The sequence below is a fragment of the Agromyces sp. Y558 genome, from assembly GCF_059445415.1.
The window spans coordinates 398,633-452,833 of sequence record NZ_JCAIUH010000001.1 but is presented as its reverse complement, the minus strand read 5'-3'; the positions used below and the strand labels follow the sequence as shown (position 1 = coordinate 452,833).

The window sequence follows — 54,201 nt, the reverse complement described above, 5'->3', positions numbered from 1 at the left end:
ACACGGTGCCCGTGATCAGCCCGCCCCAGAGGAGCGGCACGCCGAAGAGCAGGTTGAGCGCGACCGCGCCGCCGATCACCTCGGCGAGGTCGGTCGCCATGGCGACGAGCTCGGCCTGCAGCCAGTAGGCGCGGCGACCCCATCGGTTGCGGATGCGGCCGCCGAGCACTTCGGGAAGGCTGCGCCCGGTGACGATTCCGAGCTTCGCCGAGAGGTACTGGATGAGCCACGCCATGACGTTGCCGAGCACGACGACCCAGACGAGCAGGTAGCCGTACTGCGCACCGGCGGTCATGTTGCTCGCGACGTTGCCGGGGTCGAGGTAGGCGACGCCCGCCACGAGAGCCGGGCCGATCAGCCAGGCGGTGCGGGGCACGGATGTCGCGCGCTTCGCGTCGCCGGCGGTCTCGGGTTCGCCCGGGGCATCCGTCGAGCGAATCTGATCGTCGAGCTCATGGTCGGGAGCTTTCGGCATACCGAAAACCTAGCAATATTTAGGCTCCCCGAAAACCCCCGATCGGCGTCGGCGACACGAGAATGGGTAGCGTTGCACAGGTGAACGAAGAGCCGAGCGAAGCGGATGTCCCCGAGCCCTCGCTGACGCACGGCGTCGGCCCCTGGCCGGGCGGCGAAGGCGACTGGCCGAGCGACCCGCACTTCGACCCCGAGCTGCTCGCGCACGGCGACACCCGCAACGTCATCGACCGCTACCGGTATTGGCGCATGGACGCGATCGTCGCCGACATCGACGAGCACCGGCATCCGTTCCACGTCGCCATCGAGAACTGGCAGCACGACATGAACATCGGCTCGATCGTGAGGAGCGCCAACGCGTTCGCCGCCGACACCGTGCACATCATCGGCCGCCGGCGCTGGAACAAGCGCGGCGCGATGGTCACCGACCGCTACCAGCACGTCGAGTACCACCCGGATGTCGCGGCGTTCGCCGAGTGGGCGCACGAGGCATCCGTGCCCGTCATCGCCGTCGACAACGTCGAGGGCGCCGTGCCGATCGAGGCGTTCGCGTGGCCCGAGCGCTGCGTGCTGCTCTTCGGGCAGGAGGGGCCCGGTCTCTCGCCCGAGGCGACCGAGGCCGCCGATGCCATCGTCGAGATCACGCAATACGGCTCGACCCGCTCGCTCAACGCGAGTGCCGCGGCCGCGATCGCGATGCACTCCTGGGTGCTCACCCACGCCGTACCGCCCGCACCTGCGGAGTGAACTCATCCGGCTCTGCGGGTTGAGCTTGCCGAAACCGCTCCTCGGGTCGGTTTCGACAGGCTCAACCTGCAGAGGTCTGCCACACTGGCACCGATGCGGGTTGAGCTTGCCGAAACCGTTCCTCGGGTCGGTTTCGACAGGCTCAACCTGCAGAGGGCAACACTGGCGCCGATGCGGGTTGAGCTTGCCGAAACTGTTCCTCGGGTCGGTTTCGACAGGCTCAACCTGCAGAGGTCTGCGACACTGGCACCGATGACAGTCATCGACAACGCGATCTATCGCGACGGCGCGCGCGTCGCCACGCCTGCGAGCCTCGACGAGACCTTCGAGACGCGAGCCGAGCACGGCGGGTTCGCCTGGATCGGCCTCTACCGCCCGACTGACGAGGAGCTCGACGCGGTCGCACAGGAGTTCGGCCTGCATGATCTCGCCGTCGAAGACGCCCGCAAGGGCCACCAGCGCGCGAAACTCGAACGGTACGGCGACTCGCTCTTCGTGGTGCTGCGCCCAGCCCGCTACCTCGATGCTGAAGAGGAGGTCGAGTTCGGCGAGCTCCACCTCTTCGTCGGCAAGGACTACGCGATCAGCGTGCGCCGGGCCGAGTCGCCCGACCTCGCGAAGGTTCGCAAACGACTCGAGAGTTCACCCGAACTGCTCGCAAAGGGCCCTGAAGCCGTGCTCTACGCGATCCTCGACGAGGTCGTCGACGAGTATCTCCCCGTGCTCGCCGGCCTCGAGAACGACATCGACGAGATCGAGGAGCAACTCTTCGACGGCGACCCGATGGTCACCCGCCGCATCTACGATCTCTCGAGCGAGGTCATGGAGTTCCAGCGGGCGACTCGGCCGCTCGTCGCCATGTTCCAGGCGCTCGAGCGTGGGTTCGAGAAGTACGGCGTCGACCTCGAGCTGCAGCGCTACCTGCGCGACGTGCTCGACCATGTCATCCGTGCGGTCGAGCGCGGCGAGTCGTTCCGCCAGCTCCTGCAGAACGCGCTGACCGTGCACGCCACCCTCGTCGGCCAGCGCCAGAACGACGAGATGAAGCGCCTCACCGAGACGAGCCTCGCCCAGAGCGAGCAGACGAAGAAGATTTCGAGTTGGGCGGCCATTCTCTTCGCGCCGACCCTCGTCGGCACGATCTACGGCATGAACTTCAGGTACATGCCCGAGCTCGACTGGCCGTGGGGCTACCCGTTCGCCGTGCTCCTCATGGTGCTGCTCGGCTGCCTCCTCTACGGCGTTTTCAAGAGTCGCAACTGGCTCTGAGCGAGCCGTCCGCCTCACCCGAGGATGCTCGGTTCGAGGTCGCGCAGCGTGCGGAAGTGCGTCATGCGGGTGACCCCGATCGCGGCGATGACCAGGCCTCCGACGAGCCAACAGGCGAGCACCGTGGCATCCGTCACCGTGCGCGAGAGGTCACCGCCGTACATGAACTGCCGCATCGCATCGACGACGTAGCTCATCGGCAGCACATGGTGCAGGGCCGCGAGCGGTCCGGGCAGGGTCTGCCACGGGAACGTGCCGCCTGCCGTCACAAGCTGCAGCACCATGAGCACGAGACCGAGGAACTGGCCGACCTCGCCGAGCCAGACGTTCAGCGCGAGGATGATCGCGGCATAGGTGACCGAGGCGAACATCATGGTGCCGAGCGTGCCGAGTGGATGCACCATGGTGAAGTCGAGTGCGAAGGCGAGCACGAGGTAGAGCAGGCCCATCTGCAGCACGCCGAGCAGTCCGGGCGTCATCCAGCCGGCGAGCGTGACGCGGAACGGCGAGTGCAACGCGGTGACCGCCCGACGCGAGATCGGCTTCACGATGAGGAAGAGGGCGTAGATGCCGATCCAGCCGGCCAGTGCCGCGAAGAACGGTGCGAGACCGGCGCCGTAGTTGGCGGCGGCGGCGACGGCGCTCGTCTCGAGCGCAACCGGATCGGCGATCGTCGCGGCCTGCGCGTTGCGGGTCTGCTCGCTCGAGTCGGGGATCTCCGCGGCACCGCTCGTGAGCGCGTCGCGCAGCTCGGCGGCGCCGCTCGAGAGCGTGCCGGCGCCGGAATTCAGTGTGCCTGCCCCGCTGTTGAGCGTGCCGAGCCCGGTGCCGAGTGTGCCGATGCCGTCGCGGAGCGTGACGGCGCCGTCGGCGAGCTCCGCACTGCCGGAGGCGAGTTCGTCGATCTGCCCGACGACCTCCTGCACCCGCTGGTCGCCCGCCTCCAGATCGGCGCCGATCGGGTCGAGCCGTGCGAGCACGGCATCGATCGTCGCCTGATCGAGACCGGCCGCTGCGAGGTCGGCTGCGAGGTCGGCGCGAGCCTGCGGCAGGGCGGCGGTCACGTCGGCGACGGCCGCACCGACGCGATCGGCGGCGGTTGCGAGCTCGGCGTTGCCGTTGGCGACGCGAGCTGCACCGTCGGCGAGGGTCGTGGCCCCCGCTCCGAGCTGGGCGGCACCGTCGACGGCGCTCCCCGTGCCCGCGAGGAGTTCGGCGGTGCCCGAAGCGAGCTCGGCGGCGCCGTCGGCGAGTTGTGCGGCCCCGTTGCCTGCCTCGACGATCTTCCCGCGGATCGTCTGGATCGAATCGAGCAGCGTCGTCGCCGCTTCCCGGCCGACCTCCTGGGCAACCGTCGTGCGAATCTTCTCGATGGCCTGCGAGCCGATCGTGCTCGCAAGATAGCTGTTCGCGTCATACGTCTGGAGCACGAGCTCGGCCTGGCGCGGGTCATCGCCCGACACCGAGGTGAGCGCCTCGGAGAAGTCCGCGGGAATCGTGATCGCGAAGTCGAACTCATCGCGGGCGAGGCCCTCTTTCGCCTCTTTGGCCGAGACTCGATGCCAGTCGAAAGCATCACCCTTCAGCAGCTCGTCGGCGACCTCGTCGCCGACGTTGCGGGCCGGCGTGTCGCCGTCGGCAGGCACGCCGGTGTCTTCGACCACGAGGGCGACAGGAATTTCCGGCAGCTTCGCGTACGGGTCCTGGTTCGCCCAGAGATACAGACCTCCGTAGAGGATCGGCACCGCGATGAGCGCGAGGAGGGCGAGGCGCGACATCGTGGTGGACATGAGTCGCCGCAGTTCGGCTGCGATCATCTGCGGCACCTTCATGCGCGGCAGCTTCACCTGCGGACCCTTCATGCGAGGCCTCCAGCCGCGAGGGCCTGTTCATCCTCGTCGCCCCCTCGCATCCGCGAGATCATCGCGGCGGCGCCGATCGCGGTGGCCGAGGCGTCACCGGCGATCATGAGCACGGCGAAACCGCGTTCGGCGAGATCTTTCGCCTGCTCCCACCAGACCACCGGATCGCCGCCATGCCGGTCGGGCGCGACGACCACGAGCCCTTCGACGCCCGTGCGGAGGATCGCGAGCTCGGTCATCAGCTGCAGGCGTTCGCGGGGGGCGACGTCGGCGATGGGCACTCGGGCGAGCACATCGAGGCCCATCTCGCGGAGCCAGCGCTTCACTGCGATCGGGTTGGAGGCCCGCCCCGCGAACATGAGCTCTTCGGCGACGACGCCGGCGACCGTCACGCGCGGAGCCGGGTCGGAGACGTCGGGTGCATCGACGAGTGCGACCCGCCGGCGGATGGACGCGGCATCCTGGCGGCCGTCGAGTTCCACCGTGCCGGTGTCGGGGTGCATCCGCCCCGACGCGATCAGGCCGAGCACGGTCGGTCGCTGTTCGGTCTCGGCGCGGGCGAGCGTCGCCCGCCCGGATTCGTACGAGAGATTCGTGTTCGGCAATGCTTGCCCGTTCCGACCTTTCGCCACCCCGCGCAGTTCGATCCTCATGGCTGCCTCCCCGCTGGCATCGCCGTATCTCTGCAGTGTACAAAAGCAGCTGCCCTTCCGGTGGCCTGCGATCGCGGTTAGCGTTGGGGCATGACCGAGATCACCGACGATCTGCCCGCTCGACTCATGCACGAGGAGCACGCCGGCTGGCGGGCGATCGTCGAGGGGCGGGGCGGGGAGCATTACGTGCGGGCGATGACCCGCGATGCGCTCATGGTCGTCGAGGGGGCGATGCTCGGCCGTGACGAGATTCTGGCGGCCTTCCGCAAGACTCCGCCGTGGGAGACCTACGAACTGCACGAGCCCGCCGTCATCCGTCTCGGCGACCGCGCCGGCATCGTCGTGTACCGCGCCGTAGCCACGCGCGGCGACGACACCGTGAACCTGCGCATGTCGACGACGTACCTCTACGACGACGGCGCGTGGCACGTCGCGGCGCACCAGCAGACGCACGCCTGACCCGGCGAGCGCCGACCGGGTGGGCCAGCCGGCCGGCTCAGCCGGGTGGTTCGGTCCGGTGCCTCAGCCGGGTGGTTCAGTCAGTCGGTGCCGAGGTCGAACGCCGCGGCCTCGATCGCGGCATCCGTCGCCGCTTCGAGGTCGGTCTCGGTCTCGCCGGCGGTGATCTCGGCCGCTTCGCCCTGAGTGAGGTCGCCCACGAGCTTCGCGGTCTCGCCGCCGACGATGCCCTGCTTCGCGTACTGCTCGAGGCGGGCGCGCGAGTCGGCGATGTCGAGGTTGCGCATGGTCAGCTGGCCGATGCGGTCGAGCGGGCCGAATGCTGCGTCGCCCACGCGCTCCATGGAGAGCTTGTCGGGGTGGTAGCTGAGTGCGGGGCCGCGCGTGTCGAGGATCGTGTAGTCGTCGCCGCGGCGCAGGCGCAGGGTGACCTCGCCCGTGACGGCCGAGCCGACCCACTTCTGCAGCGACTCGCGCAGCATGAGCGACTGCGGGTCGAGCCAGCGGCCCTCGTACATGAGCCGGCCGAGACGACGGCCCTCTTGGTGGTAGCTCGCCACGGTGTCTTCGTTGTGGATCGCGTTGAGCAGCCGCTCGTAGGCGATGTGCAGCAGCGCCATGCCGGGCGCCTCATAGATGCCGCGGCTCTTCGCCTCGATGATGCGGTTCTCGATCTGGTCGGAGACGCCGAGGCCGTGCCGGCCGCCGATCGTGTTCGCCTCGAGCACGAGGGCGACGGCGTCGGCGAACTCCGCACCGTTGATCGTGACGGGTCGGCCCGCCTCGAAGCCGATCGTGACGACCTCTGGGGCGATTTCGACGTCGTCGCGCCACGAGGGCACGCCCATGATCGGTTCGACGATCTCGACCCCGGTGTCGAGGTGCTCGAGGGTCTTCGCTTCGTGCGTCGCACCCCAGATGTTCGCGTCGGTGGAGTAGGCCTTCTCGGCCGAGGCGCGGTACGGGAAGCCCCGCGCGATCATCCACTCGCTCATCTCGGTGCGGCCGCCGAGCTCGTTGACGAACGCCTCGTCGAGCCATGGCTTGTAGATGCGCAGGCGCGGGTTCGCGAGCAGGCCGTAGCGGTAGAACCGCTCGATGTCGTTGCCCTTGTACGTCGAGCCGTCGCCCCAGATCTCGACGTCGTCGTCGCGCATCGCACGCACGAGCAGGGTGCCGGTGACCGCGCGGCCGAGCGGGGTCGTGTTGAAGTAGGTCTTGCCGCCCGAGCGGATGTGGAACGCACCGGTGGCGAGGGCCACGAGCCCCTCTTCGACGAGCGCAGAACGGCAGTCGACGAGACGGGCGATCTCGGCGCCGTACTCTTTCGCGCGGTCGGGAACGGCCTCGACGTCAGGCTCGTCGGGCTGGCCGAGGTCGGCGGTGTAGGTGCAGGGCACCGCACCCTTCTCGCGCATCCAGGCGACCGCGACGGAGGTGTCGAGACCTCCGGAGAAGGCGATGCCGACGCGTTCGCCGACGGGGAGGCTGGTCAGGACTTTCGACATGCCCTCCAGCCTACTTGCGCTGCGGGTTTCGGTTGTCGCGTCGCTCCTCCTCAACCCGCGGAGCGACCCCCGCGATAAGGTTGAGTGTGACTGCAGATCAATCAGCACCGGAGCCAGAGGCGTCGCTCGCCGACGAACCCGAGGTGCGGCAGGCGCTCGCCGAGGGCGACCGCGCGTCGGTCTCGGCGGTCGTCGCGGAGCATCCGTCGTCGCCGCTCGCCTGGACCGAACTCGCCGACCTCGCCGATTCAGAGGGCCGCGCCCTCGAGTCCTTCGCGTTCGCCTCCGTCGCGGTCGACCTCGCCCGGGAGCAGCTCGCCGCCGGCGGCTGGCAGCCGGGCGACCTCGTCGCGTGGGCCGATGAGCCCAACCGCGCCTACTTGCGCGCCCTCGACACGCAGCGTCGCGCCGCCGAGAGCCTCGGCCTCGTCGACCGCGCGACGCGTCTTGCCGATGAACTCGCGACCGCCGACGCCGAAGCACCGGCGCGCATCGCATCGGAGTACACCCCGACGCAGCTGATGCCCGTCGTCGCCGCGCGCCCACCTTTCACGCCTGCGACATCCGTCGAGGCACACACCGGCGACCCGATCGCCGAACCCGCCGTGTCCGACGCGGCAGGAGCAGGAGAGGACTGACATGCCCGCAGCCGTACTGATCGGTGCACAGTGGGGCGATGAGGGCAAGGGCAAGGCGACCGACCTGCTCGGCTCGCGCCTCGATTACGTCGTCAAGTTCAACGGCGGCAACAACGCCGGGCACACCGTCGTCGTCGGCGACGAGAAGTACGCCCTGCACCTGCTGCCCTCCGGCATCCTGACGCCCGGCGTCACGCCGGTGATCGCCAACGGCGTCGTCGTCGACATCGAGGTGCTCTTCGAAGAACTCGAAGGACTCGAAAGCCGAGGGGTGGATGTCTCGAAGCTGCGCGTCTCCGCCAACGCGCACCTCATCACGCAGTACCACCGCACCCTCGACAAGGTCACCGAACGGTTCCTCGGCAAGCGGCAGATCGGCACGACGGGCCGCGGCATCGGCCCGGCCTACGCCGACAAGATCAACCGGGTCGGCATCCGCATGCAAGACCTGTTCGACGAGAACATCCTGCGGCAGAAGGTCGAGGGCGCCCTCGACCAGAAGAACCACCTGCTCGTCAAGGTCTACAATCGTCGCGCGATCGGCGTCGACGAGGTCGTCGACGAGCTGCTCGGCTACGTCGACCGCCTGCGCCCGATGGTCACCGACACCGCGTTGCTACTGCACCGGGCGCTCGACGCCGGCGAGACCGTGCTCTTCGAAGGCGGCCAGGCCACGATGCTCGACGTCGACCACGGCACATACCCCTTCGTCACCTCGTCGAACGCGACGAGTGGCGGCGCCGTCACCGGCTCGGGCATCGCGCCGAACCGAATCGACCGGGTCATCGCCGTGGTGAAGGCGTACACCACCCGCGTCGGAGCAGGCCCGTTCCCGACCGAGTTGTTCGACGAGTGGGGCGACTTCCTCACCGAGCATGGCCACGAGTTCGGCACCACCACGGGCCGCCGGCGCCGCACCGGCTGGTACGACGCGCCCATCGCCCGCTACGCCGCCCGCATCAACGGCGTCACCGACTTCGTGCTCACGAAACTCGACGTGCTCACCGGCATCGAGCGCATCCCCGTCGCGGTCGCGTACGACGTCGACGGCGAACGCTTCGACGAGGTGCCGGTCTCCCAGTCCGACTTCCACCACGCGAAGCCGATCTACGAGGAGTTCCCCGGCTGGACCGAAGACATCACGGGTGCGCGCGAGTTGTCCGACCTGCCCGCGAACGCGCAGGCGTATGTGCGCGAACTCGAGGGCATGAGCGGCTCGCGCATCTCCGCGATCGGCGTCGGCCCCGGCCGCGACGAGATCGTCACGCTGCACGACCTGCTCGAGTAGAGCCGACCGGGCGCCGACGAACGAGAAGGGGGTGGATGTCCGTGACATCCGCCCCCTTCTCGTCGGTTCGGCTACTTCTCGGTGCCGATGGCCTTGTCGATGTTGGCGCGTACCTCGTCGATCTTGTCGGCGTGGTCGCCGGCGACCTTCTTGGCCGCGTCTGCGGCGCCGTCGAGCACCTTGTCGCTGATGTCTTCAGCCTGCTCGCTGTTCAGGACTTCGGAGATCTTCTCCTTGTTGTCTTCGATGAAGTCCTTGGCCTTGTTGGTCAGATCGTCAAGAGCCCCCATGGCCCCGCCTTTCGATTCGAAGTTGGTCGTACCCTCGTCATCGTATGACGGCGGATGCCGCGGCGTAACCCTCTCGGACCGAATGGCGCCGCGGCGCCGTGCAGGACGTGCCGCTACGTCAGCTCGGCGGCCAGCCGATTCGCCGTCATGTACGAGATCGCTTCGATCGAGACCATCGGGTTCACCCCGGAGGCCGTGGGGAAGCACGATGCATCCGCGACGTAGAGTCCCTTCACATCCCAGGTCTGCCCGTCGGGATCGACGGCCGACGTCGCCGCCGCTGCGCCCATGCGCGCCGACCCCATGATGTGCAGCGCGACGACTCCGAGGCGCCCGGGAGCGAACCCCTGGCGACGCACGTCCGCCTCGAACGCATCCAGCGTGCCGTTCGCCGGCTCGTAGGCGACGTCACGCTGATGCGTCGTGCGGATGCGGCGCGCGCCGGCCGCCTCGAGCAGCCTCGCCGAGCCGAGCATCCCCTGGATCATGTGCTCGCCGTCGGCGGGCGAGATCCGGTATCGAACAACCGGCTCGCCGTCCGGCCCGATGCGGACGGTCCCGCCCGGGTCGCGATCACGGACGATGACGGCGACGTCGACGGTGCGCTCCCACTCGGCGGTGCGCTCGAGGTACTGCGCGCCGCTGCGCCAGTTGACGAACGCGCTGCCCAGCGCGGGCGTGATCGGCGCGGTCTCGAGGATCGCGCCGTACCCGGCGCCGTCGAGGTCGGTGAACTGCTCGACGCATCGCGCCTGCATCGTGCCCTCCCACGGTGCGATGCGCTCGTCCATCAGTCCGAGCACGGCGGTCGCCGGATGCAGCCGCAGGTGAGCGCCGATGTTCTTGTTGCCGAGCCCGCTGCGCTGCAGCAGGGCGGGCGTCTGGAGGGAGCCCGCCGACGACACCACCGCGCGGGCCCGCACCGTGACCCGGTGCCCGTCTGCAGTCACCGCCTCGACGCCCGTGGCACGGCCGTTCGCGGTCGTGACGTTGCGCACGTCGACCCCGACGAACAGCCGCGCGCCGGCCCGTTCGGCGTCTGCGAGCCACGTCTTGGCCGTCGACTGCTTCGCACCGAGCCGGCAGCCGAGGCCGCAGCGCCCGCATGAGACGCCCTGGTCGCAGCCGGAGACGTTACGGGCGAGCGTCGCCACCGGCCACCCCAGGGCGCGCGCACCCCGTTCGAGCACGTCGTCGCGCACGGCGGGCGTGCTCTCGGCGAGCGTCACGCCGAGTCGCTCCCACACGGCATCGAGGGCCCCCGTGTATTCGTCGGTCGCGAACTGCCGGGCACCCTGGGCCGCCCATTCCTCACGCACGCGGTCGGGGGTGCGGAACGACGTCGCGTAGTTGATCACCGTGCCGCCGCCGAGGGTGCGACCCGCGAACAGCGCGAGCTGCCCTTCGGTCGAGAGCATCGAGGTGTAGAGCCGAGCGATGCCGGTCGCCTCGTCGCCATCGAAGTCGCGATCGTCGTAATAGTCGCCGCTCTCGAGCACGACGACGTCGAGCCCGGCCTGTGCGAGCACGGCCGCCGCCGGCCCTCCTCCGGCGCCCGAGCCCACGATCACGACGTCGGCGTCGAGGGTGAGATCGCCCGTGGGCCTGGCCGGCGAGAGCGGCGGCCGCGGGGCATCCGGAACCGAAGTCAACGGGCCTGGAAACGACATCGTCTTCCAGATCGGCTCTCCGGCGGCCAGCATGTACGGCAGTGTCGAGGCCGTCTTCAGCGCACCGAACATCGTGCGCTTGAGCGCGAGCGAGGAGTCGCCCAGTCCGGCGAGCACGCGCTCCCGTTCACTGCGACCGAGCGTCGAGAAGCGTCGCGGGCCCGCGCCCAGCAGGAGTCCGAACAGGGGGGAGTCCCAGTTCTGCAGGAGGAAGGCGAGCTGACGGGCATCCGCCTCCCGCCCCGACGCCGCGGTGTGCAGGGCGATCTCGGGGGCGCCCACGGCGCTGGCCGAGGGGATGCCGTCGTCATTGCCGGGCGCGAAGGTGTCGGCGATCACTCGCATCGTCGCGAGGTGCCTGTCTGTGAAGGTCATGCCCGCGACTGTAACGGGAATACGGCCAGAAGTGAATCATGATTCACTTCTCTTCACTGCGGCTGACGAGTCTGTGCACTGCGGCTGACGAGTCTGTTCGGTGCGGGTGAGGAGCGCCTCCCGAACGGCGCGGTGGGCGCCGTCGCCCTGTGCCAGACTCGACGGGTGACCTCGACGCTCCCGCTCGGCGATCCGATCACGGGCCGCTTCGTGACTCTGTCTCCGTTGCGCATCCCGGCTGATCTGCCGGAGCTCGCGCGGGCCCTCCGCCATCCCGAGGTCTTCGCCGGCGGGTACGGCGGCGGCCCCGCGGGCCTGCCCGCCGACGATGCCGCGTTCGAGACATTCGCCGCGGGCTACTACGCCCTTGACGGGTCCGCGATCCCGTGGGCGGTGCGCTTGCGCGGCGGTCCCGACGACGGCCGCGTGGTCGGTGCGACCAAGCTCGGCGACTTCGACCTGCCGAACGAGTCGACGCACATCGGGTGGACCGCCTACGACCCGGGCGTCTGGGGCAGCGCCGTGAACCCCGAGACGAAGCTGCTGTTGCTCGACCTCGCCTTCCGCAACGGGTTCGGCCGGGTGAAGATCCAGGCCGACGCGAACAACGCGCGATCCCGCGCGGCGATCGAGAAACTCGGCGCACGACTCGACGGCGTCATGCGCCGCGACATGCGCCGTGCAGACGGCAGCTGGCGCGACAGCGCGGTGTACTCGGTCATCATCGACGAATGGCCTGCCGTGCAGGCCGGACTCGAGGGGCGCCTCGCGGCCCGAGGCGACGGGCCCGTCGAGGTGCGTGCGGGGCAGTAGCGGGGCCGAGTTCGCGGCGCTGAGACACCGGCGCTGAGCCCGCGGCGCCGAGCCCGCGGCGCTGAGCCGCCGGCGCTAACCCCAGAGTTTCGAGGCACCGTCGACGATGGCGGCAGCTCCGCCGACGTAGGCGATCACGATCACCGCGATGCGTGCTGCGTGATGCGGGATGCGACGGTGCAGGAGTTCGCCGAGCGCGAGGCCGATGAGCAGCGCGCCGATGACGAATGGCCAGGCACCCGGCTCGAGCTCGGGCACCGCCCACCCGGTCGCGCCGAGCTTTCCCACGAGTGATGCGACACCGATGACCACGAAGTACGGCTGGGCAGTTGCGGCGAAGGCCGCCTGCGGCCAGCGCGTCGAGACGGCGTAGACGCTGAGTGCGGGCCCGCCGACCCCGGCCGAGGCGTTCATGAATCCGGATGCCGCGCCGGCGACGATGGCCGGAGTGCGACCGGTCGCGACGTGCTCGGTGCGGGTCATCGCGAGCGAGACCGTGAGCGCGACGATCACGAGCACGCCGACCCCCAGTTGCAGCACGGGGCCCGGCAGGTGCGCCGCGACGAGCGCCCCGCCGACGGTGCCGGCGATCGCCGGAACGACGAGCCAGCCGAACCGCCGCCAATCGACATGACGCCACACCCTCGGCAGTATCAGGAGCGAAGAGAGCACCGCGCAGAGATTCACGACGATGACGCCGTCGAACGGCCCGAGCAGGATGACGAGCGCCGGTGCGGCGATGAGCGCGAAGCCCATGCCGGTGATGCGCTGGGCCAACGCGCCGACGAGTACCGAGACGGCGACGGGCAGGAGCACCGGTGCAGTCTATCGACGGCTACCGTCGGGGCCGCCCAACGCACGCGTCGGCCCGGTCGCTGGCCCCGCTGCCGGAACGGCCTTCGGTCCGGCTTCCGGCACGTGCAGCCGGGTGAGGAACGCGTCGGTGCCGCGTGGGATGCCCCGGCGGTCGGCACGGGAGACGAGCACCGTCACGGTGACCGCGATCGGCACCGTCCACGCTGCGGGCTGCTCGAGGAACGGCCGCAACGAGGGGGCGGCGGCCGTGAGGAGCGGGCCGCCGAGGATCGCCACGCCCGACAGCACGGCACCCGTGAGCATGCCGGCGATCGCCCCGCGTGCGGTGAGGCCGCGCCACCAGATGCCGAGGATCAGCATGGGGCAGAGCGTCGATGCCGTGAACGCGAAGACGAGCCCGACGCTGCCGGCGAGACCGGCAGACTCGGTCGTGAGTGCGACGAGGAGCGGGATGAACGAGGAGACGACCGCCGCGATGCGGAACCCGCGCACACTGCCGCCGAGCAGGTCTTGGCTGATGACGCCGGCGAGCGAGACGACGAGACCCGACGAGGTGGAGAGGAACGCGCCGAACGCGCCCGCGATCACGAGGGCCGTGAGCAGCTCGCCGCCGACTCCCGGCACGAGCCGGCCGGGCAGCAGCAGGATGAGCGCGTCGGCCTCACCGGAGGCGGCGAGATCGGGCGCGAACGCGCGGCCAAGGAGGCCGAACGCGGTGGGGAAGAGATAGAACACCGAGAGCAGCACGAGCACGATGACCGTGGTGCGACGGGCGGCGACGCCGTCGGGGTTCGTGTAGAAACGCACGAGCACGTGCGGCAACCCGAGGGTGCCGAGGAGCAGCGCCACCATGAGCGAGACCGTGCGGTAGACGTCGAGGTCGGCCGGACCCGCCGCGGGCGGGAACGCCTCGGCGGGCGTGAGCTGCGACGCCGGCTCACCGCCGCCGAGGATGAGCAGCAGCGCGACGACCGGCACCGCGAGCGCCGTGAGCTTCAGCCAGAACTGGAACGCCTGCACGAAGGTGATCGAGCGCATGCCGCCGGCGGCGACGATGACGGCGACGATGACGGCGACGGCGAGCGAGCCGACCCACGAGGGCAGCCCCGTCGTGATGCGCACGGTGAGGGCCGCGCCCTGCAACTGCGGCACGATGTAGAACCAGCCGACGACGATCACGAGCGTCGAGGTCACCCGACGTGCCCACTTCGATTCGAGGCGTGCCTCGGTGAAGTCGGGGATCGTGTACGCGCCCGAGCGGCGCAGCGGCGCAGCGACGAAGAGCAGGAGCATGAGGTATCCGGCCGTATAGCCGATCGGGAACCACAGTGCGCCAGAGCCCTGCAGCAGGATGAGCCCGGCGATGCCGAGGAAGGAAGCCGCCGAGAGGTACTCGCCCCCGATCGCCGAGGCGTTCCACCACGGTCGCACCGTGCGGGAGGCGACGTAGAAGTCACTCGTCGTGCGCGAGACCCGCAACCCGTAGAAGCCGATGAGCGCCGAGGCGAGGGCGACGGCCGCGATCGCGGCGTAGCCGATGACGGGATTCATTCCGACTCGGTGAGCGATCGGTAGCGCGCCTCGTTGCGCGTGGCGGCACGCACGTAGAGCCCGCCGACCGTGATCGTGAGCGGGTAGACGCCGACGCCGAGCAGCAGCCAGGACGCGGGCACCCCGAACACGAACACCCCGTCGAGCTCGGGCACGAGCGCGATCGCGAGCACGAAGAGGGCCGTGGCGACGGCGAAGCCGACCGCGAAGACGATCGCGAGCCGCAACTGCGAGCGGATGAGCGAGCGCACGTACACGCCGGCGATGTCGCTCGTCGGCGCCCCCGAGCCATGCAGCGGCAGCAGGCGAGCGGCGTTCCCTGAGCGTGCCGAAGGGGCCCCGGCGAGGCCCGGTCGCAGAGCGGTGACACGCACCCGCGGCGGGGGTGCGCTCGTGGGTTGAGGAGGCGCGTCGGCGCCGTCTCGAAACCCTGTTGTGCGGGCATCGCCGGTTTCGGTGGCTCCTTCGTCGCTCCTCAACCCGCGGGGCTCCGGCTCGTCGCTCATTGCCTCGGCCGGATCATCGCCTGGTCGAGCCGGTCGCGCAGCGCCGGCAGCAGCCGTCGGCTGACGGGCAGCTCGGCCTGGCCGACGGTGACGCTCGGATGGTCGGAGCCCAGCCGGATGCGGCTGAGGTGCGACAGCGACACGAGATACGAGCGGTGCACGCGTACGAACCCGGCGTCGGCCCATTGCCGCTCGAGGTCACTCATCGGCACGCGCACGAGGTAGCTCGCCTCCTCGGTGTGCAGCCGCGCGTAGTCGCCCTGCGCCTGCACGTAGCGCACGTCGTCGCGGCGGATCATGCGGGTCGTGCCGCCGAGCGAGACGGCGATCATCTCGGGCGCAGCGGATGCGTCGGGGTGCGCCTGGCTCGATGCGCCGGCCTTCAGCGCCTCGACGATCCGGCCGAGCGAGCGGTGCAGTCGTTCGGTTCGCACGGGCTTCAGCAGGTAGTCGACCGCGGCGAGGTCGAACGCCTCGATCGCACCTTCTTCATCGGCCGTGACGAAGACGAGCACCGGCCGATGCTCGAACCGGGCGAGTGCGCGAGCGAGGTCGAACCCGGTGAGCCCTGGCATGTGGATGTCGAGGAACGCCGCGTCGACCGGCTCCCGCGTGAGCAGGCGGATCGCCTCGGCGCCCGAGGCGGCCTGATGGATCACGCCGACCCGAGGATCCTGCCCGAGAAGGAAGGCGAGCTCGTCGATCGCGGGCTGCTCGTCGTCTGCGATGAGCACGGAGATCATGGCTCCAGTCTCCCATCGGCGCTCGCTGAGCTTGTCGAAGCGCGCTTGCCGGGGGAGTTCCCTTCGACAGGCTCAGGGAGCGCTCGCGGGCGTCTCGGGCCCGACTTCGGCACGCGCATGCGCACGAGTGTGCCTGCGCCGACGTTCGTCTCGACGACGAGGCCGTGCTCGTCACCGTAGACCTGCCGGAGACGCGCATCGACGTTGCGCAGGCCCACGTGCTCGCCCCCGGCGGCGCCGCCCGCGAACACCGTCGTGAGCGCTTCGGGGTCGATGCCGACGCCGTCGTCTTCAACGCTGAGGTCGGCGAACGCGCCGGAGTCGGCTGCGGTGATCGTGATGCGACCGCCGCCCTCCTTCGACTCGAGGCCGTGCCGAACGGCGTTCTCGACGAGCGGCTGGATCGACAGGAACGGCACCACCGTCGAGAGCACCTCGGGCGCGATCTGGAGCGTGACTTTCAGGCGCGCGCCGAAGCGGGCCCGTTCGAGGCGCAGGTAGCTGTCGATCGAGCGGAGCTCTTCGGCGACCGTGGTGAAGTCGCCGTGCCGGCGGAACGAGTAGCGGGTGAAGTCGGCGAACTCGAGCACGAGTTCGCGCGCCTGCGCAGGGTCGGTGTTGATGAACGAGGCGATCGCGTTCAGGGAGTTGTAGATGAAGTGCGGGCTGATCTGCGCACGGAGCGCCCGCACCTCGGCTTCGGCGAGGGCGGCGCGCGAGGCGTCGAGTTCACCGAGCTCGACCTGGGCTGCGACCCAGGCGGCGACCTCACCCGTGGCCCGCACGAGGCCCGCGCGCACGGGGGAGGCGAACGCCACGATCGCCCCGAGTGGACCGGCGCCGCCGAGGATCGGGGCGACGACGGCATCCGTCTCCCACGCGCCGATCGGAATCCGGCGTTGCACCTGCTGCCTGCCGCTGGCGAGGGCCGCAGCGGCGAGCCGCTCGGCGACCGGACGCACGGCATCGTCGCCGTCGATTGCGATCGTGCCCGATCGGTCGACGATCGCGAGGCTCGCGCAGCCGAGGAGCGTTCGCAGATGCTTGCCTGCACGCATCGCGTCGAGTTCGTCGATGCCGCCGCGCAAGTGCTCGGCCGCCCGTGACGCCAGGTGCAGTGTCTGATAGGTCGCCTGCTCGGCGTCGGTGCCGAGCTCCTTCGAGGCAAGCACGATGCGCCTCAGGAACAGCATGAGCCCGACCGCGAGCGCTCCGCCGGCCGCGCCGAGGGCGGCAGCGAGCAACATCGACTCGGACATGCACGCCAGCGTAACCGCTCGACCCGGCGCCGATCGCTCGTCGCGTCGGGCCCGCCGTTCGTCGCACCGACGATGCCGTTCGTCGACGACGAACGGCATGCGCCCCACGCAGCCGGTCGGGAGCGCGAGAGTGGGCCGACCGAACATTCGATGCGGCGTGCGATCCGTTCGCCGCTCCCCCCGAAGGAGACGCGATGGGCAACGAAGCCCTGAGCGCGGAGACAGAAGCGGCCCCGGCCGTCGACTACCGCGCGGTGCAACAATCCGAAGAGTTCCAGCGACTGCGTTCGAAGCACCGGAAGTTCGTCTTCCCCGTGCTCGGCGCCTGCCTCGTCTGGTACCTCGCCTACGTGCTGCTGGCCGGCTACGCGCACGACTTCATGTCGACGCCCGTGTTCGGCAGCGTCAACGTCGCGATCCTGCTCGGTCTCGCGCAGGTCGTCACGACGTTCGCCGTGACCACGTGGTACGTGACCTACGCCAACCGTGAGCTCGACCCGATCGCCGCGCACATGCGCGAGGAGATCGAGTCCGGGGCATCCTTCGCCGAGACCGAGGTGAACCGCTGATGCTGCACTTCGAAGCCGCCCCCGCCACCCAGGTCGGTGAGCCCTGGCTGAACATCGCCATCTTCGGCGCATTCGTCGCGATCACGATGATCATCGTGTTCCGCGCGAGCCGCAACAACAAGACCGCCGCCGACTACTACGCCGCCGGCCGCTCGTTCACAGGCGGCCAGAACGGCTCGGCGATCGCGGGCGACTACCTCTCGGCGGCGTCGTTCCTCGGCATCGTCGGCGCGATCGCGATCACGGGCTACGACGGGTTCCTCTACTCGATCGGCTTCCTCGTGGCGTGGCTCGTCGCGCTGCTGCTCGTCGCTGAGCTCCTGCGCAACACGGGCAAGTTCACGATGGCCGACGTGCTCTCGTTCCGCCTGAAGCAGAAGCCCGTGCGCATCGCGGCCGCGACGACGACGCTCGTCGTCTGCTTCTTCTACCTGCTGGCTCAGATGGCGGGCGCGGGCGGTCTCGTCTCGCTCCTGCTCGGCGTGGGCGACCAGCTCGGCCAGGCGCTCGTCATCACTGTCGTGGGTGCGCTCATGATCCTCTACGTGCTCATCGGCGGCATGAAGGGCACCACCTGGGTGCAGATCATCAAGGCGATCCTGCTCATCGCGGGCGCCGGCGTGATGACGGTGTGGGTGCTCGCCATCAACGGCTTCAACTTCTCGACGCTGCTCGACAATGCGGTCGCGGTCGCGGGCAACCCCGAGATCCTGAACCCCGGCATCAAGTACGGCGTCTCGGAGGTCGCGAAGGTCGACTTCCTCTCGCTCGGCCTCGCCCTCGTGCTCGGCACTGCGGCGCTGCCGCACGTGCTCATGCGCTTCTACACGGTGCCCACCGCCAAGGAGGCACGCAAGTCCGTCGTCTGGGCGATCTGGCTCATCGGCATCTTCTACGTGTTCACGCTCGTGCTCGGCTACGGTGCGGCGGCCCTCGTGGGCGCCGACGTCATCGCGGCGGCTCCGGGCGGTCCGAACTCGGCGGCACCGCTGCTCGCGTTCGAGCTCGGCGGTCCGGTGCTGCTCGGGCTCATCTCGGCGATCGCGTTCGCGACGATCCTCGCGGTCGTCGCCGGCCTCACGATCACGGCGGCGGCCTCCTTCGCCCACGACATCTACGCGAGCGTCGTGAAGAAGGGCAAGCCTGCACCGGGTGCCGAGGTCAAGGTGGCTCGTCGCACGGTCGTGATCATCGGCGTCGTCGCGATCGTCGGCGGCATCGGGGCGAACGGCCAGAACGTCGCCTTCCTCGTGGCGCTCGCGTTCGCGGTTGCGGCGTCGGCGAACCTGCCGACGATCGTGTACTCGCTCTTCTGGAAGCGCTTCACCACGCAGGGCGCCCTGTGGAGCATGTACGGCGGTCTCGCGTCGGCGATCATCCTCATCATCTTCTCGCCGGTCGTCTCGGGCTCCGTGACGTCGATGCTGAAGACGGAGGACATCAACTTCGCGATCTTCCCGCTCTCGAACCCGGGCATCGTCTCGATCCCGCTGGCCTTCTTCCTCGGCTGGCTCGGCACGGTGCTCGACAAGAAGAAGGAGGACCCACTGAAGCAGTCCGAGATGGAGGTGCGCTCGCTGACCGGCGTCGGCGCCGAGAAGGCGACGCAGCACTGAGCACTCCCGGCGGCGGGAAGTCCCACCCGCCGCCGGGAACCGTTTCGACCCGGCGGGAATGCCTGCCCATGCCGTGTCGAACGAACAGGCGGGGGCGGATGTCGCAACGTGATGTTGCGGCATCCGCCCCCGTTGTCGCGTGAGGTCACATGTTGATCATGTGGCCGGCGAGGCCGTGGTACGCCTCCTGCAGCGCCTCGGAGAGCGTCGGGTGCGTGTGCACGTTGCGGGCGAGCTCGAGGGCGCCGAGGTCCCACTTCTGCGCGAGGGTCAGCTCTGGCAGCAGCTCCGAGACATCCGGACCGATGAGATGCCCGCCGAGCAACTCGAGGTACTTCGCGTCGGCGACGAGCTTGACGAAGCCGACGGGCTCGCCGAGCCCGTTCGCCTTACCGTTGGCGCTGAACGGGAACTTCGCGACGACCACGTCGTAGCCCTCGTCGCGGGCCTGCTGCTCGGTGAGGCCGAAGCTCGCGATCTGCGGCTGGCAGAACGTGGCGCGCGGCATCATGCGGTAGTCGCCGAGTTCCATGGTCTCGGCGTCGCCGATCGTCTCGGCCGCGACGACGCCCTGCGCCTCGGCGACGTGGGCGAGCATGAGCTTCGCGGTGACGTCGCCGATGGCGTAGATGTGCGGCACGTTCGTGCGCATGCGCTCGTCGATCGCGATGGCGCCGCGCTCGGTGAGCGCTACGCCCGCCTGCTCGAGGCCGAAGCCCTCGACGTTCGGCGCGAACCCGACCGAGATGAGCGCGCGGTCGACCTGCAGGCTTCCGGCGTCGCCGTTCGCGCCCGTGTACGAGACGGTGACGGATGCCCCGTCGTCGACGACCGACTCCACCTTCGTCGACGTGAGGATCGGCACTCCGAGATTGCGGTACTGGCGGGTGATCTCCTTCGAGACTTCGACGTCTTCATTCGGCAGCGCCCGGTCGAGGAACTCGATGACCGTGACCTCGACCCCGTAGTTGCGCAGCACGTAGGCGAACTCCATGCCGATCGCGCCGGCGCCGACGATCGCGATCGAGCGCGGCAGTTCGCGGGTGAGGATCTGCGACTCGTAGGTGACGACGTTCTCGCTCAGTTCGACGCCCGGCAGCAGCCGCACGCGTGAACCGGTCGCGATGATGGCGTTCGCGAAGGTGAGCTGCTCGGCCTGGCCGTCGGCCCTCGCGACGTCGATCGCGTTCGGGCCCGTGAACGTTCCGCGCCCGTCGACCTCGGTGATGCCGTTCTTCTTCATGAGGAAGTGCACGCCCTTGACGTGCTTCTCTGACACCTGGCGGCTGCGGTCGAACGCGACGCCGTAATCGAAGTGCGCCTCGCCCGAGATGCCGAACGCCGCAGCCTGGTCGTGGAAGATGTGCGCGAGCTCGGCGTTGCGCAGCAGCGCCTTCGAGGGGATGCAGCCGATGTTGAGGCACACACCGCCCCAGTATCTCTCTTCGATCACGGCGACGCTGAGACCGAGTTGGGCGGCGCGAATCGCGGCGACGTAGCCGCCCGGGCCCGCGCCGAGGACGACGACATCGAAATGGCTGGTCATTCCGTCAGCCTATGCGCGCCGCACCGCGGAGCGGGAGGGGGAATCGAGGCCAGCGGATGCCGCGGCGGCCGTCCTTCGGCGGATTCCGGACAAGCACCCCGGCAGTCGCGTCGGGGCGTCGGCGGTCGAGCATACGCTCGATCGGTGAGCACCGACCAGCACGCCACCGTAGCTGCACTCGCCCCGAAGCGCACCGGTCGGTTGTCGACGTGGCCGCAGTTCCTCGGCATGGGCGTCGTCTGCGGCCGACGCCGCGTTCTCGCTCCGTGCTGACGCCGCAGGTGACTCTCAGTGCAGCCGGCGCCAGTCCGCCGGCATCGGAACCGCACCCCATGCCTCGTCGGGGGCCCAAGGTGTCCAGTCGGCGTCGAATGGCCAGGCTGCGCCGCGCGCGATCGAGGTGAGCTCCTCGCCGGCCATGCGAGCGCGTTCGGCGTCGGTGATCGCCATTGCGCCGACCTCGACGAGCCATGCCAGTTCGTCCTCGTCCTTGTAGTCGACCTCCCAGGGCCCGCCGACCGGGTCGCCCACGCCGACGACGTCGAGAGTCCAGTCCTCTGTGTCGAATCCGACGGCGGAGCGGCGCCACGGCTCCTCGAGGTTGCCGTACCAGACGCTGGTCCAGTCACGGCCGTCGTGCCAGCGCCACACCGACCACGGCTCGCCGTGTCGGTGCACCCGCACCACCGCGTCGCCGTTCCAGTTGCGCTCGAGGTGCGTGCCGTTCCACTCGTCTGGCAACACGAGGCGGCGGTTCGGCCCCGCTCCCCGGCCCGCCCTGGCGCGCACCGCGGAACCGGGCGGCGTGCAGATGACGGTCAGCTCGTCGGAGTCCGTGACCACGATGCCGGCGACCGCGAACCCGACGATGGTGCCGTGACTTCCGTATTGGTGGACGCCGCGGATCGCGACGCGCCTGCCGCGCTCGAACGGAGTGGGCTCGCTCGCATGCGCGTGGGGCGCATGCGGCGCGTCCTCGGTTGTGTGGTCGAGGTATGTCATTCCGGGAGCCTAGCGATGCGAGGGCTTGACAGCGGCTCGTAGACATGGTTGGTTAGTTACACAAGTAATGAACCAACCAAGGTTCGACACGCAAAGCAGACGGGCGGGTATGGACGAATCGCGTCCGATCTTCATCCAGATCGCTGAACAGGTCGAGAACGACATCATCGACGGGACGCTGCCGGAAGGCAGCCAGATCCCCTCCACGAACGAGTTCGCCGCCTTTCTGCGAGTCAACCCGGCCACAGCACTGAAAGGGGTGAATCGCCTTGTCGACGACGGAATCGTGGAGAAGCGAAGGGGTATCGGCATGTTCGTAACCGAGGGAGCCCGAGCGCGGCTCGTCGAGCGTCGCCGGGCCGATTTCGCCACCGAGTACATCAGACCTCTCATCATCGAAGCCGAGAAGCTCGGCATCGACATCAACGAACTCGCGGGCCTCCTCCGCGCAGAAAGGATCGAATCATGACCCGCACCGTGGTGCACGCCACCGGGCTGACCAAACGCTACGGCTCGTTCACCGCCGTCGACGCGGCCGACTTCTCGCTCGAGGAGAACCGCATCTACGGGCTGCTCGGCCGCAACGGCGCAGGCAAGACCACGATCATGCAGCTGCTCACCGGTCAGCTGTTCGCGAATGCGGGTCGGCTCGAGGTCTTCGGTCGCGAGCCGGCCGAGCACGCCGACGTGCTGCGCCAGATGTGCTTCATCGCCGAGTCGCAGCGCTACCCAGACGACTTCAGCCCGGCGCACGTCTTCAAGGCGGCACCGTGGTTCTTCGAGAACTGGGATGCCGCGTTCGCCGAGCGCCTCGTCGCCGACTTCCGTCTCCCGGTGAAGCGCCGCATCAAGAAGCTCTCGCGCGGCCAGCTCTCAGCGGTCGGCGTCATCGTCGGCCTGGCCTCGCGGGCGCCGATCACCTTCTTCGACGAGCCGTACCTCGGCCTCGACGCGGTGGCACGCCACATCTTCTACGACCGCCTGCTCGCGGACTACGTCGAGCACCCGCGCACCATCGTGCTCTCGACCCACCTGATCGACGAGGTCGCGAACCTCCTCGAGCACGTCATCCTCATCGATCAGGGCAAGATCCTCTTCGATCGGGATGCCGACGAGCTGCGAGGGTCGGCCACGACCGTCGCGGGTCCGCGGGCCGCGGTCGAATCGTTCGTGGCCGACCGGCCCGTCATCGGTCGCGAGGGCATCGGCGGACTTGCATCCGCCACCATCGACGGTCGCCTCGACCAGGGTGAGCGCATCAGGGCTGCCGAGCTCGGACTCGAGCTCGCGCCCGTCTCGCTCCAGCAGCTCATCATCCACATGACCGGCACCGACCTGAGTGCCGACTCGACCGATCAGGAGGTCGCAGCATGACCGCCGTCACCGCCGCACCCGTCGTGCGCACCGAGGCCCGCTCACGGGCCCACGAGATCTGGCGCATCGTGCGCCTGCACGCCGTCAACCCATCGGTCTTCTTCGGGGTGCCGTGGATCATCCTTGGCACTGCATGGGCGATCTCGCTCATCATCACGCTCATCATCCGGGCAGCCTCGGGCGGCAACGTGACCGCCGAGGACATGGAGGGCATGCGCTACAGCTGGGCGGTGCTCTCGCCGCAGTGGTACCTCGTCGTCGTCGGCGTGCAGGCGATCGGGCTCACCTTCTCGTTCGCCCTCGGCTTCGGGGTGACCCGCCGCGACTTCTGGCTCGGCACGAGCGTCATGTTCGTGCTCGTCTCCGTCATGTTCGCCGTCGCGATCGCGACGCTCGTGCAGATCGAGATCGCGACGAGCGGCTGGGGCCTCAACGCGCACATGTTCGATGCGCTCTGGTACGGGCAGAACTGGTTCGTCGACCTCTACACGGCCTTCTCTCTGCAGCTCATGGTGCTCTTCGTCGGAGCAAGCGTCACGACCGTGTACATGCGGTGGCGCATGAAGGGCATGCTGATCCTCGTCTTCAGCGCCATCGTACTGTTGCTCGCCGCGATCGCGACCATCACCCTGAGCCAGTCGTGGCCGGCGGTCGTCGCCTGGTTCGTCAGCATCGGACTCGTCGGCGTGTTCAGCATCTTGCTCGGCCTCGCAGCGGTGTTCGCGGTCACCGGGTACCTCGTGATCCGGCGGGCGACACCCCGCTGAGTTCACGAGTGCGGGTCGAGCCTGCCGAAACCTCTGGAGGATCGGCTGGTTTCGGCAGGCTCAACCCGCAAGGGCGTCATCCGGGAGGATGACGCCCTTCGTCGTCGAATGCGACTTCCGCCCGACGCGCCGCCCCGGCCCACCCCGGCAGGCTCGAGGGTATGAGTTCCTTCGTGATCGAGGCATCCGGCCTCAGCAAGTCATTCGGCCAGACGCACGCGCTCGCTGGCATCGACCTTCAGGTGCGCACCGGGGAGGCGCTCGCCATCATGGGGGCCTCCGGGTCGGGTAAGACCACGCTGCTGCACTGCCTCGCGGGCATCACCCGCCCCGACGCCGGCACCGTCGACTTCCAGTCCGGCGCCGGGCGCGTCGACGTGACGGCGCTCAGCGAGCGCGAGCGTTCCCGACTGCGCCGGGAGGCGTACGGGTTCGTCTTCCAGCAGGGGCTCCTCATCCCGGAGCTCACGGCGGTCGAGAACGTCGCGCTCGCACTCATGCTGAACGGCATGCCGCGCGCTCGCGCCGAGGAGTACGGCCGCGGGTGGCTCGCGGCGCTCGGACTCGCCGGCATGGAGGATCGCCGCATCGGCCAGCTCTCGGGCGGCCAGGCGCAGCGCGTCGCCATCGCGCGGGCGCAGGTCACCGGGGCATCCGTCGTCTTCGCCGACGAACCGACCGGCGCACTCGACTCGACCACCTCGGCCGAGGTCATGCAGGCGCTGCTCGACTCGACCACGGGCCAGGGCCGCACCCTCGTGCTCGTCACGCACGACGCGGATGTCGCGGGCCGCTGCTCGCGCATCGTGGACATGCGCGACGGTCGCATCGTCGGCGAGCGGGTTCCCGCATGAACGCCCGCATCGTGGACATGCGCGACGGCCGCTTCGTCGGCGAGCGGGTGCCCGGGGTGACGGCATGATCGCCCGCGTCGCGTGGCTGCTCGCCCGGCCCGGCACTGCCGGTGCGGCCGCCAGCCTCCTGCCCATCACCGCGTTCGCGATCGTGACGGCACTGCTGCTCACCGTGCTCGGCGGCGCCCAGTCGTTCTGGACCGACACCGGAGAGGACGTCACCTACCAGGCGCTCGCCGTCGTCGCACTCGTGCTGCTCGTGGTTCCGCTCGCCTCGCTCGGCGGGGCGGCCGCACGGCTCTCGGCGCGCCGGCGCGACGACCGGCTCGCGACGCTGCGGCTCCTCGGCGCGACGCCCGCGACGGTTTCGGCGCTCGCCGTGATCGAGTCGGTCGTGCTCGCCGTCGCCGGCGCCCTCGCCGGCGTAGTGCTCTACTTCGCGCTCGTGCCGTTGATCGCACTCATCCCGTTCCGCGGTGAGGCGCTCGGGGTCGACGGCGTGCTGCTTGCCCCCTTGATGATCGCAGGGGTCGTGCTCGGGGTGGCCCTGCTCGCCATCGTGAGCGCCTTGCTCGGCCTCCGCCAGGTCGTCATCTCACCGCTCGGCGTGCGCACGAAGCAGGACGCCCCGAAGCTGCACTGGCTGCGCATCGTGATCGGGGTCGCGGTCATCGCGATCGCCTTCCTCATGATGGCCGCGCTGCAGGTGGCCGGCTCGGCGTTGCTCATCCTCGCGATGCTCGGCGCCGCGTTCGGTGGCACGGTCGCGGTGCTGAACCTCATCGGACCTTGGGTGATCCGCCTCGTCGCACAGTCCCAGATGCGACGCGCGAAGGCCCCGGCACGACTGCTCGCGGCTCGTGCCGTGCTCGAATCGCCGAAGGCCGCGTGGCGGCAGGTCTCGGGGGTCGCGATGACGAGTTTCATGGCCGTGTTCGCCGGTACCGGGACCGCGCTGCTGAGTTCGTTCAGCGCGGGCGCCGACACCGGTGACGTGGAGCTCATGCACCTGATCGACGACCTCCGCACGGGCATCTTCATCGTCGTCATCGGCTCGTTCCTCATGGTCGCGTGCTCGGTCGGCGTAAACCAGGCCGCCGGCATCCTCGATCGCGGCGAGCTGTACCGCTCGCTCGGGATGCTCGGCATGCCGACGCAGACGATGGACGCGGCCCGCCGCCGCGCCGTCATGTCGCCGCTGCGAATCACGGCGATCGGCTCCGCGGTGACCGCGGCCGTCGTGATGCTGCCGCTCACGAGCCTCACGATCATCCTCGCCCCGTTGTCGCTCGCGGTCATCGCCGGCGTGCTCGCCGCCGGCATCGGCGTCGTCTGGCTGGGCCTGCTCGCGACGAAGCCGATGCTCGAGAGGGCGGCCGTCGCGGGGTGATGAGCGCGCGACGCGAGCCGCCGAGACCGGGATGCCCGGGAGCGCGACCGCCGCTACGCTCGAAGCATGACTGACGGGTCCATCGACGAACGTGATGCCGCGATGAGCGAGCTCCTCGGCATCCGTTCGAGCATCGACAACATCGACGCCGCCCTCATCCACCTGCTCGCCGAACGGTTCAAGTTCACGCAGCAGGTCGGCCGTCTGAAGGCGACGCATGGGCTGCCGCCGAGCGACCCCGACCGGGAACGGCGCCAGATCGCACGGCTCCGCGGCCTCGCGATCGACGCGCACCTCGACCCCGCGTTCGCTGAGAAGTGGTTCAACTTCGTCGTTGCCGAGGTGATCCAGCATCATGAGGAGCTGGCGAACGGTGCGGGCGCGGCCGGCACGGCTGACGAACTGTGAGCTGGTACCCGACCCGGCTCCCGTCACAGGCCGGCAAACGGTACCTCGTGACCGGTGCATCGGCAGACCTCGGGTTCTTCACGGCGGCTCGGCTCGCAGGCGCTGGCGCCCATGTCGTCCTCGTCGGGCACGACCCCGAGCGGCTCGGGGCGGCCATGGCCGCGATCCACGGCGCGCGCCCCGAGGCATCCGTCGAACCGCTCGTCATCGACATGGCCTCCCTCGATTCGGTGGGCGACGGTGCAGCACAGCTGGTGCAGCACCCGCCGTTCGACGGCGTCGTCACCAACGCGGGCATGGTGCGCGCGCCCGGCGCGCGCCTCGAGTCGCCCGACGGCAACGAGCTCGTGCTCGCGACGAACGTGCTCGGCCATTTCGCCCTGCTGGCCCGGCTGTTGCCGCGCCTCGCCCAGGGTGCGCGCATTGTCGCGGTCGGTTCGCTGAGGAGCCGGGTCTCGACGTTCCGGGTCGACGACCTGCAGCTGACCCGCGGTTACGACCCCTGGCGTGCGTATGCGCAGTCGAAGATCGCGATGCAGGTGCTCGCCTTCGAGCTCGACCGGCGGCTCAGGGCAGCGACGGTGCCCACTCGAGCGGCGCCGGCGTCGAGCCTCGTCGCGTACCCCGGTTACTCGATCAGCGTGCGCACCCCGATCGTGCCCGGGGTCAACGAGACGACGGCCGACGACCGGTTCGCCGACGCGCTGCCGGTGCCGTGGGCGCAGGGCAAGCACCGCGGTGCCGAGCCGACGCTGCATGCCCTCACCGCCCCTGACGTCGAGGGCGGCCAGTTCTGGGGTCCGCGCTTCGCGACGAAGGGCCCGCCGACCCTGCAGGTGCCGACCCGCACGTCGACGGATGCCACGATCGGCGCGCGCTTCTGGGTCGTCGCCGAACACGCCACGCGTATGACGTTCACCGTCGGGGGATGAGCCCCGACAAGCCGCGGCCCGGCCTCTTCGCCCGGCCGCGGGTGCGGAGAATACTCTCGCGCAGCGCGGTGGTCGTCGGCATCCTGCTCGCCGCGTTCGGCGTGATCGCCGGGCGCTATGGGTTCCTCTTCGCCGGCATCATCGTGGTGGGGCTCGGCGCGGCGATGGGCCCTGGGCGCATCCGGCGCTGATCTTCGACTATGTCAGGCTGATTTCACCCAGCTCGGGGATGTCGCTGATGCCGCAACTCAGGCGGTCAGCGTCGTCGCTTCGTGCAGCACCGGGAAGTTCACCGAGCGCGCGATGAAGCAGTAGTCGCCGATGCGCTCGTGCAGTTCGTTCGCGAGCTGCAGGTCGCTGCCCGCGGCGATCGTGACCCGCGGACGCAGGGTGACTTCACTGAACTGTCCGCTGCCGCCCGGTTCTTCGAGCATCGTGCCGGTCGGGGCATCCGTGTAGTCACTGACGACGACGCCGGCGCCTGCGGCGAGGGCGAGATACCAGAGCATGTGGCACTGTGCGAGCGAGGCGACGAGCAGCTGCTCGGGGTTCCAGCGTTCCGGGTCGCCGCGGAACGACGGGTCGGAGGAGCCTGCGATCGGCGGAAGGCCGTCGGCTGTGACGTCGTGGTTGCGACCGTACGCGCGATGCGCCGAAGTGCCGGTGCCGAGGTTGCCGGTCCAGCGCAGGCCGATCTCGTAGCGGTGGGTCGTGGTCATTCCGGGCTCCGTTCGGTGGCGATGCGGCTGGTGGTGAGGGCGTGGGCTGCGGCGGCCGCCCGCGCGCCGTCGGCATCGCCGGCGACGATGAGCGTGAGGATGCCGCGGTGCTCGTCGTGAACGGACACAACACGCTCGCGTTCGCCAAGCCGGTGGCGCGTCGAGACGACGATCTGGTCCCAGTAGCGGTCGAGCGTCGCGACGATGACAGTGTTGCCGGCGAGCTCGGCGATGTGCTGGTGGAAGCGGCGATTGCGCTCGGTCGCTGCAGGCAGGTCGCCGCTGCGCGTGAGCGCGTCCGTGTCATCGGCGATGGCTTCGAGTTCGGCGAGACGGGCGGGCGCAAGTTCGCCGCGGCGCACGAGGGTCGCGAGAGCGGATGCCGCGTGGCCGTCGAGCAGGGCACGGGCCTCGTACAACTCGGCGAGCTCCGCGGCGTCGCGCAAGTGCACCCGAACACCGCGGCCCTGCGCGACGACGAGTCCGTCAGCTTCGAGCCGCTGCAACGCCTCGCGCACGGGGGTTCTGCTCACGTCGAGCCGTTCGGCCAGCGATGACTCGCTGAACCTCGTCGTGCTGTCGAGTGCGCCGGCGAGCACGAGCTCCCGCAGTTCGCTGTAGACCGTCATGCCGAGAATTATTGCATGCAATAACAGATATTGCATCCATTCGAAGTGGTGCTCACGCGCCGCGCGGGGTTCACCTTCCGGTAACCACGTCGTCTCCCGGCGTTGGCGGCCGCTGCCTACCGTGGGCCAACGGAACACAGCATGCGCCCGCCTCGGGCGCAGCGGTCACGAAAGGTTTCCGATGAGACTCAACACCAAGGCCTGGCCCGCGATCGCGGCGGCGGCCCTCCTCGCTGCCGGCCTCGCCGCCTGTTCTTCGCCCTCCGCGGCCGATGACACCGCAGCGGATGCCTCGGGCGACGTGAGCTTCGCGGTCGACGAGAACACCCTCGTGTTCGGCGTCGTGCCCGACTCGGTCGACACCGAGACGAACTACCAGCCGCTCATGGACTACATCGCGCAGGAGACCGGCAAGACGGTCGAGTACCACGAATCCACCGACTACGCGGCGCTCATCGAGGCTGCGGTCGCCGGCAAGATCGACGTCGCCTCCTTCTCGGGCTTCACCTACGTGACCGCGACGAACAACGGCGCCACCCTCACCCCGATCTCCTCGATCATCACGGATGAGGGCCAGGAGCCCGGATACTTCTCGCAGGCGATCGTGCCCGTGGGCAGCGACATCACCGACCTCGCCGGCTTCAAGGGCAAGAAGGTCTGCTTCGTCGACCCGTCGTCGACGTCGGGCTACCTCTTCCCGAGCTACAACCTGTTGAACGAGGGCATCGACCCCGAGACCGACGTCACGCCCGTGTTCGCGGGCAAGCACGACGTCTCGGTCACCAAGACCGGTGAGGGTGTCGAGTGCGAGGCGGGCTTCGCGGAGGACAGCGAAGTCGAGAAGAGCGACAAGGTCGAGGTCATCGCCGAGACCATGGTGCCCGGTGCGCCGATCGTCATCTCGAACACGCTTCCCGAAGAGCTGAAGACCCAGCTCACCGAGATCCTCAGCGAGGTCACGATCGACGACATCATCGCCGCGGGCATCGAGAGCGCCGACACCGACGCGTTCCGGAGCGTCTTCTTCGCGACGTCGCCGGTCGACGACGCGTACTACGACACGATCCGCGACATCTGCGAGCAGACGAACGCGGAGCAGTGCCAGGGCTGACGCCCGGCACCTGACCCACGGTCGAAGAACTGCACGGAACCGGAACACGGAGCACCGCATGAGCATGCCAGTCGGCAACGAGGATCGAGTCGTCATCGACGTGACCGCACTCACGAAGGAGTTCGGCCGCACCGTGGCGCTGCAGGGGGCGTCGCTCACGGTCGCGAGAGGCGAGATCGTGGTGCTCCTCGGGCTGTCCGGTTCGGGCAAGTCGACGTTGCTGCGGCACCTCGACGGTCTCGAGACGCCGACCGCAGGTTCCGTGCGAGTGCTCAGCCAGGAGGTGCCGCGCCTCTCGGGGCGGCGCCTCCGGGCCCTGCGCAGTCGTATCGGCTTCGTCTTCCAGCAGTTCGAGCTCGTGCCCTCGCTCACGGTGCTCGAGAACGTGCTCACGGGTGCGCTCGCCGAGCTGCGCGGGCCGCGTCTCGGGCTCTGGAGCTACCCGCGGCGCCTGAAGCTCGCGGCGCTCGGTCATCTCGACCGCGTCGGCCTGCTCGACCGCGCGTACCAGCGCGCCGATACCCTCTCTGGTGGTCAGCAGCAGCGCGTCGCGATCGCGCGCGCCCTCATGCAAGGCCCCGAGATCCTGCTCGCCGATGAGCCCGTCGCCTCACTCGACCCAGAGTCGAGCGGGCAGGTCATGTCTCTCATTCGCGAGATCGCGATGGACGCGGGCCTGACGGTCGTCTGCAGCCTGCACCAGGTCGACCTCGCGCTCTCGTGGGGCGACCGCATCGTGGGCCTCCGGCACGGCGAGGTCGTGCTCGACACCCCCGCCGAGGGGCTCTCGAAGGCCGAGGTCATGGAGATCTACGGTCGCGTCGCGACGTCGACGACCGAGCTCGAGGCCATCGAGACCGAGCTTGCGGATGCCGCGGCCGACGCCGACGCCGTCGCCGAAGACGCAGCCCTGGCCGAGGGCGCGCTGCGATCATGACGACGCTCGCCGCGCCGCAGTCGCCACCTCCGCCACTTCCGCCGCACGCCGCGGCGACGCAGGCCTCGATCACCGAGCGGGCCCCGCGCCGCCGGGTCTCGCCGGAGCGGATCGCGGCGACGCTCACGCTCGGCGCGATCGTCGTGGCATCCGTCGTCGCGCTCGCCGACTCGGACATCTCGATCCCGAGCATGGTCGAGAGTTGGGGCAACGCCGAGCGGTTCTTCGCCCGCGTCGGCATCATCACGTTCCCCGAGCCGGGGGAACTCCTCTACCTGACCGCACTCACCGTCGGGCTCGTACTCTGCGGCACGCTGTTCGCCGCCGTCATCTCGGTGCCCGTCGCCTACCTCGCGGCCTCGAACACGACACCGGGTCGGGGCTGGCAGGCCTTCGGCCGCTTCCTCGGCGTCTTCACGCGGGCAGTGCCCGACGTCGTGCTCGCGATGGTGTTCGTGCTCATGTTCTCGCTCGGATCGCTGCCCGGCATCCTGGCGATCGGCATCCACTCGATCGGCATGATCTCCAAGCTCTTCGCCGACGCCATCGAGCAGATCGACGAGGGGCCGCGCCTGGCGATCCGTGCTGCGGGCGGCTCGAAGCTGCAGGAGTTCACGAGCGGAATCCTGCCGCAAGTGCTGCCGTCGTGGGTCGCGACGGTGCTGCACCGCAATGACATCAACCTGCGCGGCTCGGTCGTGCTCGGCTACGTCGGCGTCGTCGGCCTCGGCATGGAGATGTCGTTCGCGTTCAAGTCGCTGAACTACTCAGAGGGCCTCGGCATCGCGCTCGTCATGTTCGCGCTGTGCGTCGTGATGGAGATCGTCTCGAGCGTCGTGCGCCAGGCGATGCTCGGCGGCGTGCCGACGGGGCGCGGCATCGGCGATCGGGTCGTGCGCGGGGTTGGTCGAGCAGTCGCCGGTCGTGCAACTGCTGGTCGAGGAGCGAGCGCCAGCGAGCGTCTCGAGACTGCCGCGGCAGGTCTCGATACGCCTCCTTCGTCGGCTACTCGACCAACGATTGCGGCCGCCCTTCGCCGCCCGTGGGATGCTGTGCGCATCCGCAACACCGCCTGGGGCTGGGTCACGCTCGCGGTCGTCCTGGGCAGTGTGCTCGTCTGCAACGTCCAGTGGGGTGACCTCATCACGTTCTGGGCGAAGGTGCCGGCGATCGCCGCGGCGTTCTGGCCGCCGAGTTTCGGCAACTACGACGCGGCCACGATGTTCGGCGCGATGGCGCAGACGATCGGCATCGCGCTCGCCGCGACCCTGCTCTCGTTCGTCCTGTCGGTCTTCATCGGCTCGCTCGCAGCGCGGAACGTCGCGCCGAACGGTACCGTGCGCGGCTCGATGCGGTTGCTGCTCGTGGTGATCCGCGGCATCCCCGAGGTGATTCTCGCGATCGTGCTCATCGTCATCACCGGACTCGGTACGCAAGCCGGCACGCTCGCGCTCGCCTTCGGTGGCATCGGACTGCTCGGCAAGCTCATCGCCGACTCCTTCGAAGAGGTCAAGCCAGGCCCCGAGCGTGCGTTGCGAGCGACCGGTGCGAGCCGCGGTCAGGTCTACGCGTCGGCGACCGTGCCGCAGGGCACCCGGGCGCTCATCGGGCACAGCTTTTATCTGCTCGACACGAACATCCGGGCGGCCACGATCCTCGGCATCGTGGGTGGTGGCGGCGTCGGCTACTACCTGCTGAACGCCGGCCAGGGTTCGAACTACGCGGTCGTCACGGCGATCGTGCTGATGATCCTCGTGACGGTGCTCATCGTGGAGGGCATCGCCATGTGGATGCGGCGGGTGTTCCGATGAACACGAGCCCGATGAACACGAGCCCGATGAACAGTGCAGGCTTCGACGTCGCCGTCGTCGGCTCGGGCATCATCGGCCTCGGTGCAGCGCTCGCCGCGCACCGGCGCGGGCAGCGGGTCGTCGTGATCGAGCGGGGCAGCGAGGCATCCGGGGCATCCGTGCGCAATTTCGGTCACTTGTGCTTCACACCGCAGGTCGGCCTCGCCCGTGAGTTCGCGCTCGCGTCACGCGAACTGTGGCTCGGCCTCTCGCGGGATGCGGGGGTGTGGCTGCGCGAGTCGGGCACGTTCGTCGCCGCGCGTCGTGACGACGAGCTCGCGGTGCTGCGCGAGTTCGCCGGCGTGCGCGGCGCCGGCGAGGTCGAACTCCTCTCGGCAGCCGACACCGATGCGCGGATGCCGCTGGCCCCGGGCACAGCCGTCGGCGGCGCGTTCCTCCCGCTCGACCTGCAGGCGAACCCGCGTCAGGCCGTCGCCGCGCTCTCCGCACACCTCGAACGCGAGGGAGTGGAGTTCCGTCGCCGCACCGCGGTCGGTGGTGTGCGGCCCGGCCGGGTCGACACGAGTCGAGGCCGCATCGACGCCGACCGCGTCGTCGTCGCGGTCAACCACGACATCGACCTGCTCTACCCCGAGGTCGCCGAACGGCACGGCATCGTGCGCTGCGCACTCGACATGCTGCGCGTCTCGGCGCCGCTGCGGATGCCACTGGCCGCACCGCTCCTGACCGGGTGGTCGCTCGTTCGGTACGGCGCGTTCTCGGCCGGGCCAGCGGCATCCGCACTGCGCGAGCGACTGCACGCCGAACAACCCGCACTGGCCGCGCTCGACCTCAACCAGATGTACACGCCACTGCCCGACGGCACCCTCATCGTGGGCGACACGCACGCTCGCGGCGCGACCGCGTTGCCGTTCCAGAGCGAGTTCGCGTTCGAGTCGCTCATCGAGGTGACCCGGGAACTCTTCGGCATCGACTCGCTGCGTGTCGTCGAGCGCTGGCAGGGCGTGTACGCGAGCGGGCCCGACGACTTCCTCATCGAGGAGGTCGAACCCGGCGTGCACCTCGCCGCCGCGACGACCGGCATCGGCATGACGACGGGGCTCGGCCTCGCCGATCACGTCGTCGAGAGATTCTCCGGCGAATCGCCGGCAACGGGTGAGCGGGCATCGACCGCGGCACCCGCCACGACCACCCTGCAGAAAGGCGCATCATGACCACGAACCCGCCCGTCGGCCTGTCCGACGACGAACTCGCCGAGCTCGACGAACTGGCCGAACTCGGCGAGGCGGCGGCCGATCTCGAAGCCGATGACCTGGAGCGCGAGCTCGAGCACGACCTCGATGCCGACGACCTCGACGACGAGTTCGACGACGACGCCATCGAGCTCATCGTGCTCGACATGGCCGGCACGACCGTCGTCGACGACGGCATCGTCGAGCGGGCCTTCGTGCTCGCCGCCGAGCGCACCGGCATCGTGCCCGACGACGAGTTCGACACGGCGCTCGAGTACGTGCGCGACACCATGGGGCAGTCGAAGATCGAGGTCTTCCGCGTGCTCACCGACGGCGACGAAGATGCCGCGCAACGGGCGAATACGGCGTTCGAGGGTGCGTACGCCGAGCTCGTCGCGAGCGAGGGAGTCGCCGAGATCGAGGGCGCCGCCGACGTCATCAGGGAGTTGCGCGAGGCTGGGGCATCCGTTGCGCTCACGACCGGCTTCGCTGCCGCCACCCGTGACGCGATCATCGACTCGCTCGGCTGGCACGGCCTCGCCGACCTCGTGCTGTCACCGTCCGATGCGGGCCGCGGCCGGCCGTACCCCGACCTGCCGCTCACGGCGCTGCTGCGCACCGGGGCGTCGGCCGTCGACGCGATCGTCGTCGTCGGCGACACCGTGAGCGACATCGAGTCGGGCGTGAACGCCGGCGCGGGCCTCGTCGTCGGCGTGCTGACCGGCGCACACGACCGCGACGCGCTCGCCGCGGCCGGTGCCGACGCCATCATCGACAGCATCGCCGAACTGCCCGCGCTGCTCGGCCTGCGCGGGGAGTAGGCGAGTGTCGATGCACACCGTCGTGCGGGTCGGCGAACTCGACGTGATCGTGAAACCCTCCCCGGTCGCAATGGTCTGGAACGAGCCGGGGCGACCGCACGATGCGCTCGCCGCACCCGGAGTGCGGCTCGCAGAAGGTGAAGCCCTCGTCGAAGTCGAGCTCGCGACGATCTGCGGCTCCGACGTGCACACGGTGCGGGGCCATCGCGCCGCACCCGCACCCCTCGTGCTCGGGCACGAGCAGGTCGGTCGCGTCGTCGCCATCGGCGAGGGTGCGATGCGCGCCGACGGGCTCCCGCTCGAACTCGGCGACCGCGTCGTCTGGTCGGTCACCGTCAGTTGCGGCGACTGCGATCGGTGCCGCCGCGGCCTCACCCAGAAGTGCCGTTCGCTCGCCAAGTACGGGCACGAGCGCGTGCACCGTGGCTGGGAGCTCTCGGGCGGGTTCGCCACGCACGTGCAGCTGCGCGCCGGAACGGCGACCGTGCGGGTGAGTGAGATGCTGCCCGCATCGGTGGCGGCGCCCGCTTCGTGCGCGACGGCGACGGCCGTGGCGGCGCTCGACGCGGCATCCGCTCGGGTCGATCTCAACGGCGCACTCATGCTCGTGACCGGGGCGGGAATGATCGGCCTCACGGTCGCAGCGATGGCGATCGAAGCGGATGCCGAGGTCATCGTCTCCGATCCGGATGCCGCGCGGCGTGCGTTCGCCCGCAGCCTCGGCGCCGTCGCCGTCGACCCGGCAGCGCGCGGCGCTTCGCCCGAACGGCTGCACTCCGCGTTGGACCGCTTCGCGGCGCGCGGGATGCCCGAAGTGCTCGTGGCGATCGAGGCCTCCGGATCCGCCGCCGCGGTGCGCACCGTCGTCGAGACCATCGGGGTCGGCGGCGTCGCCGTGCTCGTCGGCAGCGTCTCGCCCGGGTCGGAGGTGAGTCTCGACCCCGAGTCGCTCGTGCGCCGGCTCGTGACGATCACCGGGGTGCACAACTACGCGGCCCCGCAGCTCGTGCGCGCCGTCGAGTTCCTCGAGCGGTCGTGGCGGGAGTTGCCCCTCGACGAGCTCGTGGGCGCGACGCATCCGCTCACCGAACTCGACCTCGCCATCGACGAAGCCGCGACCGGCCTGCATGTGCGGGTCGGGGTGGCGCCGGGCCGCCGGCCCGTGTGAGCTGCACCCGTGGTTTCGGTCCGTCGCGATTCCGGGCGAGTCCGGAGCATGGAGTCGTAGGCTGATTCGATCATGCGCGTGATCAGTTACAACCTTCGGAAGCACCGGGCGAGCGGCGAACTCGTCGGCATCGTCGAACGGTACTCGCCCGACATCCTGTGCCTGCAGGAATGCGACACGCACGACCTGCCCCAGCAGATCGACTCCCTCGAACTGGTCGACGCGACGCAGAGCAATCGCCTCGGCCTCGCACTGTACTATCGCGCCGACCGGTTCCGGGCGGTGCGCGTGCAGACGTTCGTGCTCAAGAAGTCGCTCCACGACCGGTTGCTGGCACCCGCTCACGAGCGACTCATCGGAGTGCGTCTCTTCGATCTGGAGGCGCAGCGCGAGGTGATCGTCGCGTCGTTCCACGCGGCGCCGCTGACCGCGCTCAACTCGTTGCGACGGCACCAGATCAAGTCGGCGCTCGGCGAGCTGCAGTTTCTCGGGCCCGGTCTGCCGACGCTCATGGTGGGCGACTACAACTACCCGATCTTCAAGGAGAACCTCGGCGAGAAGGTGCGCGACTCGGGGTACGACCTGACCCTCAGCGACAAGCGCACGTACACGCGGTACAAGTTCTTCCGCGGGCACTTCGACCTCGCGACCTCGGTCGGGCTCGACATCGTCGGCATCGAGACGCTCGCGCGAGGCTCGTCCGATCACATGCCGATTCTCGTGGACGCGAACTACAGTGAGCCCGGTTCGGTGGGCGGCGCGGGGGCCGTGGGTTCGGTGGGTGCCGCGGGTTCGGCGGGTGCCGCGAGTTCGGCGGGTGCCGCGAGTTCGGTGAGCGTGGTGTACGAATCGGGCGCGGTCAGCGAAGCAGACGAGCCGAGCATTCCGGGCGCGGCAGGCATCCCGTGATCAGCCGCGAGCTCGCGCTCGCGTTACGGGAGGCCGGGCTCACGTGGCATCCGGAATCTGGTGACCGCTTTCAGCTCGACCTGCCCGACTCGGTCGAGACCGAGGTCGAGGCCGACGTGTTCACGGTCAGCGAGATGACGATCGAGGCGCACCGGTTCCCGACCGGCACCATGCTCGGGTTCAACGGCACCACCGAGTGGGCGCTCGACTCGGTCTCGATCGGCGACGCCGTGTGGCTGCCCCGAGAAGACCAGCTCCGGGAGCTGCTGCGATCGACATTCCGTGCGCTCCGGCGACTCGACGACGCGTTCGAGGTCGAGGTCGATCTCGCCGGCGAACAGCGGCGCTTCGAGCATCCGGATGTCTCGGAGGCCTACGGCCGAGCCCTGCTCGAGCTCATCGGCCGGTCGCGATGACGGATGCCGCGGGCGACGCGCCGGCCGGCATGGGTGATGCCGGCGGGCTCACCGTCGCGCAGGGCGTTACGGAAGCGGTCGCGCAGGCAGTTGCCGCCCTCCGTGTCGGCGCAGCTCGCGACGAAGCGCTCGCCGAGTACGTGCCGGAACGGCGAGTCGTGGGAATCCCGCGCGCTGCGAGGATGAGCTCGCTCGGCCGGGTGTGGCGGCTCGGTGCGCTGCTCCTCGCTGCCGACGGCGGCCTCTTCGCGACGGGCAGGGTGGTGCGGGCCGAACTTCCTGCCCGTCGCAGCACACCGGCGGCGGCGATCGCCGAGCAGCGCGCCTTTCGGGCTGCTGCGATCAAGGGTGGCTTCAGCGAGGGCGAGACCGTGAACTTCGACGCGGCACCGGTCAGCCTCGTCGAACTGGCTGGCGCCGGGGCATCCGGACCTCTCGTGGTCGTCGGCGATGCGGTGTTCGTACGCTGGAATCCGGCCGGGCCCGATGCGCTCACCGCCCTCGACCGGTATCTCGCGGACCGCATCGAGCTGCTCGTGAACCCGCCGTCGGGCGCCTGAGCTGCTTCCGGGCTGCGCGCGATTTGCGCATTTGCTAGTGTCGACGATCGTGTCCTGTAATTTCTCGGCAATGATCATTCGGCCCCGCACCGCCTGAGGCGGGGCGACCGAACACTTTTCGCGTCCCTCCGCCTCGGCCATAACCCTGGCCGCGGTGCGTCTTCGGCGTGCCCGGCTGACGATCCTCGCCAGCGGAGCTTTCATTGCGCACACACACTTCTTCTTCCACCTCTGCCCACCCATTTGCGTCCGACGTCGGCGGCCGCCACGAGCTCGGGCAGAACTTCCTCGTCGATCAGAGGGTCGTCGAACGAATCGTCACGTTGACCGCCCGGACACCGGGCCCGATCGTCGAGCTCGGTGCCGGGAGCGGTGCACTCACGCGCCCGCTCGTCGACCTCGGGAGGCCGCTCACCGCGCTCGAGATCGACCCTCGGCGAGCGGCCGCGCTGCGTCGTGATCTCGGCAGTGCAGCGACAGTCGTGCAGGCCGACGCGCTCACGTGGCGGTACCCCGTCGAGCCGCACGTGGTCGTCGGCAACGTGCCGTTCCATCTCACGACGGCCATCATGCGATCGCTCCTCGCCCGCGCGCACTGGACCGACGCGGTTCTCCTCACCCAATGGGAGGTCGCGAGGCGACGCTGCGGGGTCGGTAGCTCGAGTCTCCTGACGGCCCAATGGGACCCGTGGTTCGAGTTCACGCTCCACGGGCGCGTGCCTGCGCGCGCGTTCCGACCGTCGCCGTCGGTCGACGGCGGGGTCTTCACCATGGAGCGGCGTCGGCGGCCGCTCGTCGACATGGTTGATCGCCCGGCGTACCAGGCATTCGTCGCCGAGGTCTACCGCGGGCGCGGGCGGGGGCTCGCGCAGATCCTGACGCGAACGTCGCGACCGCTGAGCACCGATCGAGCGCGGATGCTGCTGCGCACACTCGCGATCCCCGACCACGTGCTGCCGACGAGACTCACGTGGCAGCACTGGGCCGCCGTCTGGACGGAAGTCCGATCGAGCACCGGAACGAGCACCGGAACGAAGACCCGTTCTCGCCGCGGACCCCAGCGCGAGCCGCGGACGCGCGGCGCTAGCGGAGGTCGCGGGTGAGGCGAACGCCGAACGGATGGGGCCCGGCGGCGAACCACACGATCGAGCCGACGAGCGGGAAGCAGATCACCGCGATCGCCCAGACCCACCGTTCGAGCTCGTTCAGCTCGTCGCTGCGGAAGATGCGCGACACGACCCAGAGGATGACGGCGAGGTACCCGACGGCCAGCACGAGTGCGACGAGGTTCCAGGCGAAGAATCCGTCCAATGTCTCATCCGTTCGTCGCGATCGAGCGCAGCAGGTGCTCGTCACCGACAGGCTACCTTCACGCCCGGTGCATTCGGGCGTTCACCGCCAGAATGGGTGCATCGGCATGGGGAGGGCGCATGAGGTGGTACCGCACCGACGCGGCCCGCGACTTCGCCGTTGCCGCCAACGACGGCATCATCACCACCGCCGGTGTGCTGCTCGGTTTCGCCGGCGCCGGCGCAACGAGCACGACGCTCCTCGTCGCCTCGCTCTCGGCCCTCGTGGCGGGCTCCGTCGCGGGCTTCGGGGCGAAGTACGCGGAACTCGCGGCCGAGCGCGACACCGAGCGGGCGCTGATCGTCGAGACGGAGCGCGACATCAGCGAGGACGCGAGCGACGATCTCGAGGACCTCGCCGCGCACTTCGTCGATCGCGGTGTGCCGCGCGACCTGGCGCGCGAAGTCGCCCAGCGGATGCACGCGCATGACGCCGTCGGTGCCCAGCTCGAGGCCGAGCACGGCATCGACGAACCGATGCCGGCTTCGGGCCCGTTGCTCGGCGCGTTCGCGAACGCGGCGGCACTCGCCACCGGCTCGCTGCTTCCGTTGATCATGCTGCTCTCCTATCCGGCCGCCTGGGAGGAGTGGGCGGTCGCCGTCGCGACCCTCATCTCGCTCGCCGTGACGAGCGTGCTCATCGCGCTCTCTGCGCGCACCTCCGTGCCCCGGGCGCTGCGCCGCACGATCGGCATCGGCGTGGCGACGATGGGGCTCAGCTTCCTCGCGGGTCTCCTCGTCTTCTGAGCGGGCGCGCGGAGTCAGCGGCCGCGGCCACCTACTCCGCGGCCACCGGCGCCGGTCTCGCTGCCATGGCTGTGGCGATGGCCGTCGCTGGCGCGCGGATGCAACGCACGACGACGCTGATGACGATCGCGAGTGCGAACACCGCGATCGGCACCCAGATGAGGGTGGCCTGCCACGACTCGGAGGCCACGGTCAGAACCCGTAGGGTGTGACCGGGGCGAGCGTGCCACGCCGCATCGCGTCGAGTACGGCGAGCTCGTGCGGCACGACCGGGTCGGGCAGGCCGTCGAGCGGGAACCAGGCGAGCTCGGCCGCCTTGTCTTCCATCGGGCGAGGCTCTCCACGCCATTCGGTGGCGGCGAAGAACACGTCGATGCGTTCGTCGATCGCCCGATGCGGCGTGCCCTCGGTGCGGTGCATGACGGTCAGCACCGTGAGCGCCGACTCGTCGAGATCGACGCCGAGCTCTTCGCGGGTCTCGCGAACCGCGGCCGCGAGTAGCGACTCTCCGGCCTCGACATGACCCGCCGCGCCGCACGCCCAGTGCTCGTCGAAGTACCCCGTGCCGTGGCGCAGTTGCAGCAGCACTTCGTCGCCCCTTCGCAGCACGACGTAGGCGGCCGGGATGACCGCGAATCTGCCGTGCGACGCGGCATACGCCTCGGTGTACACGGTTCCGTCGGACTCGGTCATCGGGTCTCGATACGCTTCGCTACACGACCAACAACTCGACCGGCGTGCGTCAGTACCCGACGATGGGCCCGAACGCCTCGGCGAGCGGGGCGCGGTTCACACCGCGCAGCTCGTCGATGGAGACGGTGAAGAGACCCTGCACTTCGAGGGCGGCGGATGTCGCATCCGTCACGCCGATGCGCCGCACCGGGTAGTCGCGGCCCTCGCAGAGCCCACGGAACTTGACGTCGTCTTCGCGGGGCACCGTCACGATGACCCGGCCGGAGGACTCGGAGAAGAGTGCGGTCGCGAGGTCGATGCCGGCGTCGCCGGCGACCTCGTCGAGCACCACGCGGGCGCCGAGGCCGAAACGACCGACCGCTTCGGCGAGGGCGACCGCGAGGCCGCCATCGGAGAGGTCGTGGGCCGAATCGATGAGCCCCTCGATCGCAGCCGCGTTGAGCAGCTCGGCGAGGCGCTTCTCACCGGCGAGATCGACGGCCGGCGGGCGTCCGCCGAGGTGGCCGTGCACGACGCCGGCCCACGCGGAGCCGTCGAGCTCGAGCGCGGTGTCGCCCAACAGGTAGATGTTGTGCCCGTCATCCTGCCAGCCCGACGGGATGCGGCGGGCGACGTCGTCGATCACGCCGAGCACGGCGATCACGGGCGTCGGGTGGATCGGCACATCGCCGGTCTGGTTGTAGAAGCTGACGTTGCCGCCCGTGACGGGAATGCCGAGGTCGAGGCATCCGTCTGAGAGGCCCTCGACCGTCTCGGAGAACTGCCACATGACCTCGGGGTTCTCGGGGGAGCCGAAGTTCAGGCAATCGGAGACGGCCGCCGGCACCGCGCCGGAGACGGCGACGTTGCGGTACGCCTCGGCGAGGGCGAGCTTCGCGCCCTGGCGCGGGTCGAGCTGCGAGTAGCGCCCGTTGGCGTCGGTCGCGATGGAGACGCCGAGGCCGGACTCCTCGTCGACGCGCACCATGCCCGCGTCGTCGGGGTAGCTGAGCGCCGTGTTGCCGAGTACGTACTTGTCGTACTGGTTCGTGACCCACGCGGCATCCGCCTGGTTCGCCGAGCCGATGAGCTGCAGGAACTGCGCGCGGATCTCGTCAGGCGTCGTGGGCCGGTCGAGCTTCGCGGCGGTGTCGGCCTGCAGCGCGTCGATCCAGGTGGGGTAGGCGACGGGGCGCTCGTAGACGGGGCCGTCGACGGCGACGGTGCGCGGGTCGACGTTCACGATCTCTTCGCCGTGCCACATGATGCTGAGGCGGCCGGTGTCGGTGACCTCGCCGAGCACGCTCGTCTCGACGTCCCACTTCGCGACGACCTCGAGGAAGCCGGCGAGCTTCTCGGGGCGCACGATCGCCATCATGCGCTCTTGACTCTCGCTCATGAGGATCTCTTCGGGCGTGAGCGTGGGGTCGCGCAACAGCACGTCGTCGAGCACGATCGCCATGCCGCCGTCGCCGTTGGAGGCGAGCTCGGAGGTCGCGCACGAGATGCCGGCTGCGCCGAGGTCTTGGATGCCCTCGACGAGGCCGCCCGCGAAGAGCTCGAGGCAGCACTCGATGAGTACCTTCTCTGCGAAGGGGTCGCCGACCTGCACCGCGGGGCGCTTGGTCGGGCCGCCCTCGGCGAAGGTGTCGGAGGCGAGGATCGACGCGCCGCCGATGCCGTCGCCGCCCGTGCGGGCGCCGAAGAGCACGACCTTGTTGCCGGCGCCCTTCGCGTTGGCGAGGTGCAGGTCTTCGTGGCGCATGACGCCGACCGCGAGGGCGTTCACGAGCGGGTTCGCCTGGTAGATCGGGTCGAACCAGGTCTCGCCGCCGATGTTCGGCAGGCCGAGGCAGTTGCCGTAGAAGCTGATGCCCGACACGACGCCGTGCACGACGCGTGCAGTGTCGGGGTGGTCGATCGCGCCGAACCGCAGGGCGTCCATGACCGCGACCGGGCGGGCGCCCATGGAGATGATGTCGCGCACGATGCCGCCGACGCCGGTTGCTGCGCCCTGGAACGGCTCGATGTAGCTCGGGTGGTTGTGGCTCTCGATCTTGAAGGTGACCGCCCAGCCCTCGCCGACGTCGATGACGCCCGCGTTTTCACCCATGCCCACCATGAGGTTCTTCTTCATCTCGGGCGTGACCTTCTTGCCGAACTGCTTCAGGTAGATCTTGCTCGACTTGTAGGAGCAGTGCTCGCTCCACATGACGGAGTACATCGCGAGTTCGGCGCTCGTGGGGCGGCGGCCGAGGATGTTGCGGATGCGCTCGTACTCGTCGGGCTTCAGGCCCAGCGCGGCGTACGGCTGCTCCTTTTCAGGAGTCACTGCGGCGACCTCGACGGTGTCGAGCGCCGGCGTCGCGGTGCTCCCTGAGCCCGTCGAAGGGGCAGCGGTGTTGGCGGGGGCTTCAGTGGTCACGAGTGGCGAGCTCCAGAGAACGGCGGCGAGCGGATGCCGCGGGGCGGATGCCTGACCCCGCAAGTCTACCGGCCGCTGTGGTGCGACTGCGGCGCCCCGACCGGGCGCTGTGGTGCGACCGTGGCGCCCCCGACCCGGCGCTGTGGTGCGACCGTGGCGCCCCGACCGGGCGCTGTGGTGCGACCGTGGCGCCCCGACCGGCCGTTGCGATGCGACCGGTCTCACGCAACCGCTGTGACCACTCCGGCGGCCGAGGCTGAGGTGGTGGGCACGGGCACGGGCATGGGCACAGGCGTGGGCAACGACCGCTGCCGTTCGACCTGCGGCGAATTGTCGGGATGCCGTGCTGGGCCATGGCGAGACAGGAGGTGACGCGCTGCCACATTGCCCGGTCGGGGCCGTTGCTCGGGGTCGAGGTGTGCGGGCGGGACGAACCAGCTGCGAGCATCGCGGATGAAGATGCTCCACCCGTCGTCGTGGACCCGATGATGATGGAAGCTGCAGAGCATGATGCCGTTCGCCACGTCGGTGCGGCCACGGTGGCGCTTCCACCACGCGATGTGGTGAGCCTGGGCATGCGACGGGGGTCGGTGGCAGCCCGGCCATGCGCAGCCGCCGTCTCGTTCGACGAGCGCGATCTTCTGGGCCGGGGAGAATCGCCTTGCCGCGCGGCCGAGCTCGAGGGGTTCGCATCCGTTGCGCATGAGCAGCGGGGCGACCCCGGCCGACTCGGCGAGTTCGCGCGCGGTGGTGGCCGACACGGGCTGATCGACGCCGTCGATGTTCGCGTGCCCACGCCCTGTCACGAGCGCATCGACATCGATGCGGGCGACGACGCTGACCCCTCGAAGTGCTGGCGGTGCGGCCGCGCTCGAGAGGGACAGCCTCGCGATGTCGGCCAGCGCATCGGCGTTCATCTGCCCGATCGTGCGTTCTTCGCGGAAGAGGGGGTCGGCGGCCTCGACCTCGCCGTCACCTGGGTCGGACACGAAACCTGCGCCAGAATCGCCGTCAGCGTTGCCGTCAGCGTTGCCGTCGGCGCCGGAGCCGGGCGCCGTGTGGTCGCCCGTCGCCCCGAACGGACGCTTCGCATCTCGTGCCCGGTGCAGTTCGGCACCGACGAGCGCCTCGATCGCGAGCTTGATCGGTGCCCCGTTCGCCGGATCGAACGCGCCCTTCAGATTGATCATGCCCGCCGCGTCTTGCCAGATGGAGAGACCTCGCCGGGACCGGAGCTCGTCTTCGCGCGGCTTCACACCGTCTGGATCGAGGTGCGCTTCGAGCTGTTTGATCAAGCGCGTGAGCCCGTCGACGCCGACCATCGGAGCGCGGTCGACGAGGAGCAGTTCTGCGGCGTCGACCTCGTCGCGCGCGACGACCGGCGGCAGGTGGTCGAGAAACCGGCGGATGACCTCGGCCGCAGCGACGCCGAGCGTGCCTGCATCGAGCGCGGAAGCAACATGCGGATGCCGCGGGGGCAGGGCCTCGCCGGTGAACGAGGCACGGTGGCTCGTGGCCTGACCCACCGCGACGAGCCGTGCGGCATCGGAGTAGCGGCCGCCGGTCGTCTGTGCGATCAGCCGCTCGGGCGAGGAGAAGCCGTGCTTTCGCGACAAGTCGTCGCCGTCGCCACCGCCACGCGAGCGCTCGGCGATGCCGGCTGCGCAACGTGCTTGCAGGGCCTCGACGCGGCGACCGAGCCTGGCCAACGACTCGGTCGCGCGCATGAGCCCGTCGTCGCTCATGACGCCGATGTCGGCCTCAGCGTCGCGCGACGCGGCGAGCAGGGCTCCCGCCCACTCCTGCAGCACCGACGCGCACACCGCTTCGAGTTCGCGGAGTGCTGCAGGGGCTTCGGGCATGTCACTATTCTAGCGGGTTTCAGACTCAAATACGAATGAATGTTCGAATGTGGAGAACTCGAGTGGGACGCCCCGAGGTGCACCGCCCCGAGGTGCACCGCCCGAATGCGCCGCCCCGAAGCGCGCCGCCCCGAGGTGCACCGCCCCCGGAACCCGAGCCGCCCACGAGCCACCCGCGAACCTCCACGAACCCCGCGAACCCCCACGAACCACCTGCACCCAGCGGCATCCGCTCTGTAGACTGAACGCGGTCGCCGCATTCTCGGCGGCCCTGGGCGCGCACATCAGCGCGCAGTCGACCCGCCGTCGGCCACTCGCGGAGCCCCGCCCCGCCGTCCGCGGGGAACGCCCTTCGCTCAGGTACTCCCATGACGCCGTCCACTCCCGTCGATCGAACCGACACCACGCCCGCCCTCGCGCCGCCGTTCCCGTGGCTCGGCCTCATCGTGCTCGCCGCCGCCGTCTTCCTCTCGGTCACTATCGAGATGATCCCGACGGGCCTGCTGCCCGACATGAGCCGCGAGCTCGAGGTCAGCGAGCCCCTCATCGGCCTGCTCGTCACCGTGTTCGCCGCGACCGTCGTGGTGCTCACGGTGCCGCTGTCGGCCCTGACCAAGCGGATGCCGCGACACACCCTCATCGTCATCGCGCTCGCCGTGCTCGCGGTCAGTTGCGTGCTCACCGCGTTCGCGCCGAACTACGGCACGGTGCTCGCCACCCGCATCCTCGGCGGCGCAGCCCACGGCCTGTTCTGGTCGGTCGTCGGTGCGTACGCAGGCCACCTCGTGCCGAAGGAGCAGCTCGCCCGCGCCGTCTCTATCAGCGTCGCGGGCGGCTCGCTCGCGTTCGTGCTCGGCGTTCCGCTCGGCACGGCGCTCGGCCAGGCCTTCGGCTGGCGGCTCGCGTTCGCCGGAATCGGCGTGCTCACACTCCTCGGCGCCCTCCTCGTCTGGCGATTCCTTCCTCCAGTACGGCACCATGCGGGCGAGACGGATGCCGCGCCGCTCCGTCTGCGCAGTGATCCCACGTTCGTGCCCGTACTCGTCGTCTGCCTGATCACCGCGGTCACGATGGTCGGTGCGTACACCTTCTACACCTACGTCGCGCCCTTCATCACCGAGGTCATGGGACTGCCGGCCAGCGCCATCAGCCCGATGCTGCTCGCCTACGGCATCGCGGGCGCGGTCGGCCTCGTGTTCGCGGGAACCGTGCTCGGACGCCGCCCCACCGTCGGACTCGCCGTCGCGCTCATCGCGACGGGCCTCGGCGTCGCGGGTCTCGCGCTCTTCCCGCAGGTGCCGGGCGTCGGCATCGCGTGCTTCCTCCTGTGGGGCACGGCGTTCGGGGCGCTCCCGCCGATGCTCAACACACGCTTGCTGCATTCGGCGTCGGCGCGCATCCGCGATGCCGCGGCATCCATCTACACGACGGCCTTCAACACCGGCATCGGCGGCGGGGCGCTGCTCGGCGCGATCCTGTTCGGCGTGATCGGGCTCGGCGGACTTCCGTGGGTCTTCGTGGCGCTGCTCGCGTGCTCGAGCACCGCCCTCATCTGGACCGCTGCCGTCAATCGCGTGCACCGCTGACGATTCGACCGTTGGTCGAGTCGTTTCCGTTGGTCGAGTCGCGAGCGAAGCGAGCGTATCGAGACCTGGGGGCGGGGTCTCGATACGCGGGCTCCTTCGTCGCGCACTCCTCGACCGGCGGTGGGGCTCCTTCGTCGCGCGTTACTCGACCGGCGGGGCAGCTACTCGGCTCGTGAGAACGCGGCGGCGCGCTCGATCTGCTCGCGCGTGAGCGGCACGCCCGTATAGCGCTCGAACTGCGCCGCTGCCTGCATCGCGTGCACCTCGGCCCCGCTGATCACGAGCTTGCCGGCGGCCCGCGCTGCTGAGACGAGCGGCGTCTCCGCCGGGAACGCGACCACGTCGAACACCACGGATGCCGCACCGACATGCTCCGCCGAGAACGAGAGCGCCGAAGCATCCGCCCCGTGCATGCCGAGCGGGGTGACGTTCACGATGACGTCGGCGCCGGGCTCGGGATCGGTCGGCGTCCACGCGTAGCCGTACTGCCCGGCGAGCGCCGGCCCGAGAGAAGAATTGCGCGCGACGACCACCACGTCGTCGAAGCCCGCGCCGCGGAACGCCGCGACCACGGCCTTCGCCATGCCGCCCGAACCGCGCACGAGCACGCGCTGCGCGGGGTCGAGCTCGTGCTCGGCGATGAGCTGCGCGATCGCCTCGTAATCGGTGTTCGACGCGGTGAGCACGCCGCCGTCGTTCACGATCGTGTTGACCGACTCGATCGCCGCCGCCGAGGGCTCGACGACGTCGACGAGCGGGATCACCGCCTCTTTGAACGGCATCGACACGGAGCATCCGCGAATTCCGAGCGCACGGATGCCGCGCACGGCGCCCTCGAGGTCGTCGGTCGTGAACGCCTTGTAGATGAAGTTCAGGCCGAGCTCGTCGTAGAGGAAGTTGTGGAACCGTGTGCCGAGGTTCGACGGCCGGCCCGCGAGCGAGATGCAGACCGCCATGTCCTTGTTGAGGATGGGCATGCTGCAATCTTCCCGCAGCCGCAGCCGCAGCCGCAGCCGCAGCCGCAGCCGCAGCCGTTGGTCGAGTAGCGCGAAGCGCGTATCGAGACCCTGCCGATCGGTCTCGGCACGGCATCGGCGACCACAACAGCGTCGACGTCCGAGAGCGGATGCCGCGGCATCCGCACCTCATCAAGCCTCGCGACCCCCGGGCGGGCCGATCACGAGCAGCCCCGCGAAGACGACGGCGATGCCGACGACCGCGAGCGACACGAGCAGCACGGGCCGCGCGAGGAACCAGCGCAGCAGTCCGTTGACCCAGTTCGAATCGGCGGGATGATCCGTTTTCTCGCGGCGCCAGTCGCCCTCGAGGTGGCCCTTTCGCACGAGCCACAGTTCGAAGGGGATGGTCGCGTAGGGCACGATCGCGGTGAGCACGGCGAAGGCGATGCGGCCGACGTTCCAGCGCTGGTTGACGCCGATGATGACCGAGGCGAGGGCGTACGACAGGAACACGAACCCGTGGATCGAACCGCCGACGAGCACCGCCCACTCGACGCCGGCGGCGTACTTCAGGATCATCGCGACGATGAGGATCGTCCACGTGACGGCCTCGGCGAAGGCGAGGCCGCGGTACAGGCGTTTCGGTGACACAGGCGCTCCAGAGCTCGGTTGCTTCCATCGTGTCAGGCCCGGCTGCATGCCCGCATCGAACGAACGATTGACCCATCTGCTGGTTGAGCCTGTCGAAACCCCCCGTCTTTTCTGCTGGTTGAGCCTGTCGAACCCCCCCCCCCGTCTCCTCTGCTGGTTGAGCCTGTCGAAACCGTCGCCTCTTCTGCAGGTTGAGCTTGTCGAAACCCCCCGTCTCCTCTGCTGGTTGAGCCTGTCGAACCGTCGCCTCCTCTGCTGGTTGAGCCTGTCGAAACCGTCGCCTCGAGGTCTCGACGAGCTCGACCAGCACTCGCGCTCGGCCGGTGCGCGGTAGCCTTGCCCGGTGACCGAGCAGTCTGCACGCGAGCTCGTCTCGAGCCTCATCGCGTCGATCCCCGATTTCCCCGAACCGGGCGTGACGTTCCGCGACCTGACCCCGGTGTTCGCGAGCGGGCCGGCGCTGCACGCGCTCGGCACCTCTCTGACGGAGCCGTTCACCGGCCGGTTCGACGACATCGGCGGGGTCGAGGCGCGCGGGTTCCTCATCGCGGGTGCCGCCTCGGCGATCTGCGGTGCGGGCGTGCTCACCATTCGCAAGGCCGGAAAGCTGCCGCGAGCGGTACTCCGTGAGGACTACGCCCTCGAGTACGGCACCGCGGCACTCGAGGTGCACGAGGGCGAGTTGCCGCCGGGTTCCCGCGTACTCATCGTCGACGACGTGCTCGCGACCGGCGGTACGGTCGCGGCCGCCGCACGGCTCGTCGAACGCGCCGGCTGGCAGGTGGCCGGCATCTCGGTCGCCCTCGAGCTCACCGACCTCGGCGGGCGCGGCGCGCTCGGCGACCGCTACGAGATCTTCTCGCTGCTGCAGTACTGAGCGGCTCTTTCGGCCAGAGCGGATGCCGCGGACGCCGAGCGCCGCGGAACCGCCATGGTCATCGCGGACGTTCCTTGGTAGCGTTTGCCTCCGAACGAGGAGGTCCGATGCGGGACAGCATGCCGAAGCGAACGCTCTGGTGGGGCGTCGCCCTGTCGCTCGCGGGAGCCGTCCTGGCCGCGTACGTGCGCCCTGAGCTCTACGCGACAGCTTGGCTCAACGCCCAGCCCGGGCAGACCGTGCTGATCTTCTGGCTCCTGGCGATCGACCTGGTGAACACACTTGTGCTGCCGCTCGGCACCGCGCTCATCGCGGCATCCCTCGTCATGTTCTACATCCGCGGCCGCTCGGTGCCCGTGCCCGTCCCCGTGCCCGTCGACACCGAGCGCCCGAAGCGCTGGGTGCTGCCCGAACCGCTCGAGCGCCGCACCGACCGCTGAGCCGGCCGGCTCTGGCGTCGCTCGCGCGGGGAGTGTCACCGGCGTCCGCCGTCGAGGCGCAGGGTCTCGCCGGTGAAGTACGGGGCGGACATGATCCACAGCACCGCGTCGACGACGTCTTGGACAGCTCCTGTCGCACCGACGAGCGTCCGGGAGGCGGCTGCGGTGAGGAACGCCGCCTTCTCCGCACCGCGGGCGTCCCAGAGACCTGAGTCGATGATCCCCGGAGAGATCGCGTTCACGCGTACCGGAGCGAGTTCGGCGGCCAGGTGTTGGGCTGCGAACGCGATGGCGCCGTTGGCGATTCCCGTGGCATAGCTCCCGGAACCGGGACGCCAGGCGACCTGACCGGAGAAGAGGGTCAGCGATTGCCGGATCTGGAAGTGCTTGGCCAGCAGGAGGGGACCGGTGATCTTCGCCGCGATCGCCTCCTGCACCCGGGAGAGCTCCATCGCGCGGATCGGTGCACTGTACGTCATGCTGGCGGTCGAGATCAGGTGATCAATGGGACCGATGTGCTGCGCGGCCGCAGCCACAGACGCCTCGTCACGCAGGTCGATGCGCATTGTCGTCTCATCACGCGGCGCGTGTGCGGAGACGGTCACGTGTGCGTCTTCCGCATCTGCGCCCGCCGCGATGGCGGCGCCCAAGCGGTGGGTTCCGCCGATGACGAGGACGGTCTTGTTGGCGAGTCTTCCAGTCACGTTCTTCTCCGATCGGGTGCCGATACACCACTCACGGAACTCGGCCGCTCGCTCCTGGTGCCGCTCCGCGCCGTGAGGGAATGGGCCGAAGAACACGTCCCCGCTGTCCTCGCCGCCCGGGCCGCTCCCAGGCCAACAAACGCGAAATAGTTCCCGCTGTGGTCACCCGAGTCGGCGGTTCACTCCTTCTTCGCCGCGGACACGTCGACCTTCGCCGCGGACACGTCGACGCAGACGACTCCCTTGTTGCCGTCCTGATCGGCGATCACCGTGAGCGAGGGCGCGTCGCTGTCATCGACGACGATCCCGCCCGCGGCGAGGGCGGAGGCGATCCGCTGCTCGGCCACCTCGAGCGCCACATAGACCTCGATGTGGAACCGCTGACGCGGAGTCTCGTGCTCGTCGGTTTCCCCGAACCACAGGTTCGGTACCCGTCCCGTGGCGTCCCGGATCTCGTCGCTGGGGGACCCGCGACCCTGGGACTCGGCACTCCCGGTCAGGAGGGCGGCCCACACTGGGGCGATGGTCGCGGAGCGGGCCGTGTCGAGGCCGAGCTCGATGTCGCTGACCGAGGCCGGGTCGGCGTCGAGGTCGTGGTCGGCGGCGATCTCGGTGATCCGCCGCGCGAGGTCGACGTCCTGCTGGGTCACCCATTCGACGACGTGTTCGGTACCCTCGTCGTCGCGGTAGATGGCGTCGTCGCTGACCAGCTCGAGGTCGACGTACCCGTTGCCGATCGATACGCGCGGATGGTGGCCGAGCGCGTCGCCGACCTCGCCCACCGCGACGACGAACCGTGCTCCCGTGCCGAAGTCGTCGACCACGTACCGGGCATGCAGTCCCTGGGCCAGTTTGCGCCAGTCGGTCAGGTCGGCCGCGGCGATCTGTTCGCCCTTCAGCATGTCCATAGACGTGAGTGTAACTCGGGTTCAGCCGCAGCGGCATCGGAGAATCCACTTCGAGCTCGTTCTGCCGTTGGCCCTCTTGCAGACGTGCCTCCCCGCGACACCGGAAGCGCCGAAGATCCAATGGTGGACGGCCCCCCAGCGCAGCCACGGTGCCGCGGCACCCCGCCGCTCAATCAGCGAGTGCGGCGACGTCGGAGAGGTCGGATGCGTCTGGGGTCGACGCCTGTTCGAGCTCCTCGGCCCGCCCGGCGCGACGCGCTCGCGCAAGTTGCGCCAGTGTGGCGAGCAGCGCCAGGAACAGCGGAACGGCAGCGACGACGACGAGCCATTGCACGGGCGCGATGCTCATGGACACCGAGCCCACCAGGCCGCCGAGGGCGGTGCCCGCGTAGATCGCCGAGCTGTTCAACGCGAACACGGGCGCAGGGTTGTCGGGGTCGAGACGGCCGAGCTCGTACTGCTGGGCCGGGATGATGATGTTGCCGAAGACGCCCCACGGAACCACAAGGAGAAGGACCCACCAGAAGTTCGTCGCAAGGCCGAACACCAGTGTTCCGATCGTGATCGCGACGAGCGAGACGGCGGTGATGCGGAAGCCGCCGAATCGATCGATGTATCGCCCGCCGAACAGGAGCGATGCGATGCCTGCGACGCCGAACGCGGAGAGCACGGCGGCCAGGGCGGAGGAGTCGAGCCCGGCAGTGCTGAAGAGCAGAGGTGCGAAGTAGATCGAGATTGCGAAGAAGCCGGTAGTCACGAGTGCCGTGGTGCCGGCGACGGCGAGCACGGCGGGGCGGCGCAACGGCGCCAGTTGTGCAGCGAAGCCGGGATTCGCCGGCCTCGGCGTCTTCGGAACGAAGAGGATGCCGACGATCGCCAGAACCCCGAGCGCCGCGACCACCAGGAGCGCGGCGCGGTACCCCCAGGCGTTGCCCACCACGGTGCCGATCGGAACGCCGATCGCGCTCGCAGCAGTGATGCCGAGGAGCACCATCGTGATGGCTCGGCCCCGCCGCTCGGCAGGCACCATGCCCACGGCGACGGCGGACGCTTGGGGTGTGAAGGCCGCCGAGCCGAAGCCGACGATCGCCCGCGTGATGAGGAAGGTCGTGATGTCTTGCGCCGCGATCGAGGCGATGGTGCCGAGCACGAGACCGATGAGTGAGATGACCATGATCGTGCGCCGCTCGAAGCGCGCCAGGAGCACCGGCAGCAGCGGGGCGCTGACCGCGTAGGCGAGCGCGAACACGGTGACGCTGAGCCCGGCGACGGCGGGCGTGGTGTCGAGGCCGTCGGCGACCAACGGGAGAATCCCCGTCATGATGAGCGCGTTCGTACCCGTGGCGAAGGTTCCGAACATCAGGAGTAGCAGGTGCAGGTTCACAAGTCCTCAGGTTCCAGTGATGGTCTTATTTCAAAAGTTCTTGAAGTAGTGAACCACGGGTATGCTGGTCGCAGCAAGAGTCGACCCCGAGGAATATCCGCGATGCGCACACTCGCCCACCCGGCCGCAGCCGACATCCGTCTCGACGATGTGCTTTTCGCCCTGAGCGACCCTCATCGCCGCGCGATCCTCTCGCTGCTCGCGCACGACGGCGACAGCCTCAGCGGCACCTGCGCACTCGCGGCAGGCGCAGAGCCCTCTGCCGCATCGCATCACCTCAAGGTGCTGCGCGAGGCAGGCGTCACGAGCACGGCCGTCGCCGGCACCGCGCGCATCGTCTCGTTGCGTCGCGAAGAGCTCGACTCGCGGTTCCCTGGTCTCATCGACAGCATCCTGAGCGCATCGTCCGACCCGCGTCCGACTCGCGAGGAGGCTGCCGAGATGCTCGGCATCCGCGATGAGCCCGAGTCGCTCTCGCGCTGAGTTCGGCGAACGGATGCCTCGGTGCGGCACCCGGACCCGGCACGTGACAGCCCACCGCGCCGACGCAAGTTGTTTTGACAAAATCAAGACAACCGATAGGCTCAGGCCATGACCACGAACGCCATCGATGAACGCGAGCAGGCTTCGGCCCGGCTTCGCGGCGCGGGGCTCAAGGTCACCGAATCGCGACTCGCGGTCTTCGACGCCTTCCTCGAGGGCGAGCACCTCGACGCCGACGACGTGCACACCCGCGTCGCCGCGTCGCTGCCGAGCACGTCCCGGCAGGCCGTTTATGGGGTGCTCGGCGCGCTGACCGAAGCGGGGTTGCTACGCAAGATCGAGCCGGCCGGCTCGCCGGCTCTCTACGAGACCCGCACGGGTGACAACCACCACCACCTCGTCTGCACGCGCTGCAACACCGTCTTCGACGTGGGCTGCGTCGTGGGCGAGGCCGCCTGTCTCACGCCGAGCGAAACGCACGGTTTCCGCATCGCCTCGGCCGAAGTCACGTTCTGGGGGATCTGCCTCGAGTGCAGCGCGAGCGACGCGCTGAGCTGAGTCCGAAGCCGCCCGCGCCGGCATTTCCGCTTCCACCATCCGTATCCGTATCCGCACCCCGCGCCGGGCTCATCCGGCGCGCCTCGAACTCGGGCGCCACCCTCCTGGCGCCCCGCCTGCCGCTGGCCGGCGATCCCAGAGAAAGAACGAAGAGAAAAAGAGAGAAGGACGCATGCCCGAACCCATCACGACACCCATCACGACACCCACCACGACGCAGACCGGAACGCCGGTCGCCAGCGACGCCCACTCCCTCACGATCGGCGCCGACGGCGCGACGGTGCTGCACGACCGCTACCTTGTTGAGAAGCTCGCCCAGTTCAACCGCGAGCGGATCCCGGAGCGGATCGTGCACGCGAAGGGCGGCGGCGCGTTCGGCACCTTCGAAGTGACCGCGGATGTCTCGGCGTACACCCGTGCCGCGGTGTTCCAGCCCGGTGCGACCGTCGAGACCCTGATGCGCTTCTCGAGCGTCGCCGGCGAACAGGGCTCTCCCGACACCTGGCGCGACGTGCGCGGCTTCTCGGTGAAGTTCTACACGACCGAGGGCAACTACGACATCGTCGGCAACAACACCCCCGTATTCTTCATCCGCGACGCGATCAAGTTCCCCGACTTCATCCACTCGCAGAAGCGCCTCCCGGGCTCGGGCCTGCGCAACTCCGACATGCAGTGGGACTTCTGGACCCTCTCGCCCGAGTCGGCTCACCAGGTGACCTACCTCATGGGCGACCGCGGCCTGCCGAAGTCATGGCGCGAGATGCACGGATTCGGTTCGCACACCTACCAGTGGATCAACGCAGAGGGCGAGAAGTTCTGGGTCAAGTACCACTTCCGCACGCGGCAGGGCGACCTGCACCTCGACCCGGCCGCCGCCGAGGCGATTGCGGGCGCCGACGCCGAC

General features: G+C 69.5%; 57 protein-coding genes and 2 pseudogenes (2 of these 59 only partly in view). 34 read left to right on the top strand and 25 right to left on the bottom strand.

Annotation, left to right across the window (positions count from 1 at the left end; genetic code table 11):
* Nucleotides 1–475, bottom strand: partial view of an Nramp family divalent metal transporter gene (locus AC1C2T_RS02075; protein ID WP_495384064.1) — the 5' portion only. It extends 1,004 nt beyond the left edge of the window; 475 of the gene's 1,479 nt are visible here — the first part of the coding sequence; its start codon is at nucleotides 473–475; its stop codon lies beyond the left edge, outside the window.
* Nucleotides 476–537: 62 nt separating this feature from the next.
* On the opposite strand from AC1C2T_RS02075, the gene AC1C2T_RS02070 reads away from it, so the two are divergent.
* Both AC1C2T_RS02070 and corA read left to right on the top strand, forming a co-directional pair.
* On the top strand, nucleotides 538–1,221 hold the full coding sequence (locus AC1C2T_RS02070; RefSeq protein ID WP_495384063.1) for a TrmH family RNA methyltransferase: 684 nt from the start codon (nucleotides 538–540) through the stop codon (nucleotides 1,219–1,221).
* A gap of 252 nt (nucleotides 1,222–1,473) precedes the next feature.
* Nucleotides 1,474–2,490, top strand: coding sequence for a magnesium/cobalt transporter CorA (gene corA, locus AC1C2T_RS02065; RefSeq protein ID WP_495384062.1), 1,017 nt, complete (start codon nucleotides 1,474–1,476; stop codon nucleotides 2,488–2,490).
* Between the two features lie 14 nt (nucleotides 2,491–2,504).
* Here the strand turns inward: corA and AC1C2T_RS02060 are convergent, their stop codons facing one another.
* Nucleotides 2,505–4,322 (bottom strand): YhgE/Pip family protein, encoded by a 1,818-nt coding sequence (locus AC1C2T_RS02060; protein ID WP_495361987.1) that lies wholly within the window; start codon nucleotides 4,320–4,322, stop codon nucleotides 2,505–2,507.
* A gap of 26 nt (nucleotides 4,323–4,348) precedes the next feature.
* The gene (locus AC1C2T_RS02055; RefSeq protein WP_495361868.1) at nucleotides 4,349–5,005 is read right to left on the bottom strand and encodes a hypothetical protein; all 657 of its coding nucleotides are present in this window, start codon (nucleotides 5,003–5,005) and stop codon (nucleotides 4,349–4,351) included.
* A gap of 90 nt (nucleotides 5,006–5,095) precedes the next feature.
* Here AC1C2T_RS02055 and AC1C2T_RS02050 point away from each other — a divergent pair, with 90 nt between their 5' ends.
* Nucleotides 5,096–5,464 carry a nuclear transport factor 2 family protein gene (locus tag AC1C2T_RS02050; protein WP_495361869.1) on the top strand — a complete coding sequence of 123 codons (369 nt, stop codon included), beginning with the start codon at nucleotides 5,096–5,098 and terminating at the stop codon, nucleotides 5,462–5,464.
* An 80-nt stretch (nucleotides 5,465–5,544) separates the two neighbouring features.
* Here the strand turns inward: AC1C2T_RS02050 and argG are convergent, their stop codons facing one another.
* A complete protein-coding gene (argG, locus tag AC1C2T_RS02045) occupies nucleotides 5,545–6,972 on the bottom strand; it encodes an argininosuccinate synthase (protein ID WP_495384061.1) in 1,428 nt (475 codons plus the stop codon).
* 86 nt (nucleotides 6,973–7,058) lie between these two features.
* Between argG and AC1C2T_RS02040 the strand changes: the two genes are divergently transcribed.
* Entirely contained in the window at nucleotides 7,059–7,610 is a 552-nt protein-coding gene (locus AC1C2T_RS02040) for a DUF3151 family protein (RefSeq protein ID WP_495384060.1), read from the top strand.
* 1 nt (nucleotide 7,611) lies between these two features.
* The gene (locus AC1C2T_RS02035; RefSeq protein WP_495384059.1) at nucleotides 7,612–8,898 is read left to right on the top strand and encodes an adenylosuccinate synthase; all 1,287 of its coding nucleotides are present in this window, start codon (nucleotides 7,612–7,614) and stop codon (nucleotides 8,896–8,898) included.
* 71 nt (nucleotides 8,899–8,969) lie between these two features.
* On the opposite strand, the gene AC1C2T_RS02030 is transcribed toward AC1C2T_RS02035, so the two are convergent.
* Both AC1C2T_RS02030 and AC1C2T_RS02025 read right to left on the bottom strand, forming a co-directional pair.
* On the bottom strand, nucleotides 8,970–9,188 hold the full coding sequence (locus tag AC1C2T_RS02030) for a hypothetical protein (protein WP_495384058.1): 219 nt from the start codon (nucleotides 9,186–9,188) through the stop codon (nucleotides 8,970–8,972).
* Nucleotides 9,189–9,301: 113 nt separating this feature from the next.
* Nucleotides 9,302–11,233: a GMC family oxidoreductase N-terminal domain-containing protein gene (locus AC1C2T_RS02025; protein ID WP_495384057.1), complete on the bottom strand. Its 1,932-nt coding sequence runs from the start codon at nucleotides 11,231–11,233 to the stop codon at nucleotides 9,302–9,304.
* A gap of 165 nt (nucleotides 11,234–11,398) precedes the next feature.
* On the opposite strand from AC1C2T_RS02025, the gene AC1C2T_RS02020 reads away from it, so the two are divergent.
* Nucleotides 11,399–12,046 (top strand): GNAT family N-acetyltransferase, encoded by a 648-nt coding sequence (locus tag AC1C2T_RS02020; protein WP_495384056.1) that lies wholly within the window; start codon nucleotides 11,399–11,401, stop codon nucleotides 12,044–12,046.
* 75 nt (nucleotides 12,047–12,121) lie between these two features.
* On the opposite strand, the gene AC1C2T_RS02015 is transcribed toward AC1C2T_RS02020, so the two are convergent.
* The 5 genes from AC1C2T_RS02015 to AC1C2T_RS01995 form a co-directional block, all read right to left on the bottom strand.
* Nucleotides 12,122–12,862 carry a sulfite exporter TauE/SafE family protein gene (locus tag AC1C2T_RS02015; RefSeq protein WP_495361875.1) on the bottom strand — a complete coding sequence of 247 codons (741 nt, stop codon included), beginning with the start codon at nucleotides 12,860–12,862 and terminating at the stop codon, nucleotides 12,122–12,124.
* A gap of 9 nt (nucleotides 12,863–12,871) precedes the next feature.
* On the bottom strand, nucleotides 12,872–14,413 hold the full coding sequence (locus tag AC1C2T_RS02010) for a sodium/solute symporter (RefSeq protein ID WP_495384055.1): 1,542 nt from the start codon (nucleotides 14,411–14,413) through the stop codon (nucleotides 12,872–12,874).
* Nucleotides 14,410–14,787: a DUF485 domain-containing protein gene (locus tag AC1C2T_RS02005; RefSeq protein ID WP_495384054.1), complete on the bottom strand. Its 378-nt coding sequence runs from the start codon at nucleotides 14,785–14,787 to the stop codon at nucleotides 14,410–14,412. The genes AC1C2T_RS02010 and AC1C2T_RS02005 overlap by 4 nt, the downstream gene beginning before the upstream one ends.
* 128 nt (nucleotides 14,788–14,915) lie before the next feature.
* Complete coding sequence (locus tag AC1C2T_RS02000; protein ID WP_495384053.1) at nucleotides 14,916–15,662, bottom strand: LytR/AlgR family response regulator transcription factor; 747 nt, start codon at nucleotides 15,660–15,662, stop codon at nucleotides 14,916–14,918.
* The gene (locus AC1C2T_RS01995) at nucleotides 15,659–16,921 is read right to left on the bottom strand and encodes a sensor histidine kinase (RefSeq protein WP_495361879.1); all 1,263 of its coding nucleotides are present in this window, start codon (nucleotides 16,919–16,921) and stop codon (nucleotides 15,659–15,661) included. Before AC1C2T_RS01995 ends, AC1C2T_RS02000 begins: the two co-directional genes overlap by 4 nt.
* A gap of 194 nt (nucleotides 16,922–17,115) precedes the next feature.
* Between AC1C2T_RS01995 and AC1C2T_RS01990 the strand changes: the two genes are divergently transcribed.
* Complete coding sequence (locus tag AC1C2T_RS01990) at nucleotides 17,116–17,490, top strand: DUF485 domain-containing protein (protein WP_495384052.1); 375 nt, start codon at nucleotides 17,116–17,118, stop codon at nucleotides 17,488–17,490.
* Complete coding sequence (locus AC1C2T_RS01985) at nucleotides 17,490–19,106, top strand: monocarboxylic acid transporter (RefSeq protein WP_495361881.1); 1,617 nt, start codon at nucleotides 17,490–17,492, stop codon at nucleotides 19,104–19,106. The genes AC1C2T_RS01990 and AC1C2T_RS01985 overlap by 1 nt, the downstream gene beginning before the upstream one ends.
* A 145-nt stretch (nucleotides 19,107–19,251) precedes the next feature.
* Here AC1C2T_RS01985 and lpdA read toward each other — a convergent pair whose 3' ends face one another.
* Nucleotides 19,252–20,652 (bottom strand): dihydrolipoyl dehydrogenase, encoded by a 1,401-nt coding sequence (lpdA, locus tag AC1C2T_RS01980; RefSeq protein WP_495361882.1) that lies wholly within the window; start codon nucleotides 20,650–20,652, stop codon nucleotides 19,252–19,254.
* Between the two features lie 144 nt (nucleotides 20,653–20,796).
* Between lpdA and AC1C2T_RS01975 the strand changes: the two genes are divergently transcribed.
* Nucleotides 20,797–20,925 carry a hypothetical protein gene (locus AC1C2T_RS01975; protein WP_495361883.1) on the top strand — a complete coding sequence of 43 codons (129 nt, stop codon included), beginning with the start codon at nucleotides 20,797–20,799 and terminating at the stop codon, nucleotides 20,923–20,925.
* A gap of 15 nt (nucleotides 20,926–20,940) precedes the next feature.
* On the opposite strand, the gene AC1C2T_RS01970 is transcribed toward AC1C2T_RS01975, so the two are convergent.
* A complete protein-coding gene (locus AC1C2T_RS01970; protein ID WP_495384051.1) occupies nucleotides 20,941–21,654 on the bottom strand; it encodes a DUF402 domain-containing protein in 714 nt (237 codons plus the stop codon).
* Between the two features lie 109 nt (nucleotides 21,655–21,763).
* On the opposite strand from AC1C2T_RS01970, the gene AC1C2T_RS01965 reads away from it, so the two are divergent.
* From AC1C2T_RS01965 to AC1C2T_RS01930, 8 genes are all read left to right on the top strand, one after another.
* Nucleotides 21,764–22,123, top strand: a complete 360-nt coding sequence (locus AC1C2T_RS01965) for a GntR family transcriptional regulator (RefSeq protein ID WP_495353233.1) — start codon at nucleotides 21,764–21,766, stop codon at nucleotides 22,121–22,123.
* The gene (locus tag AC1C2T_RS01960) at nucleotides 22,120–23,028 is read left to right on the top strand and encodes an ABC transporter ATP-binding protein (protein WP_495384050.1); all 909 of its coding nucleotides are present in this window, start codon (nucleotides 22,120–22,122) and stop codon (nucleotides 23,026–23,028) included. The genes AC1C2T_RS01965 and AC1C2T_RS01960 overlap by 4 nt, the downstream gene beginning before the upstream one ends.
* Nucleotides 23,025–23,795 (top strand): hypothetical protein, encoded by a 771-nt coding sequence (locus tag AC1C2T_RS01955; protein WP_495361886.1) that lies wholly within the window; start codon nucleotides 23,025–23,027, stop codon nucleotides 23,793–23,795. The genes AC1C2T_RS01960 and AC1C2T_RS01955 overlap by 4 nt, the downstream gene beginning before the upstream one ends.
* 161 nt (nucleotides 23,796–23,956) lie before the next feature.
* Entirely contained in the window at nucleotides 23,957–24,649 is a 693-nt protein-coding gene (locus tag AC1C2T_RS01950) for an ABC transporter ATP-binding protein (RefSeq protein WP_495384049.1), read from the top strand.
* A gap of 64 nt (nucleotides 24,650–24,713) precedes the next feature.
* Nucleotides 24,714–26,039 (top strand): FtsX-like permease family protein, encoded by a 1,326-nt coding sequence (locus tag AC1C2T_RS01945; protein ID WP_495384048.1) that lies wholly within the window; start codon nucleotides 24,714–24,716, stop codon nucleotides 26,037–26,039.
* A 66-nt stretch (nucleotides 26,040–26,105) separates the two neighbouring features.
* The gene (locus AC1C2T_RS01940) at nucleotides 26,106–26,447 is read left to right on the top strand and encodes a chorismate mutase (protein WP_495384047.1); all 342 of its coding nucleotides are present in this window, start codon (nucleotides 26,106–26,108) and stop codon (nucleotides 26,445–26,447) included.
* Complete coding sequence (locus AC1C2T_RS01935; RefSeq protein WP_495384046.1) at nucleotides 26,444–27,379, top strand: SDR family NAD(P)-dependent oxidoreductase; 936 nt, start codon at nucleotides 26,444–26,446, stop codon at nucleotides 27,377–27,379. Before AC1C2T_RS01940 ends, AC1C2T_RS01935 begins: the two co-directional genes overlap by 4 nt.
* Nucleotides 27,376–27,570, top strand: a complete 195-nt coding sequence (locus AC1C2T_RS01930; RefSeq protein WP_495384045.1) for a hypothetical protein — start codon at nucleotides 27,376–27,378, stop codon at nucleotides 27,568–27,570. The genes AC1C2T_RS01935 and AC1C2T_RS01930 overlap by 4 nt, the downstream gene beginning before the upstream one ends.
* A gap of 57 nt (nucleotides 27,571–27,627) precedes the next feature.
* Here the strand turns inward: AC1C2T_RS01930 and AC1C2T_RS01925 are convergent, their stop codons facing one another.
* The gene (locus tag AC1C2T_RS01925) at nucleotides 27,628–28,098 is read right to left on the bottom strand and encodes an OsmC family protein (protein ID WP_495361892.1); all 471 of its coding nucleotides are present in this window, start codon (nucleotides 28,096–28,098) and stop codon (nucleotides 27,628–27,630) included.
* Nucleotides 28,095–28,727 (bottom strand): GntR family transcriptional regulator, encoded by a 633-nt coding sequence (locus AC1C2T_RS01920; protein WP_495361893.1) that lies wholly within the window; start codon nucleotides 28,725–28,727, stop codon nucleotides 28,095–28,097. Before AC1C2T_RS01920 ends, AC1C2T_RS01925 begins: the two co-directional genes overlap by 4 nt.
* Nucleotides 28,728–28,908: 181 nt before the next feature.
* Here AC1C2T_RS01920 and AC1C2T_RS01915 point away from each other — a divergent pair, with 181 nt between their 5' ends.
* The 10 genes and pseudogenes from AC1C2T_RS01915 to erm all read left to right on the top strand — a co-directional run.
* Complete coding sequence (locus tag AC1C2T_RS01915) at nucleotides 28,909–29,838, top strand: phosphate/phosphite/phosphonate ABC transporter substrate-binding protein (protein ID WP_495361894.1); 930 nt, start codon at nucleotides 28,909–28,911, stop codon at nucleotides 29,836–29,838.
* 64 nt (nucleotides 29,839–29,902) lie between these two features.
* Nucleotides 29,903–30,775, top strand: coding sequence for a phosphonate ABC transporter ATP-binding protein (gene phnC, locus AC1C2T_RS01910; RefSeq protein ID WP_495361988.1), 873 nt, complete (start codon nucleotides 29,903–29,905; stop codon nucleotides 30,773–30,775).
* Nucleotides 30,772–32,586 carry an ABC transporter permease subunit gene (locus AC1C2T_RS01905; protein ID WP_495384044.1) on the top strand — a complete coding sequence of 605 codons (1,815 nt, stop codon included), beginning with the start codon at nucleotides 30,772–30,774 and terminating at the stop codon, nucleotides 32,584–32,586. The genes phnC and AC1C2T_RS01905 overlap by 4 nt, the downstream gene beginning before the upstream one ends.
* On the top strand, nucleotides 32,583–33,800 hold the full coding sequence (locus tag AC1C2T_RS01900; RefSeq protein WP_495384043.1) for a TIGR03364 family FAD-dependent oxidoreductase: 1,218 nt from the start codon (nucleotides 32,583–32,585) through the stop codon (nucleotides 33,798–33,800). The genes AC1C2T_RS01905 and AC1C2T_RS01900 overlap by 4 nt, the downstream gene beginning before the upstream one ends.
* A complete protein-coding gene (locus AC1C2T_RS01895; RefSeq protein ID WP_495384042.1) occupies nucleotides 33,797–34,639 on the top strand; it encodes a phosphonatase-like hydrolase in 843 nt (280 codons plus the stop codon). Before AC1C2T_RS01900 ends, AC1C2T_RS01895 begins: the two co-directional genes overlap by 4 nt.
* Before the next feature lie 10 nt (nucleotides 34,640–34,649).
* Nucleotides 34,650–35,807, top strand: coding sequence for an alcohol dehydrogenase catalytic domain-containing protein (locus AC1C2T_RS01890; RefSeq protein WP_495384041.1), 1,158 nt, complete (start codon nucleotides 34,650–34,652; stop codon nucleotides 35,805–35,807).
* 72 nt (nucleotides 35,808–35,879) lie between these two features.
* Nucleotides 35,880–36,539, top strand: a pseudogene (locus tag AC1C2T_RS01885) (endonuclease/exonuclease/phosphatase family protein); the annotation flags it as partial.
* 173 nt (nucleotides 36,540–36,712) lie between these two features.
* Nucleotides 36,713–37,132 carry a pilus assembly protein CpaE gene (locus AC1C2T_RS01880; RefSeq protein ID WP_495361899.1) on the top strand — a complete coding sequence of 140 codons (420 nt, stop codon included), beginning with the start codon at nucleotides 36,713–36,715 and terminating at the stop codon, nucleotides 37,130–37,132.
* Entirely contained in the window at nucleotides 37,129–37,692 is a 564-nt protein-coding gene (locus tag AC1C2T_RS01875; RefSeq protein WP_495384040.1) for a hypothetical protein, read from the top strand. The genes AC1C2T_RS01880 and AC1C2T_RS01875 overlap by 4 nt, the downstream gene beginning before the upstream one ends.
* Before the next feature lie 203 nt (nucleotides 37,693–37,895).
* Nucleotides 37,896–38,687, top strand: a pseudogene (gene erm / locus AC1C2T_RS01870) (23S ribosomal RNA methyltransferase Erm); the annotation flags it as partial.
* A gap of 88 nt (nucleotides 38,688–38,775) precedes the next feature.
* Here erm and AC1C2T_RS01865 read toward each other — a convergent pair.
* Complete coding sequence (locus tag AC1C2T_RS01865) at nucleotides 38,776–39,003, bottom strand: PLDc N-terminal domain-containing protein (protein WP_495384039.1); 228 nt, start codon at nucleotides 39,001–39,003, stop codon at nucleotides 38,776–38,778.
* A 119-nt stretch (nucleotides 39,004–39,122) separates the two neighbouring features.
* Between AC1C2T_RS01865 and AC1C2T_RS01860 the strand changes: the two genes are divergently transcribed.
* Nucleotides 39,123–39,788: a VIT1/CCC1 transporter family protein gene (locus AC1C2T_RS01860; protein ID WP_495384038.1), complete on the top strand. Its 666-nt coding sequence runs from the start codon at nucleotides 39,123–39,125 to the stop codon at nucleotides 39,786–39,788.
* A 31-nt stretch (nucleotides 39,789–39,819) separates the two neighbouring features.
* Here the strand turns inward: AC1C2T_RS01860 and AC1C2T_RS01855 are convergent, their stop codons facing one another.
* The 4 genes from AC1C2T_RS01855 to AC1C2T_RS01840 form a co-directional block, all read right to left on the bottom strand.
* Nucleotides 39,820–39,978: a hypothetical protein gene (locus AC1C2T_RS01855; protein ID WP_495384037.1), complete on the bottom strand. Its 159-nt coding sequence runs from the start codon at nucleotides 39,976–39,978 to the stop codon at nucleotides 39,820–39,822.
* Nucleotides 39,979–39,980: 2 nt separating this feature from the next.
* On the bottom strand, nucleotides 39,981–40,481 hold the full coding sequence (locus AC1C2T_RS01850; protein WP_495361904.1) for an NUDIX hydrolase: 501 nt from the start codon (nucleotides 40,479–40,481) through the stop codon (nucleotides 39,981–39,983).
* A gap of 49 nt (nucleotides 40,482–40,530) precedes the next feature.
* Nucleotides 40,531–42,792, bottom strand: coding sequence for a phosphoribosylformylglycinamidine synthase subunit PurL (gene purL, locus AC1C2T_RS01845; protein ID WP_495385381.1), 2,262 nt, complete (start codon nucleotides 42,790–42,792; stop codon nucleotides 40,531–40,533).
* A 314-nt stretch (nucleotides 42,793–43,106) separates the two neighbouring features.
* Complete coding sequence (locus AC1C2T_RS01840; protein ID WP_495361905.1) at nucleotides 43,107–44,747, bottom strand: DUF222 domain-containing protein; 1,641 nt, start codon at nucleotides 44,745–44,747, stop codon at nucleotides 43,107–43,109.
* 368 nt (nucleotides 44,748–45,115) lie between these two features.
* On the opposite strand from AC1C2T_RS01840, the gene AC1C2T_RS01835 reads away from it, so the two are divergent.
* Complete coding sequence (locus tag AC1C2T_RS01835) at nucleotides 45,116–46,333, top strand: MFS transporter (RefSeq protein ID WP_495361906.1); 1,218 nt, start codon at nucleotides 45,116–45,118, stop codon at nucleotides 46,331–46,333.
* A gap of 161 nt (nucleotides 46,334–46,494) precedes the next feature.
* On the opposite strand, the gene AC1C2T_RS01830 is transcribed toward AC1C2T_RS01835, so the two are convergent.
* The gene (locus AC1C2T_RS01830) at nucleotides 46,495–47,310 is read right to left on the bottom strand and encodes a shikimate 5-dehydrogenase (protein ID WP_495361907.1); all 816 of its coding nucleotides are present in this window, start codon (nucleotides 47,308–47,310) and stop codon (nucleotides 46,495–46,497) included.
* 171 nt (nucleotides 47,311–47,481) lie between these two features.
* A complete protein-coding gene (locus AC1C2T_RS01825) occupies nucleotides 47,482–47,943 on the bottom strand; it encodes a DUF3817 domain-containing protein (protein WP_495361908.1) in 462 nt (153 codons plus the stop codon).
* Nucleotides 47,944–48,286: 343 nt separating this feature from the next.
* Between AC1C2T_RS01825 and AC1C2T_RS01820 the strand changes: the two genes are divergently transcribed.
* The gene (locus AC1C2T_RS01820) at nucleotides 48,287–48,820 is read left to right on the top strand and encodes an adenine phosphoribosyltransferase (RefSeq protein ID WP_495384036.1); all 534 of its coding nucleotides are present in this window, start codon (nucleotides 48,287–48,289) and stop codon (nucleotides 48,818–48,820) included.
* Nucleotides 48,821–48,927: 107 nt separating this feature from the next.
* Nucleotides 48,928–49,260: a hypothetical protein gene (locus AC1C2T_RS01815; protein ID WP_495384035.1), complete on the top strand. Its 333-nt coding sequence runs from the start codon at nucleotides 48,928–48,930 to the stop codon at nucleotides 49,258–49,260.
* Nucleotides 49,261–49,295: 35 nt separating this feature from the next.
* On the opposite strand, the gene AC1C2T_RS01810 is transcribed toward AC1C2T_RS01815, so the two are convergent.
* From AC1C2T_RS01810 to AC1C2T_RS01800, 3 genes are all read right to left on the bottom strand, one after another.
* Nucleotides 49,296–49,964, bottom strand: coding sequence for an SDR family oxidoreductase (locus AC1C2T_RS01810; RefSeq protein ID WP_495384034.1), 669 nt, complete (start codon nucleotides 49,962–49,964; stop codon nucleotides 49,296–49,298).
* 179 nt (nucleotides 49,965–50,143) lie between these two features.
* The gene (locus AC1C2T_RS01805; protein WP_495384033.1) at nucleotides 50,144–50,872 is read right to left on the bottom strand and encodes a 4a-hydroxytetrahydrobiopterin dehydratase; all 729 of its coding nucleotides are present in this window, start codon (nucleotides 50,870–50,872) and stop codon (nucleotides 50,144–50,146) included.
* 169 nt (nucleotides 50,873–51,041) lie between these two features.
* Nucleotides 51,042–52,232, bottom strand: coding sequence for an MFS transporter (locus AC1C2T_RS01800; RefSeq protein WP_495384032.1), 1,191 nt, complete (start codon nucleotides 52,230–52,232; stop codon nucleotides 51,042–51,044).
* Between the two features lie 126 nt (nucleotides 52,233–52,358).
* Here AC1C2T_RS01800 and AC1C2T_RS01795 point away from each other — a divergent pair, with 126 nt between their 5' ends.
* The 3 genes from AC1C2T_RS01795 to AC1C2T_RS01785 all read left to right on the top strand — a co-directional run.
* Nucleotides 52,359–52,739 carry an ArsR/SmtB family transcription factor gene (locus AC1C2T_RS01795; protein WP_495361915.1) on the top strand — a complete coding sequence of 127 codons (381 nt, stop codon included), beginning with the start codon at nucleotides 52,359–52,361 and terminating at the stop codon, nucleotides 52,737–52,739.
* Between the two features lie 108 nt (nucleotides 52,740–52,847).
* Nucleotides 52,848–53,297 carry a Fur family transcriptional regulator gene (locus AC1C2T_RS01790; RefSeq protein WP_495361916.1) on the top strand — a complete coding sequence of 150 codons (450 nt, stop codon included), beginning with the start codon at nucleotides 52,848–52,850 and terminating at the stop codon, nucleotides 53,295–53,297.
* Nucleotides 53,298–53,469: 172 nt separating this feature from the next.
* A protein-coding gene (locus AC1C2T_RS01785) for a catalase (RefSeq protein ID WP_495361917.1) crosses the window boundary here: on the top strand, nucleotides 53,470–54,201 show its 5' portion. Its footprint extends 753 nt past the window's final position; only the first 732 of its 1,485 coding nucleotides appear in the window; its start codon is at nucleotides 53,470–53,472; its stop codon lies beyond the right edge, outside the window.

What these genes read in the sequence shown, in the direction of transcription:
- lpdA (WP_495361882.1), bottom strand. Translation starts at nt 20,652, where the DNA reads ATGACCAGCCATTTCGATGTCGTCGTCCTCGGCGCGGGCCCGGGCGGC.
- AC1C2T_RS01840 (WP_495361905.1), bottom strand. Translation starts at nt 44,747, where the DNA reads ATGCCCGAAGCCCCTGCAGCACTCCGCGAACTCGAAGCGGTGTGCGCG.
- phnC (WP_495361988.1), top strand. Translation starts at nt 29,903, where the DNA reads ATGCCAGTCGGCAACGAGGATCGAGTCGTCATCGACGTGACCGCACTC.
- AC1C2T_RS01830 (WP_495361907.1), bottom strand. Translation starts at nt 47,310, where the DNA reads ATGCCCATCCTCAACAAGGACATGGCGGTCTGCATCTCGCTCGCGGGC.
- AC1C2T_RS02050 (WP_495361869.1), top strand. Translation starts at nt 5,096, where the DNA reads ATGACCGAGATCACCGACGATCTGCCCGCTCGACTCATGCACGAGGAG.
- AC1C2T_RS02055 (WP_495361868.1), bottom strand. Translation starts at nt 5,005, where the DNA reads ATGAGGATCGAACTGCGCGGGGTGGCGAAAGGTCGGAACGGGCAAGCA.
- AC1C2T_RS01815 (WP_495384035.1), top strand. Translation starts at nt 48,928, where the DNA reads ATGCGGGACAGCATGCCGAAGCGAACGCTCTGGTGGGGCGTCGCCCTG.
- AC1C2T_RS01835 (WP_495361906.1), top strand. Translation starts at nt 45,116, where the DNA reads ATGACGCCGTCCACTCCCGTCGATCGAACCGACACCACGCCCGCCCTC.
- AC1C2T_RS01925 (WP_495361892.1), bottom strand. Translation starts at nt 28,098, where the DNA reads ATGACCACGACCCACCGCTACGAGATCGGCCTGCGCTGGACCGGCAAC.
- AC1C2T_RS02025 (WP_495384057.1), bottom strand. Translation starts at nt 11,233, where the DNA reads ATGACCTTCACAGACAGGCACCTCGCGACGATGCGAGTGATCGCCGAC.
- AC1C2T_RS01895 (WP_495384042.1), top strand. Translation starts at nt 33,797, where the DNA reads ATGACCACGAACCCGCCCGTCGGCCTGTCCGACGACGAACTCGCCGAG.
- argG (WP_495384061.1), bottom strand. Translation starts at nt 6,972, where the DNA reads ATGTCGAAAGTCCTGACCAGCCTCCCCGTCGGCGAACGCGTCGGCATC.
- AC1C2T_RS02000 (WP_495384053.1), bottom strand. Translation starts at nt 15,662, where the DNA reads ATGATCTCCGTGCTCATCGCAGACGACGAGCAGCCCGCGATCGACGAG.
- AC1C2T_RS01800 (WP_495384032.1), bottom strand. Translation starts at nt 52,232, where the DNA reads ATGTTCGGAACCTTCGCCACGGGTACGAACGCGCTCATCATGACGGGG.
- AC1C2T_RS01930 (WP_495384045.1), top strand. Translation starts at nt 27,376, where the DNA reads ATGAGCCCCGACAAGCCGCGGCCCGGCCTCTTCGCCCGGCCGCGGGTG.
- AC1C2T_RS01850 (WP_495361904.1), bottom strand. Translation starts at nt 40,481, where the DNA reads ATGACCGAGTCCGACGGAACCGTGTACACCGAGGCGTATGCCGCGTCG.
- AC1C2T_RS02070 (WP_495384063.1), top strand. Translation starts at nt 538, where the DNA reads ATGGGTAGCGTTGCACAGGTGAACGAAGAGCCGAGCGAAGCGGATGTC.
- AC1C2T_RS01915 (WP_495361894.1), top strand. Translation starts at nt 28,909, where the DNA reads ATGAGACTCAACACCAAGGCCTGGCCCGCGATCGCGGCGGCGGCCCTC.
- AC1C2T_RS01990 (WP_495384052.1), top strand. Translation starts at nt 17,116, where the DNA reads ATGGGCAACGAAGCCCTGAGCGCGGAGACAGAAGCGGCCCCGGCCGTC.
- AC1C2T_RS01875 (WP_495384040.1), top strand. Translation starts at nt 37,129, where the DNA reads ATGACGGATGCCGCGGGCGACGCGCCGGCCGGCATGGGTGATGCCGGC.
- AC1C2T_RS02030 (WP_495384058.1), bottom strand. Translation starts at nt 9,188, where the DNA reads ATGGGGGCTCTTGACGATCTGACCAACAAGGCCAAGGACTTCATCGAA.
- AC1C2T_RS02010 (WP_495384055.1), bottom strand. Translation starts at nt 14,413, where the DNA reads ATGAATCCCGTCATCGGCTACGCCGCGATCGCGGCCGTCGCCCTCGCC.
- AC1C2T_RS01805 (WP_495384033.1), bottom strand. Translation starts at nt 50,872, where the DNA reads ATGGACATGCTGAAGGGCGAACAGATCGCCGCGGCCGACCTGACCGAC.
- AC1C2T_RS01970 (WP_495384051.1), bottom strand. Translation starts at nt 21,654, where the DNA reads ATGACATACCTCGACCACACAACCGAGGACGCGCCGCATGCGCCCCAC.
- AC1C2T_RS01950 (WP_495384049.1), top strand. Translation starts at nt 23,957, where the DNA reads ATGAGTTCCTTCGTGATCGAGGCATCCGGCCTCAGCAAGTCATTCGGC.
- AC1C2T_RS01795 (WP_495361915.1), top strand. Translation starts at nt 52,359, where the DNA reads ATGCGCACACTCGCCCACCCGGCCGCAGCCGACATCCGTCTCGACGAT.
- AC1C2T_RS01995 (WP_495361879.1), bottom strand. Translation starts at nt 16,921, where the DNA reads ATGTCCGAGTCGATGTTGCTCGCTGCCGCCCTCGGCGCGGCCGGCGGA.
- AC1C2T_RS01945 (WP_495384048.1), top strand. Translation starts at nt 24,714, where the DNA reads ATGATCGCCCGCGTCGCGTGGCTGCTCGCCCGGCCCGGCACTGCCGGT.
- corA (WP_495384062.1), top strand. Translation starts at nt 1,474, where the DNA reads ATGACAGTCATCGACAACGCGATCTATCGCGACGGCGCGCGCGTCGCC.
- AC1C2T_RS01985 (WP_495361881.1), top strand. Translation starts at nt 17,490, where the DNA reads ATGCTGCACTTCGAAGCCGCCCCCGCCACCCAGGTCGGTGAGCCCTGG.
- AC1C2T_RS01905 (WP_495384044.1), top strand. Translation starts at nt 30,772, where the DNA reads ATGACGACGCTCGCCGCGCCGCAGTCGCCACCTCCGCCACTTCCGCCG.
- AC1C2T_RS01965 (WP_495353233.1), top strand. Translation starts at nt 21,764, where the DNA reads ATGGACGAATCGCGTCCGATCTTCATCCAGATCGCTGAACAGGTCGAG.
- AC1C2T_RS02035 (WP_495384059.1), top strand. Translation starts at nt 7,612, where the DNA reads ATGCCCGCAGCCGTACTGATCGGTGCACAGTGGGGCGATGAGGGCAAG.
- AC1C2T_RS01890 (WP_495384041.1), top strand. Translation starts at nt 34,650, where the DNA reads ATGCACACCGTCGTGCGGGTCGGCGAACTCGACGTGATCGTGAAACCC.
- AC1C2T_RS01955 (WP_495361886.1), top strand. Translation starts at nt 23,025, where the DNA reads ATGACCGCCGTCACCGCCGCACCCGTCGTGCGCACCGAGGCCCGCTCA.
- AC1C2T_RS01900 (WP_495384043.1), top strand. Translation starts at nt 32,583, where the DNA reads ATGAACACGAGCCCGATGAACACGAGCCCGATGAACAGTGCAGGCTTC.
- AC1C2T_RS01920 (WP_495361893.1), bottom strand. Translation starts at nt 28,727, where the DNA reads ATGACGGTCTACAGCGAACTGCGGGAGCTCGTGCTCGCCGGCGCACTC.
- AC1C2T_RS01790 (WP_495361916.1), top strand. Translation starts at nt 52,848, where the DNA reads ATGACCACGAACGCCATCGATGAACGCGAGCAGGCTTCGGCCCGGCTT.
- AC1C2T_RS02060 (WP_495361987.1), bottom strand. Translation starts at nt 4,322, where the DNA reads ATGAAGGTGCCGCAGATGATCGCAGCCGAACTGCGGCGACTCATGTCC.
- AC1C2T_RS01960 (WP_495384050.1), top strand. Translation starts at nt 22,120, where the DNA reads ATGACCCGCACCGTGGTGCACGCCACCGGGCTGACCAAACGCTACGGC.
- AC1C2T_RS01940 (WP_495384047.1), top strand. Translation starts at nt 26,106, where the DNA reads ATGACTGACGGGTCCATCGACGAACGTGATGCCGCGATGAGCGAGCTC.
- AC1C2T_RS01860 (WP_495384038.1), top strand. Translation starts at nt 39,123, where the DNA reads ATGAGGTGGTACCGCACCGACGCGGCCCGCGACTTCGCCGTTGCCGCC.